55 protein-coding genes (2 of these 55 running past the window's edge) are annotated in these 55,730 nt (G+C 64.8%); 44 read left to right on the top strand and 11 right to left on the bottom strand.

Annotation, left to right across the window (positions count from 1 at the left end):
* The 10 genes in view from ACO2Q4_RS06045 to ACO2Q4_RS06000 are tightly spaced (at most 13 nt apart) and all read left to right on the top strand, a layout consistent with a single transcriptional unit that may run on beyond the window.
* A protein-coding gene (locus tag ACO2Q4_RS06045) for a carbohydrate ABC transporter permease (protein ID WP_423318041.1) crosses the window boundary here: on the top strand, nt 1-528 show its 3' portion. Its footprint begins 339 nt before the window's first position; 528 of the gene's 867 nt are visible here — the last part of the coding sequence; the start codon falls outside the window, past its left edge; the stop codon is at nt 526-528.
* A gap of 2 nt (nt 529-530) precedes the next feature.
* Nucleotides 531-1,616 (top strand): ABC transporter ATP-binding protein, encoded by a 1,086-nt coding sequence (locus ACO2Q4_RS06040; protein ID WP_395135365.1) that lies wholly within the window; start codon nt 531-533, stop codon nt 1,614-1,616.
* Between the two features lie 3 nt (nt 1,617-1,619).
* Complete coding sequence (locus tag ACO2Q4_RS06035) at nt 1,620-2,738, top strand: mandelate racemase/muconate lactonizing enzyme family protein (protein ID WP_311758104.1); 1,119 nt, start codon at nt 1,620-1,622, stop codon at nt 2,736-2,738.
* Nucleotides 2,735-3,064 (top strand): L-rhamnose mutarotase, encoded by a 330-nt coding sequence (locus tag ACO2Q4_RS06030; RefSeq protein WP_423318039.1) that lies wholly within the window; start codon nt 2,735-2,737, stop codon nt 3,062-3,064. Before ACO2Q4_RS06035 ends, ACO2Q4_RS06030 begins: the two co-directional genes overlap by 4 nt.
* On the top strand, nt 3,057-4,112 hold the full coding sequence (locus ACO2Q4_RS06025; protein WP_423318037.1) for a Gfo/Idh/MocA family protein: 1,056 nt from the start codon (nt 3,057-3,059) through the stop codon (nt 4,110-4,112). The genes ACO2Q4_RS06030 and ACO2Q4_RS06025 overlap by 8 nt, the downstream gene beginning before the upstream one ends.
* Complete coding sequence (locus ACO2Q4_RS06020) at nt 4,105-4,551, top strand: MaoC family dehydratase (protein WP_423318035.1); 447 nt, start codon at nt 4,105-4,107, stop codon at nt 4,549-4,551. The genes ACO2Q4_RS06025 and ACO2Q4_RS06020 overlap by 8 nt, the downstream gene beginning before the upstream one ends.
* Nucleotides 4,548-4,874: a UxaA family hydrolase gene (locus tag ACO2Q4_RS06015; protein WP_311758100.1), complete on the top strand. Its 327-nt coding sequence runs from the start codon at nt 4,548-4,550 to the stop codon at nt 4,872-4,874. Before ACO2Q4_RS06020 ends, ACO2Q4_RS06015 begins: the two co-directional genes overlap by 4 nt.
* Nucleotides 4,871-6,085: a UxaA family hydrolase gene (locus ACO2Q4_RS06010; protein ID WP_423318033.1), complete on the top strand. Its 1,215-nt coding sequence runs from the start codon at nt 4,871-4,873 to the stop codon at nt 6,083-6,085. Before ACO2Q4_RS06015 ends, ACO2Q4_RS06010 begins: the two co-directional genes overlap by 4 nt.
* Before the next feature lie 11 nt (nt 6,086-6,096).
* Complete coding sequence (locus ACO2Q4_RS06005; RefSeq protein WP_423318031.1) at nt 6,097-6,834, top strand: SDR family oxidoreductase; 738 nt, start codon at nt 6,097-6,099, stop codon at nt 6,832-6,834.
* 13 nt (nt 6,835-6,847) lie between these two features.
* Nucleotides 6,848-7,687, top strand: coding sequence for a fumarylacetoacetate hydrolase family protein (locus tag ACO2Q4_RS06000; protein ID WP_311758097.1), 840 nt, complete (start codon nt 6,848-6,850; stop codon nt 7,685-7,687).
* Nucleotides 7,688-7,806: 119 nt separating this feature from the next.
* Here ACO2Q4_RS06000 and ACO2Q4_RS05995 read toward each other — a convergent pair whose 3' ends face one another.
* Nucleotides 7,807-8,373 carry a MaoC family dehydratase gene (locus ACO2Q4_RS05995; RefSeq protein WP_423318029.1) on the bottom strand — a complete coding sequence of 189 codons (567 nt, stop codon included), beginning with the start codon at nt 8,371-8,373 and terminating at the stop codon, nt 7,807-7,809.
* A 3-nt stretch (nt 8,374-8,376) separates the two neighbouring features.
* The gene (locus ACO2Q4_RS05990; protein WP_423318027.1) at nt 8,377-9,477 is read right to left on the bottom strand and encodes a lactonase family protein; all 1,101 of its coding nucleotides are present in this window, start codon (nt 9,475-9,477) and stop codon (nt 8,377-8,379) included.
* A 124-nt stretch (nt 9,478-9,601) separates the two neighbouring features.
* Between ACO2Q4_RS05990 and ACO2Q4_RS05985 the strand changes: the two genes are divergently transcribed.
* From ACO2Q4_RS05985 to ACO2Q4_RS05930, 12 genes are all read left to right on the top strand, one after another.
* The gene (locus ACO2Q4_RS05985) at nt 9,602-10,378 is read left to right on the top strand and encodes an IclR family transcriptional regulator (protein ID WP_311758094.1); all 777 of its coding nucleotides are present in this window, start codon (nt 9,602-9,604) and stop codon (nt 10,376-10,378) included.
* Between the two features lie 181 nt (nt 10,379-10,559).
* Nucleotides 10,560-11,720 carry a CaiB/BaiF CoA transferase family protein gene (locus ACO2Q4_RS05980; protein ID WP_311758093.1) on the top strand — a complete coding sequence of 387 codons (1,161 nt, stop codon included), beginning with the start codon at nt 10,560-10,562 and terminating at the stop codon, nt 11,718-11,720.
* Nucleotides 11,717-12,841, top strand: a complete 1,125-nt coding sequence (locus tag ACO2Q4_RS05975; protein ID WP_423318024.1) for an ABC transporter substrate-binding protein — start codon at nt 11,717-11,719, stop codon at nt 12,839-12,841. Before ACO2Q4_RS05980 ends, ACO2Q4_RS05975 begins: the two co-directional genes overlap by 4 nt.
* Nucleotides 12,842-12,890: 49 nt before the next feature.
* A complete protein-coding gene (locus ACO2Q4_RS05970; protein WP_423318022.1) occupies nt 12,891-14,075 on the top strand; it encodes a substrate-binding domain-containing protein in 1,185 nt (394 codons plus the stop codon).
* A 50-nt stretch (nt 14,076-14,125) separates the two neighbouring features.
* Nucleotides 14,126-14,869, top strand: coding sequence for an ATP-binding cassette domain-containing protein (locus ACO2Q4_RS05965; RefSeq protein ID WP_423318020.1), 744 nt, complete (start codon nt 14,126-14,128; stop codon nt 14,867-14,869).
* Nucleotides 14,862-15,587 (top strand): ATP-binding cassette domain-containing protein, encoded by a 726-nt coding sequence (locus tag ACO2Q4_RS05960; RefSeq protein WP_423318018.1) that lies wholly within the window; start codon nt 14,862-14,864, stop codon nt 15,585-15,587. The genes ACO2Q4_RS05965 and ACO2Q4_RS05960 overlap by 8 nt, the downstream gene beginning before the upstream one ends.
* Nucleotides 15,584-16,519, top strand: coding sequence for an ABC transporter permease (locus ACO2Q4_RS05955; protein WP_423318016.1), 936 nt, complete (start codon nt 15,584-15,586; stop codon nt 16,517-16,519). The genes ACO2Q4_RS05960 and ACO2Q4_RS05955 overlap by 4 nt, the downstream gene beginning before the upstream one ends.
* Nucleotides 16,516-17,490: an ABC transporter permease gene (locus ACO2Q4_RS05950; RefSeq protein WP_423318014.1), complete on the top strand. Its 975-nt coding sequence runs from the start codon at nt 16,516-16,518 to the stop codon at nt 17,488-17,490. The genes ACO2Q4_RS05955 and ACO2Q4_RS05950 overlap by 4 nt, the downstream gene beginning before the upstream one ends.
* A 14-nt stretch (nt 17,491-17,504) precedes the next feature.
* Complete coding sequence (locus ACO2Q4_RS05945) at nt 17,505-18,650, top strand: alpha-hydroxy acid oxidase (RefSeq protein WP_423318012.1); 1,146 nt, start codon at nt 17,505-17,507, stop codon at nt 18,648-18,650.
* A 270-nt stretch (nt 18,651-18,920) separates the two neighbouring features.
* Complete coding sequence (locus ACO2Q4_RS05940; protein WP_423318010.1) at nt 18,921-19,904, top strand: C4-dicarboxylate TRAP transporter substrate-binding protein; 984 nt, start codon at nt 18,921-18,923, stop codon at nt 19,902-19,904.
* 66 nt (nt 19,905-19,970) lie between these two features.
* On the top strand, nt 19,971-20,474 hold the full coding sequence (locus ACO2Q4_RS05935; RefSeq protein ID WP_311758084.1) for a TRAP transporter small permease: 504 nt from the start codon (nt 19,971-19,973) through the stop codon (nt 20,472-20,474).
* Entirely contained in the window at nt 20,471-21,787 is a 1,317-nt protein-coding gene (locus ACO2Q4_RS05930; protein ID WP_395135350.1) for a TRAP transporter large permease, read from the top strand. The genes ACO2Q4_RS05935 and ACO2Q4_RS05930 overlap by 4 nt, the downstream gene beginning before the upstream one ends.
* Before the next feature lie 59 nt (nt 21,788-21,846).
* Here the strand turns inward: ACO2Q4_RS05930 and nadC are convergent, their stop codons facing one another.
* From nadC to nadA, 3 genes are read right to left on the bottom strand one after another with little or no spacing between them, the layout of a single operon-like run.
* The gene (gene nadC / locus ACO2Q4_RS05925; protein ID WP_423318007.1) at nt 21,847-22,698 is read right to left on the bottom strand and encodes a carboxylating nicotinate-nucleotide diphosphorylase; all 852 of its coding nucleotides are present in this window, start codon (nt 22,696-22,698) and stop codon (nt 21,847-21,849) included.
* Nucleotides 22,695-24,248 (bottom strand): L-aspartate oxidase, encoded by a 1,554-nt coding sequence (locus ACO2Q4_RS05920; protein ID WP_423318005.1) that lies wholly within the window; start codon nt 24,246-24,248, stop codon nt 22,695-22,697. Before ACO2Q4_RS05920 ends, nadC begins: the two co-directional genes overlap by 4 nt.
* The gene (gene nadA, locus ACO2Q4_RS05915; RefSeq protein WP_311758080.1) at nt 24,245-25,297 is read right to left on the bottom strand and encodes a quinolinate synthase NadA; all 1,053 of its coding nucleotides are present in this window, start codon (nt 25,295-25,297) and stop codon (nt 24,245-24,247) included. The genes ACO2Q4_RS05920 and nadA overlap by 4 nt, the downstream gene beginning before the upstream one ends.
* A 378-nt stretch (nt 25,298-25,675) precedes the next feature.
* Here nadA and ACO2Q4_RS05910 point away from each other — a divergent pair, with 378 nt between their 5' ends.
* Genes ACO2Q4_RS05910 through ACO2Q4_RS05900 form a run of 3 tightly spaced genes read left to right on the top strand, consistent with a single transcriptional unit; the run spans nt 25,676 to nt 29,054 of the window.
* Entirely contained in the window at nt 25,676-26,788 is a 1,113-nt protein-coding gene (locus tag ACO2Q4_RS05910; protein WP_311758079.1) for a DegT/DnrJ/EryC1/StrS family aminotransferase, read from the top strand.
* A complete protein-coding gene (locus tag ACO2Q4_RS05905) occupies nt 26,782-27,834 on the top strand; it encodes a glycosyltransferase 61 family protein (protein WP_423318003.1) in 1,053 nt (350 codons plus the stop codon). Before ACO2Q4_RS05910 ends, ACO2Q4_RS05905 begins: the two co-directional genes overlap by 7 nt.
* On the top strand, nt 27,831-29,054 hold the full coding sequence (locus tag ACO2Q4_RS05900) for a glycosyltransferase (protein WP_423318001.1): 1,224 nt from the start codon (nt 27,831-27,833) through the stop codon (nt 29,052-29,054). Before ACO2Q4_RS05905 ends, ACO2Q4_RS05900 begins: the two co-directional genes overlap by 4 nt.
* 24 nt (nt 29,055-29,078) lie before the next feature.
* On the opposite strand, the gene ACO2Q4_RS05895 is transcribed toward ACO2Q4_RS05900, so the two are convergent.
* A complete protein-coding gene (locus ACO2Q4_RS05895) occupies nt 29,079-30,014 on the bottom strand; it encodes a LysR substrate-binding domain-containing protein (RefSeq protein WP_311758076.1) in 936 nt (311 codons plus the stop codon).
* Between the two features lie 136 nt (nt 30,015-30,150).
* Between ACO2Q4_RS05895 and ACO2Q4_RS05890 the strand changes: the two genes are divergently transcribed.
* From ACO2Q4_RS05890 to ACO2Q4_RS05835, 12 genes are all read left to right on the top strand, one after another.
* Nucleotides 30,151-31,185, top strand: a complete 1,035-nt coding sequence (locus ACO2Q4_RS05890) for an ABC transporter substrate-binding protein (protein ID WP_395135341.1) — start codon at nt 30,151-30,153, stop codon at nt 31,183-31,185.
* Between the two features lie 156 nt (nt 31,186-31,341).
* Nucleotides 31,342-32,370 (top strand): ABC transporter ATP-binding protein, encoded by a 1,029-nt coding sequence (locus ACO2Q4_RS05885; RefSeq protein ID WP_423317998.1) that lies wholly within the window; start codon nt 31,342-31,344, stop codon nt 32,368-32,370.
* Entirely contained in the window at nt 32,370-33,233 is an 864-nt protein-coding gene (locus ACO2Q4_RS05880) for an ABC transporter permease (RefSeq protein WP_311758073.1), read from the top strand. Before ACO2Q4_RS05885 ends, ACO2Q4_RS05880 begins: the two co-directional genes overlap by 1 nt.
* Nucleotides 33,230-34,036, top strand: coding sequence for an ABC transporter permease (locus ACO2Q4_RS05875; RefSeq protein ID WP_423317995.1), 807 nt, complete (start codon nt 33,230-33,232; stop codon nt 34,034-34,036). The genes ACO2Q4_RS05880 and ACO2Q4_RS05875 overlap by 4 nt, the downstream gene beginning before the upstream one ends.
* 10 nt (nt 34,037-34,046) lie before the next feature.
* Nucleotides 34,047-35,171: an NAD(P)/FAD-dependent oxidoreductase gene (locus ACO2Q4_RS05870; RefSeq protein ID WP_423317993.1), complete on the top strand. Its 1,125-nt coding sequence runs from the start codon at nt 34,047-34,049 to the stop codon at nt 35,169-35,171.
* A 23-nt stretch (nt 35,172-35,194) separates the two neighbouring features.
* Nucleotides 35,195-35,491 carry a (2Fe-2S)-binding protein gene (locus tag ACO2Q4_RS05865; protein WP_423317991.1) on the top strand — a complete coding sequence of 99 codons (297 nt, stop codon included), beginning with the start codon at nt 35,195-35,197 and terminating at the stop codon, nt 35,489-35,491.
* Nucleotides 35,488-36,897 (top strand): NAD(P)/FAD-dependent oxidoreductase, encoded by a 1,410-nt coding sequence (locus tag ACO2Q4_RS05860; protein ID WP_423317989.1) that lies wholly within the window; start codon nt 35,488-35,490, stop codon nt 36,895-36,897. Before ACO2Q4_RS05865 ends, ACO2Q4_RS05860 begins: the two co-directional genes overlap by 4 nt.
* Nucleotides 36,894-38,009 carry an NAD(P)/FAD-dependent oxidoreductase gene (locus ACO2Q4_RS05855; protein WP_423317987.1) on the top strand — a complete coding sequence of 372 codons (1,116 nt, stop codon included), beginning with the start codon at nt 36,894-36,896 and terminating at the stop codon, nt 38,007-38,009. Before ACO2Q4_RS05860 ends, ACO2Q4_RS05855 begins: the two co-directional genes overlap by 4 nt.
* Before the next feature lie 19 nt (nt 38,010-38,028).
* Nucleotides 38,029-38,373: a RidA family protein gene (locus ACO2Q4_RS05850; protein WP_423317985.1), complete on the top strand. Its 345-nt coding sequence runs from the start codon at nt 38,029-38,031 to the stop codon at nt 38,371-38,373.
* 167 nt (nt 38,374-38,540) lie between these two features.
* On the top strand, nt 38,541-39,599 hold the full coding sequence (locus ACO2Q4_RS05845) for an ABC transporter ATP-binding protein (protein ID WP_423317983.1): 1,059 nt from the start codon (nt 38,541-38,543) through the stop codon (nt 39,597-39,599).
* A gap of 119 nt (nt 39,600-39,718) precedes the next feature.
* The gene (locus tag ACO2Q4_RS05840; protein WP_311758065.1) at nt 39,719-40,744 is read left to right on the top strand and encodes a Fe(3+) ABC transporter substrate-binding protein; all 1,026 of its coding nucleotides are present in this window, start codon (nt 39,719-39,721) and stop codon (nt 40,742-40,744) included.
* A 112-nt stretch (nt 40,745-40,856) separates the two neighbouring features.
* Nucleotides 40,857-42,458, top strand: a complete 1,602-nt coding sequence (locus ACO2Q4_RS05835) for an ABC transporter permease (protein ID WP_423317981.1) — start codon at nt 40,857-40,859, stop codon at nt 42,456-42,458.
* Here ACO2Q4_RS05835 and ACO2Q4_RS05830 read toward each other — a convergent pair.
* Nucleotides 42,455-42,889 (bottom strand): MerR family transcriptional regulator, encoded by a 435-nt coding sequence (locus tag ACO2Q4_RS05830; protein WP_423317979.1) that lies wholly within the window; start codon nt 42,887-42,889, stop codon nt 42,455-42,457. The genes ACO2Q4_RS05835 and ACO2Q4_RS05830 overlap by 4 nt on opposite strands.
* Nucleotides 42,890-42,980: 91 nt before the next feature.
* Here ACO2Q4_RS05830 and ACO2Q4_RS05825 point away from each other — a divergent pair, with 91 nt between their 5' ends.
* Together ACO2Q4_RS05825 and ACO2Q4_RS05820 are read left to right on the top strand one after the other, a co-directional pair.
* Nucleotides 42,981-45,260, top strand: coding sequence for a heavy metal translocating P-type ATPase (locus ACO2Q4_RS05825; RefSeq protein WP_423317977.1), 2,280 nt, complete (start codon nt 42,981-42,983; stop codon nt 45,258-45,260).
* Between the two features lie 118 nt (nt 45,261-45,378).
* The gene (locus tag ACO2Q4_RS05820; RefSeq protein WP_311758061.1) at nt 45,379-46,020 is read left to right on the top strand and encodes a methyltransferase family protein; all 642 of its coding nucleotides are present in this window, start codon (nt 45,379-45,381) and stop codon (nt 46,018-46,020) included.
* Between the two features lie 3 nt (nt 46,021-46,023).
* Here the strand turns inward: ACO2Q4_RS05820 and ACO2Q4_RS05815 are convergent, their stop codons facing one another.
* On the bottom strand, nt 46,024-47,286 hold the full coding sequence (locus ACO2Q4_RS05815) for a histidine kinase dimerization/phospho-acceptor domain-containing protein (RefSeq protein ID WP_423317974.1): 1,263 nt from the start codon (nt 47,284-47,286) through the stop codon (nt 46,024-46,026).
* 148 nt (nt 47,287-47,434) lie between these two features.
* On the bottom strand, nt 47,435-48,091 hold the full coding sequence (locus tag ACO2Q4_RS05810) for a response regulator transcription factor (protein ID WP_423317973.1): 657 nt from the start codon (nt 48,089-48,091) through the stop codon (nt 47,435-47,437).
* 184 nt (nt 48,092-48,275) lie between these two features.
* Here ACO2Q4_RS05810 and ACO2Q4_RS05805 point away from each other — a divergent pair, with 184 nt between their 5' ends.
* Nucleotides 48,276-48,995, top strand: coding sequence for a FadR/GntR family transcriptional regulator (locus ACO2Q4_RS05805; RefSeq protein ID WP_423317971.1), 720 nt, complete (start codon nt 48,276-48,278; stop codon nt 48,993-48,995).
* A gap of 10 nt (nt 48,996-49,005) precedes the next feature.
* Nucleotides 49,006-50,208 carry a mandelate racemase/muconate lactonizing enzyme family protein gene (locus ACO2Q4_RS05800; RefSeq protein WP_395135328.1) on the top strand — a complete coding sequence of 401 codons (1,203 nt, stop codon included), beginning with the start codon at nt 49,006-49,008 and terminating at the stop codon, nt 50,206-50,208.
* A 79-nt stretch (nt 50,209-50,287) separates the two neighbouring features.
* Here the strand turns inward: ACO2Q4_RS05800 and ACO2Q4_RS05795 are convergent, their stop codons facing one another.
* Both ACO2Q4_RS05795 and ACO2Q4_RS05790 read right to left on the bottom strand, forming a co-directional pair.
* A complete protein-coding gene (locus ACO2Q4_RS05795) occupies nt 50,288-51,169 on the bottom strand; it encodes an SMP-30/gluconolactonase/LRE family protein (protein WP_423317969.1) in 882 nt (293 codons plus the stop codon).
* Nucleotides 51,170-51,216: 47 nt separating this feature from the next.
* Complete coding sequence (locus ACO2Q4_RS05790; RefSeq protein WP_311758055.1) at nt 51,217-51,936, bottom strand: FadR/GntR family transcriptional regulator; 720 nt, start codon at nt 51,934-51,936, stop codon at nt 51,217-51,219.
* Nucleotides 51,937-52,152: 216 nt separating this feature from the next.
* Here ACO2Q4_RS05790 and ACO2Q4_RS05785 point away from each other — a divergent pair, with 216 nt between their 5' ends.
* The 3 genes in view from ACO2Q4_RS05785 to ACO2Q4_RS05775 are tightly spaced (at most 60 nt apart) and all read left to right on the top strand, a layout consistent with a single transcriptional unit that may run on beyond the window.
* Nucleotides 52,153-54,102 carry an ABC transporter substrate-binding protein gene (locus ACO2Q4_RS05785; RefSeq protein WP_395135324.1) on the top strand — a complete coding sequence of 650 codons (1,950 nt, stop codon included), beginning with the start codon at nt 52,153-52,155 and terminating at the stop codon, nt 54,100-54,102.
* A gap of 60 nt (nt 54,103-54,162) precedes the next feature.
* Nucleotides 54,163-55,149, top strand: a complete 987-nt coding sequence (locus ACO2Q4_RS05780; protein WP_395135323.1) for an ABC transporter permease — start codon at nt 54,163-54,165, stop codon at nt 55,147-55,149.
* A gap of 9 nt (nt 55,150-55,158) precedes the next feature.
* A protein-coding gene (locus tag ACO2Q4_RS05775; protein ID WP_311758052.1) for an ABC transporter permease crosses the window boundary here: on the top strand, nt 55,159-55,730 show its 5' portion. It continues 553 nt past the right edge of the window; only the first 572 of its 1,125 coding nucleotides appear in the window; it begins with the start codon at nt 55,159-55,161; the stop codon falls past the right edge of the window.

Raw genomic sequence — 55,730 nt, 5'->3', positions numbered from 1 at the left:
GGCAAGGCCTCGATGTTCGTCGCGCTGATGGCCAGCCGCGCCGTGCCCGGCGTTGCGCTGTCGCTGCCCTTGTTCATCATCTTTGGCCGCACTGGCATCATCGACACGCATTTCGGGCTGATCCTCGTCTATGTCTCGATGAACGTGCCCTTCACGATCTGGCTGATCGACGGCTTCTTCCGGCAGGTGCCGAAGGAACTGGCCGAGGCCGCGGAAATCGACGGCTGCACCCGATGGCAGGCGTTCTGGCGGGTCGAGTTCCCGGTGGCGCGCGCCGGCATCGCCTCGGCCGGGATCTTCGCCTTCCTGACCAGCTGGAACGAATACGCGCTGGCCAGCCAGCTGACACGCTCGACCACGTCGAAGACGATGCCCGTGGGCCTTCTGGATTTCACCTCGCAATTCACCCTCAACTGGGGCGGCATGTGCGCGCTGGCGGTGCTCATGATCATCCCCGCGCTGGTGCTGACCTTCCTCGTGCAGAAGCACCTCATCGCTGGCCTGACCTTTGGCGGCGTGAAAGGATAACCATGGCTCAGGTCCATCTTCGCAACGTCGTCAAACGCTATGGCGCGCTGGATGTCGTCCATTCCATCAACCTCAGCATTGCCGAGGGCGAGTTCGTCGTTCTGGTCGGCCCTTCTGGCTGCGGCAAGTCCACCACGCTGCGCATGGTCGCCGGGCTTGAGGAAATCTCGGGTGGCGAGATCCTGATCGGCGAACGGGTCGTCAACGACCTGCCGCCGCGCGAACGCAACCTGGCGATGGTGTTCCAGAACTACGCGCTTTACCCGCACATGACGGTGCGGGAAAACCTGGGCTTCTCGCTTAAGATCGCCAAACGCCCGCAGGCCGAGGTCGATGCGGCCGTGGCTCAGGCGGCCGAGGTGCTGGCTTTGACGCCGCTTCTGGACCGCAAGCCGGGCGCTCTGTCGGGTGGCCAGCGCCAGCGGGTCGCGATGGGCCGCGCAATTGTGCGCCATCCGGACGTGTTCCTGTTCGACGAACCGCTGTCGAACCTGGACGCGAAGCTGCGCAGCCAGATGCGGGTCGAGATCAAGAAGCTGCACCAGAAGGTCGGCTCGACCGTGATCTATGTCACCCATGACCAGGTCGAGGCGATGACGCTGGCCGACCGCATCGTCATCATGCAGGACGGGCATATCGTCCAGGTCGGCACGCCGCTGGAAGTCTTTGAAAATCCGGTGAACACATTTGTGGCGACCTTCATCGGCTCGCCGCCCATGAACCTGCTGTCGGGTGTCGTGAAGGCTGGGCAGGTTGTTCTGGCCGACGGCACCGCGATCCCGCTGCCGCCCGGCCTGCGCGTGACCGACGGGCGCAAGGTCCAGCTTGGCATCCGCGCCGACAACATCATGCCCGAGGGTCATTCGTTGCCCCCGACCGCGCATATGGCGCAGGTCGAGATGCAGGTGACGCTGACCGAGCCGCTGGGCACCGAGACGCTGCTGTTCGCGACGCTCGCCGGCACCGAGGTCCAGGCCAAGATGCTGAATCCCCGCCTTGTCGCGCCGGGAGAGGTGCTGCGCTTCGGCATCTCGCTCGACAAGTGCCACCTTTTCGACGCCGAAACCGGCGTCAGCCTGAAAGGATAATCCATGCCGCGCATCGTCAGGGCCGAGGCCTTCCTTGTTGACCTGGTGCCCAAGGTCAAGCGCACCGACGCGATCCAGTCCTTCAAGTCGCAGGAGACGATCTTCGTCACCCTGACCGACGCGGAGGGTGCGACCGGCACCGGCTATTCCTATACCATCGGCGATGGTGGCCCGGCGGTGCTGTCGCTGTTGCAGCGCACGCTTCTGCCCGAGTTGATGGGGCGTGAGGCCGAGATGATCGAGCGGATCTGGCGCGACCTGCTGTTCTGCTCGCATGCGACGGCGGTCGGGCCGATCATGTCGCTGGCGCTGGCGGCCATCGACACCGCACTTTGGGATCTGCGCGGCAAGCGGGCGGGCCTGCCTTTGCACCTGCTGGCGGGTGGGGCCAAGAACCGCGTGCCGATGTATTCGACCGAGGGCGGGTGGCTGCATCTTGAACCCTCGGCCTTGGTCGAGGATGCGCTCGCCATGCGCGAGGCCGGTTTCAAGGGATCGAAGATCAAGATCGGCAAGCCAACCGTCGCGGGTGATGCGGCCCGGCTTTCGGCGGTGCGCGCCGCGCTTGGCGACGATTACGAAATCATGACCGACGCCAACCAGTCGATGACCCAGCCCGAGGCCAGCCGCCGCCTGTCTCTGCTGGAAAGCCTGAACATCGCCTGGTTCGAGGAACCTATTGCCGCCGACGACATCGCGGGCCATGCCCGCTTGAACCGGCAAAGCCGCGTCCCGATCGCGGTGGGCGAGTCGATGTATTCGCCCGGCCAGTTCGGCGATTATATCGCGGCCGAGGCTTGCGGCATCGTCCAGGCCGATGTTGCCCGGATCGGCGGCATCACTCCTTGGCTCAAGGTCGCGCATCTGGCCGAGGCGCATAACCTGATGATCTGTCCGCATTTCCTGATGGAGCTGCATGTCAGCCTAGTCTGCGCGGTCCCGAATGCGCCGTGGCTGGAATACATCCCCCAGCTGGACGATATCGCCGCCCCGATGCGGCGCGATGGCGGCTTCGCGCTGGCCCCGGAAGAGCCGGGCCTTGGCATCGACTGGGATCATCAGGCACTGACCGAACGCACGGCCGAAGGTTCGCATTTCATCGTGACCGAGGCCGCGAAATGACCCGGCACGGATCGGTCATCGGGCTGTCCGAGCAGGGTAAGGCCGACTATCTGCGCCTGCATGCCGCGGTCTGGCCGGGGGTTCTGGCCCAGATCAGCGACTGCAATATCCGCAACTACTCGATCTTCCTGAAAGAGCCCGAGAACCTGCTGTTTTCGTTCTTCGAGTATCACGGCGCGGATTTCGCAGGCGACATGGCAAGGATGGCGGCCGATTTGGTGACGCAGGAATGGTGGGCGCTGAACAAGCCGCTGCAACAACCGCTCGACACCCGCAAGGACGGCGAGTGGTGGGCAGAGATGACGGAAATCTTCCACCATGACTGACCTGACCCAGACCATTGCGCCCCCGTCGCGAAGCCTGCCCATCGTCATCTTCGGCGCGGGGTCGATCGTCACGGACGCGCATCTGCCGGCCTATGCCAAGGCGGGTTTTCGGGTGGCGGGAATCTATGATCCCGACCGGGAAAAAGCTGCGCGGGTGGCGCCGGCGGGCGCCAGCGCCTATGCCTCGATGGCCGAAGCGACGGCGCTTGGCACCGGGGCGGTCTATGACCTGGCCGTGCCGCCCGCCGCGATTGCGGGCATCCTGCAGACGCTGCCCGAAGGTGCGGTCGCCCTGATCCAGAAGCCCTTGGGCAGCGATCTTGCCGCGGCTGACGAGATCATCCGCATCCTGCGCGCCCGCAAGATCCGGGCTGCGGTGAATTTCCAGCTTCGCTTCGCGCCGATGTCGCTTGCGGTGAAGGACGCGATCGCGCGCGGCCTTCTGGGCGAGGTCGTCGATTTCGACGCATGGCTGGCGCTGGACACGCCCTGGCACCTCTGGGCCTTTCTGAACGGCCTGCCGCGGGTCGAGATCCTGCTGCATTCGATCCACTATCTGGATTTCGTGCGCGATCTGCTGGGTAATCCCGCAGGGGTTCATGCCCGAACGATGGGGCATCCGTCCTCGGCCATATCGAACACGCGCAGCGCGATGATCCTTGATTATGGCAGCCATGTCCGGGCCAGCCTGTCGATCAACCATAATCACGCCTTTGGCCGCAAGTTCCAGGCCTGCGAGTTTCGCATCTCGGGGACCAAGGGCGCAGCCTATATGAAGCTGGGTGTCAACCTGGACTATCCCCGCGGCGAACCGGACGAGCTGTGGCTGAACACCGACGGCGAATGGCGGCAGGTTCCGCTGGCCGGAAACTGGTTCATCGAGGCCTTCGTGGGTCGCATCACACAGGTGATGCGCTTCGCCGTGGGTGAAGATCCCGAATTGCAGGGCTCGGCCGAGGATGCCTGGCACACCATGGCCCTTGTCGAAGCCGCATATGAAAGCAGCAGCGCCCCGGCGCATCCGATCAGGACGTCTCCCGATGCTTGAACAGGTCACATATTACGAAGATTACGAGATCGGCCAAGGCCGCGACACCGTGGGCCGCACCATTACCGAGACCGATTTCGTCGTCCATGCCGGGCATTCCGGCGACTTCTTTCCCCATCATCTGGATGCGGAATTCTGCAAGACCCTGCCTTTCGGTCAAAGGATCGCGCATGGCACGATGGTCTTCACCATCGGTGTCGGGCTGACGGCGACGGTCATCAACCCCGTCGCCTTCAGCTATGGCTATGACCGGATGCGCTTCGTGAAGCCGGTCTTCATCGGTGACACGATCAAAAGCCGCGTCGAGATCATCGGCAAGGAGCTGATGGAGAAACGCCCCGGCTATGGCCGCGTCACCGAGAGGTTGACCGTCACCAAGCAGACCGGAGAGACGGTACTGGTCGCCGACCACATCTATATGGTCGAGTGCCGCCCGTGACCCAGACAGATTTCGGACCGTTCCTGCTGCTGTCGGACAAGGACAACGTCCTTGTGGCCCGCGCGAATTCTCCCGAGGGCCTGGAGGTTCGTCTTGAAGACGGCACGGCAGTGCTGGCCCGCGCGATCCCGATGGCCCACAAGATCGCCCGCCGCGCTATCGCCGAAGGCGAGGTGATCCTGAAATACGGCATGCCCATCGGCATCGCGACCGCAGCGATCTCTGCGGGCGAGCATGTCCATGTCCACAACATCCGGTCGGCTTATACGCCGACACATATGCTGCAGGACGCCGACGGCGTTTCGGCGGGGGTTTCGCTATGACCGCGCTTCAGGGCTGGCTGCGCAAGGATGGCCGCAAGGGGATCCGCAATACGGTCGTCGTGGCCTACCTAGTCGAATGCGCGCATTTCGTCGCTTCGGAGATCGTCCAGCGTTTTCGGAACACCCCCCATGAAGGCCAGGTGCAGCTGATCGGCTTTCCGGGCTGCTATCCGAACGAATACGCCGCGCGGATGATGGAACGGCTTTGCACCCATCCGAATGTGGGGGCCGTCCTGTTTGTCAGCCTTGGCTGCGAAAGCTTCGACAAGGTGCGCGCGGCCAATGCGGTCGATGCCTCGGGTCGCCCGGTCAGGACTTTGGTCATCCAGCGCGCGGGCGGCACGCGGTCAACCATCGACGCCGGTGTCGGTTGGGTTCATGAGGCGCTGGCCCAGATCGCAGAGGTTCCGCGCGTTCCCATGGGCGTCGACGAACTGGTGATCGGGACCGTTTGCGGCGGATCGGATGGCACCTCGGGCATCTCCGGGAACCCTGCCGCAGGCAAGGCCTTCGATCTGCTGGTGGCCGAGGGCGCGGCCTGCATCTTCGAGGAAACGGGTGAGTTGATCGGCTGCGAGGAAATCATGGCCGAACGCGCCGTGACCCCCGAACTGGGCCAGATCCTGCGCGACAGCGTGCAAAAGGCCGAACGCTATTACGCGACGCTGGGCTATGGCAGCTTTGCGGCGGGCAATGCGGCTGGCGGGCTGTCCACCATCGAGGAGAAAAGCCTTGGCGCCTATGTCAAATCCGGCGACAGCCCGATCTCGGGGCTGATCAAGCCGGGCGACGTGCCCCCGGCGGGCGGGCTTTACCTGATGGACGTGGTGCCCGATGGCGACGTGCGCTTCGGCTTTCCGAACATCAGCGACAATGCCGAGATCGTCGAGATGATCGCCTCGGGCGCGCATATGACGCTGTTCGTGACGGGGCGGGGTTCGGTCGTCGGCTCGGCAATCTCGCCGGTCATCAAGATCTGCGCGAACCCCGACACCTATCGCAGCCTGTCCGAGGATATGGACGTCAATGCCGGCGACATCATCGAGGGACGGCGCACGATCCCCGAGGTCGGGCGCGAGATCCGCGACCTCGTAATCGATGTTGCCTCTGGTCGTCAGACAAGGTCAGAAGAGCTTGGGCACCGCGAATTCATCCTGACCTACAAGACATTCGAACCGATTGGCCCGGCCTGCCTGCCGGGCGCAGCCTGAAGGAAAGAAAGATGCAAAGACTTGCGGGCAAGCGCGCCCTGATCACCGCCGCCGGACAAGGGATTGGCCGGGCCACCGCCCTGCGGCTGGCCGAAGAAGGGGCCGAGGTTCTGGCGACCGACATCAACGAGGCCGCGCTGGCCGAGATTGCTGGAACTCCGGGCATCACCACGAAGGTGCTTAACGTCCTTGATCCCGAAGCGGTCAAGGAAGCGATTGCGGCGGCGGGCCGGATCGACATCCTGTTCAACTGCGCAGGCGTGGTCCATGCGGGCGACATCCTGACCTCGACCGAGGATGATTGGGACTTCGCCTTCAACCTGAACGCCAAGGCGATGTATCGCACGATCCGCGCCGTGCTGCCGGGAATGGTGGCGCAGGGCGGCGGTTCGATCATCAACATGGCCTCGGTCGCCGGTCCGCTGACGGCGCCGCCGAACCGCTTCATCTATTCCGCGTCGAAGGCGGCGGTAGGCGGACTGACCAAATCGGTCGCGCAGGATTACGTCAAGCAGGGCATCCGCTGCAACGCGGTCTGCCCCGGCACGGTGGACAGCCCCTCGCTGCACCAGCGCCTGCGCGATACCGGCAATTACGAGGCCGCGCTGGAGGCGTTTATCGCGCGCCAGCCGATGGGTCGGATCGGCAAGCCGGAAGAGATCGCGGCAATGGTCGCCTATCTTGCTGCCGACGAATCCGCCTATACCACCGGCCAGCTTCTCGCGCTGGACGGCGGCTGGACCATCTGAGGAGGGAAAGACCATGAAACTTGTGCGATATGGCGAACGCGGGGCGGAAAAGCCCGGCCTGATCGACGCTGAAGGCCGCATCCGCGATCTGTCCGCCCATGTGCAGGACATCGCGGGCGAGGTGCTGGTGAACCTTGACGCGCTGAAGCGGATCGACCCGGCCTCGCTGCCGCTGGTCGAGGGTAATCCGCGGTTTGGTGCCTGTGTGGGCGGCGTTGGAAAGTTCATCTGCATCGGGCTGAACTATTCCGACCATGCCGCCGAAAGCGGCATGGCCGTTCCGCCCGAACCGGTGATCTTCGCCAAGTATACCAGCGCGATCTGTGGCCCGAACGATGACATCATCATCCCGCGCGGCTCGGAAAAGACCGACTGGGAGGTGGAACTGGCCTTCGTCATCGGCAAACCCGGCAAATACATCGCCGAGGCCGATGCGATGGACCATGTTGCGGGCTTCTGCGTCTGCAACGATGTCAGCGAGCGCGCCTTCCAGACCGAGCGCTCCGGGCAATGGTCCAAGGGCAAGTCCTCGGACAATTTCGGTCCCATCGGCCCGTGGCTGGTGACGCGCGACGAAGTCGCCGACCCGAACGAACTGCACATGTGGCTGAAGGTCAACGGCAAGACCATGCAGGACGGATCGACCAATACGATGGTCTATCGCGTGCCGTTCCTGATCTCGTACCTGTCGCAATTCTTCACGCTGCATCCGGGGGACGTCATCTCGACCGGGACGCCGCCCGGCGTCGGACTGGGGATGAAGCCGCCGCAATACCTGAAGGCGGGCGACGTGGTCACGCTGGGGATCGAGGGCCTGGGCGAGCAGCGCCAGACCTGCGTGAACGACGCCTGAACCAGAAAGGGGGCGCTCGCGCCCCCTCATGGCCCAGGCCATTTCACCCCCTGAGGGTATTTGAAAAACAGTGAAACGTGATTGCGGTAAGCGGGGGGGGCGGTCTGCCCCCCCTCGCGTCACGCCTGCGCGGCTTTTTCCGCGCGTTTCGCGGCGACGGCTTCGGTGAAATCCTGCGGCTGGCGATAGAGCGCGGTCAGGAGATGCTCGGCATAAAGCACCAGTTCGCCATCGCCCTTGTAGACGGAATAGCTGACCCGCAGCTTTCCCATCGTCTCGCTATGAACGACCTTCGACAGGTTTTCGCGGATCGTGTAGATGGTGTCCCCGATGAAGACCGGCTTGATGAACCGCAGGCGGTCATAGCCGTAGCTGAACGAGTTCAGGCAGTTCGTCGCCGCCAGACCCAGACCCAGCGAAAAGACGAAGGCCCCCGCGACAAGGCGGCGGCCGAAGGCGCCTTCCTCGACCGCGAAGCGTTCATCGCTGACATAGGGGTGATGGTCCATGACAAGGCTGTTGAACTGCATCGACTCGCCTTCGGCGATGGTCCTGCGGATCGAACGGATGCGGTCCCCGATCTCGAAATCTTCATAATACCAGTCTTCGGAATTCCAGACCGGGATCTTGGCATGATCTTCGGGCAGACCGGGCAGCCCTCTTGCGTGAACGCCGATTTCAGCCATCTTTCAAACCTTTGCAAATTTCAGGCACATGGGCGTGCCGATGTTCAGGGCCACGCCGGTATCGGTCAGCGCCCCGCTTGCCGCGTCGCGGGCCAGTACGCTGACCCTGTCGGAATTCTGGTTTGCGACCAGCAGATGACCGCCCGAGGGCGTCAACGCCAGGTTGCGCGGCGTGCTTCCGCCGCAAGGAACGTGGCCGCGCGGCGAAAGGCGACCCGAATTCTGGTCAATTTCGAAAATGGCGATGCTGTCATGCCCGCGGTTGCCCGCATAAATGAAACGGCCGTCGGGCGAGATCTGAATGTCCGAGCAATGGTTGTGGTCCCGCGCCTCGGCCGGAACGGTGGACTGGCTGTCTATGGCATGGATCTGGCCGCTGGCCGGGTCCAGATCATGTGCGGTGACAGTGGAATCAAGCTCGTTGATCGCGAAAAGGAAGCGACCGTCCGGGTGCAGCGCCAGATGACGCGGACCCGCGCCGGAGGCTGTGCGAGAGGTCGCGATCAGGACAGGCATGCCATCGGCGCCGATTCGATAGGTCGCCAGTTCATCGGTTCCCAGATCCGCCAGGATGACCATGCCGCCCTGCCGGGTTTCGGTCACGCTATGGGCATGGGACCGTTCCTGCCGGTCCTGGACCGGGCCGGTGCCTTGGCGGGCAATCCCCGCGATGGCCGGGGCGAGTGTCCCGTCCGTCCGAAGGGGAAGGACCGCAAGCGCCTTGTCCGGCCCGCCTTCGCCGACCGAGTAATTGGCGACGAACAGGTGCCGCCCGTCAGCCGAGATCGCGTTATGGGCCGTAATGCTGCCCAAGGCTGGTTGGGTGTTCAGATAGGTCAGCCGCCGGGCCTGTGGGTCGAAGGCAAAGGCGGTCACCAGCCCCTCTCGCCAATCCGCGACCTCGGAATTGGCATAGACATGGCGGCCATCCGGTGTCACCGACAGATAGGTCGGATTCTCGACCTGGGGATAGCTGGCGAGGCGCTCGAAGCCGAGCTTTGCTTCGTCAAAGCGAAAGACGCACAGCCCTTCGCCTCGCGCACCCTGGAAATACGGCGCCTCGCGATTGAGCGTGCCAATGAACAACAGCAAATCACCCGTCATGAATCCCCCCGTGGTCTTGCCTTGAGTAATCCTATTCTATATTTGAAATGCCATACCACTGGTAAATTATATTGACCGCGCCCCATCCTTGCGTAGCATGGGTTCGCTTTTCACAGGTAAAATCATGGTCGAGAACGAAGCCGAGGGCGAAGGCCGCTATCGCGCACCCGCGCTGGACAAGGGGCTCGACATGATCGAGCTGCTGGCCGCGCAGGAAGAGGGGATGACGCTCAAGGATATCTCTCTGGCGCTTGGCCGTTCTCCGACCGAGCTTTACCGCATGCTCGACCGTCTCGCGCGGCGCGGCTATGTGGCGCGGCGGGGCGATACCTATGAGCTGACGATGAAGCTGTTCCTGCTGGCTCATCTGCGCCCGCCGATCCGGCGGCTGGTGGGGCAGGCGATGCCGATCATGCGCCGCTTTACCGGTGCGGCAGAGCAAGCCTGTCATCTGGTCAAGTATGATCGCGGCAATCTGGTTGTGATCGCCCAGGTCGAGGCGCCCGGATATTGGGGCGTCACCATCCGGGTCGGCGCGCGGGTCGGGATGGTCGGCACCGGGTCCGGACATGTGCTGCTGGCCCAAGCGTCGGATGAGGAGCGGCGGCTGATGTTCGAGGAGCATGAATGGATGCCCTATGAACCCCGCGCCCCGAAGGATCTGGAGGCGCGCTTGGCGCAGGTCCGCGCCAGCGGTTATGAATCCATGGAAAGCCAGCAGACGGCCGGAGTCTACAACCTGTCGGTCCCTATTCTTGGCGGAAACGGCACCGTTCTGGCTGCGCTGACCTGCCCCTTCGTGCGGCGGTTGGAAAACCCCGACGCCCCCGATCTGGACAGCGTTCTGGCGCTGCTGCTGGATGCAGGGCGAGAGCTTTCGGGCATTCCTGCGGGCGCCTGACTCTTCCCAACCCCGTCGACTGCCTGTTCGCCCCGGTTCCTCCGGGGCGTTTTCATGAGCGGCGCGAGGATTCCATCTTGCGGGCGGCTTCCATAAATGAAAATGTCATTCATCAACGAAAGACCGTGCCATGTCGCCGCAAGTGGAGGGTGGCGCGCGGCACCGCCGGGGAGAAACTGACTTGACCGAGACTGCTACCCTGCCGCTTGACGGCCTGATCGTGCTGGACATGAGCCAGTTTCTTTCGGGCCCCTATTGCTCGCTTCGGCTTGCCGATCTTGGCGCGCGGGTCATCAAGATCGAGCGTCCCGATGGCGGCGATCTGTCGCGTCGGCTTTACCTGTCGGACACCGAGATTGGCGGCGACTCGACGATCTTTCACGCGATCAACCGCGGCAAGGAAAGCCTTGCCATCGACATGAAGAACCCGTCCGATCTTGCCGCGCTGAAAAAGCTGATCGGCAGCGCCGACGTGGTGATCCAGAACTTCCGTCCCGGTGTGATCGAGCGTCTTGGACTGGACTACGACGCGGTGCGGGCGATCAATCCGCGCATCGTCTATGCCTCGATCTCGGGCTATGGCGACGAAGGCCCATGGGTCGCGCGTCCCGGTCAGGACCTGCTGGCGCAGGCGCGGTCGGGCGTGATGTGGCTGAACGGGGACGAAGGGCAGGGGCCGGTCCCCTTCGGCCTTGCCATTGCGGATATGCTGGCCGGGGCGGCCTGCTGTCAGGGCATCCTTGCCGGGCTGGTGCGGCGCGGCATCTCGGGGCAGGGGATGCATGTCCAGACCAGCCTGATGGAGGCGCTGGTCGATTTCCAGTTCGAAGTCCTGACCACCCACCTGAATGACGGTCGGCGCACGCCGAAACGCTCGGACTTCCGCAGCGCCCATGCCTATCTGTCGGCGCCCTATGGTGTCTACGAGGCCAAGGATGGCTGGCTTGCCATCGCGATGACGCCGATCCCGCGGCTGGCGGACCTGATGGAGATCGAAACCCTTGCCGCGTATCGCGATGATGCGAAGCTGGCCTTTACCCAGCGCGATACGATCAAGCGCCTGATTGCCGAAAAGGTCGCGACAAAGACCGTCGACGAATGGCTGGCGGTGCTGGAACAGGCGGACATCTGGTGCGCGCGGGTGATGGACTGGCCGCAGCTTCTGTCCTCGGAAGGGTTCCGCGTTCTGGACATGTTGCAGACGGTGACGCGTGACGACGGCGTTTCGATCGAGACGACGCGCCTGCCTTTGCGTCTGAACGGTCATCGCCCCGGCCGCCCCGAAGCCGCCCCTCTCGTCGGTGCCCATTCCGACGCCATCCGCAAGGAGTTCGACCTATGATCCGCCTGAAGGGCATGACCTGGAACCACCCGCGCGGCTATGATCCGATGGTCGCCTGTTCGAAGATCTGGGCCGAGCGGACCGGCGTGGTGATCGACTGGGAGAAGCGGTCTCTGCAGGATTTCGAAAGCTTCCCGGTCGAGGAACTGGCGCGCGCCTATGACCTGATCGTCATCGACCATCCCCATGTCGGTCAGATCACCGACGAGGGCTGCCTTGTTCCCCTGGATGTGCCCGGCCGCGAACAGGAACGTGCCGCGCTTGCCTCCGGGTCGGTGGGGGAAAGCTATCCCAGCTATGCCTGGCGCGGACATCAGTGGGGCTTTCCCATCGATGCCGCGACCCAGGTGCTGGCCTGGCGCCCTGACCTGATTGCGGCCCCGCCCGCGACCTGGGACGAGGTCGTGGCGCTGGCGCGTGAAGGTCGTGTCCTGCTGCCGCTGCGTGCGCCGCATTCGTTGATGTGCCTGTTCACGCTGGCGGGCAACCTGGGCGCGCCCTGCATGGTCGAGGGCGACCGGATGATCGACGAGGTTGCCGGCGCGCGGGTCTGGGACATGCTGCGCGAGCTGGCGGATCTGGTCGATCCGGCCTGCTCCGGTTTCGATCCCATCGCGGTGTTCGAGGAAATGGCAAAGCCCGGATCGCAGATCGCCTGCGCGCCGCTGATCTATGGCTATGTCAACTATGCCATTCCCGGATTCCGCCCGAACCTGATCCGCTTCGCCGATATTCCGGTCGCGGGTGGGGCGGGGCCGATCGGTTCTGCCCTTGGTGGCACGGGGATCGCGGTGTCGGCATTTTCGGCGGAACGGGACGCGGCCATCGACTTCGCCTATTGGGTCGCCAGCGGCGATGTTCAGCGGGGGCCCTTTGCCGCGGCGGGCGGTCAGGCGGGCCATGCCGTGGCGTGGGAAGATGCGGCGGTCAATGCCGCGACCAGCGGGTTCTATCGCGACACTCGCGCCACGCTGGAGGGGGCCTGGGTGCGTCCGCGCCACAATGGCTACATGGAATTCCAGGAGGCGGCGGCCCAGCGGATCACCACGGGTCTTGCCGCGCGCGAGGCTGCGGGACCGGTGATCGCCGACGTGAACCGCCTGTTCCGCGAAAGTTTCTGACGACGCGAACGATCCCGGGCGCACCGGGACATATGGGAGGAGGAACCCGATGAAGAAGATGATCTGCGGCCTTCTGGCTGCAACCGCGCTGACGGCGGCCGTGCCGGCGTCGGCGCAATCCGTGCAAGAGGTGATTGCCGGCCTGCCGGACGCCCTGAAATCGCAATATGAAGGCGCGCCCCAAGCGGTCGCTGCCGGCCCCTTGGGCGATTTCACCCCCAAGGCGAAGCCCTATAAATGGTGCCACTCGGAAAGTTATCAGGGCAATCCCTGGCGGGTTTCCGTCACCGCCGAACTGAAGCGGCTGGTCGACGGGCTGATTGCGCAAGGCGTGGTGTCCAGCTTCGAAGTCTCGGATTCCAATGGCGATGTCGGCCAGCAGATCAACCAGATCCGCGCCTTCATCGACAAGGACTGCGGCATCATCACCTCGATCCCCGGCTCGGCCACGGGCCTGGATGATGCGATCGCCGCGGCCTCGGCAGCAGGGATCCCCTTCGTCACTGCCGCGGGATCGGTCACGGCGCCCAGTGCGGTCAATGTCGACAGCAATTATTCCCGCTGGGGTTATGAGATGATGGACGCCATCGGCAAGGCGCTGCCCCAGGGCGGTAATGTGCTGATCGTCGAGGGTATCGCGGGCCATCCCATCGTCGCGCAGGAGCGCGCGGGCGGGGATGCCGCCATGGCGAACTACCCGAACCTGAAGATCTCGCGCGTCGTGAATGGCGACTGGACGGCCAATGTCACCAAGACCGTGGTCCTGCAGACGCTTGCGACCAATCCCGCGCCCATCGATGCGGTCTGGACCGCCGGATCGGAATCCCGCGTGATCGCCGAGGCGTTTACCGAAGCCGGCCGCCCGGTTCCGCTGATCACCGGCTCGATCACCGGTGACGCGCTCGGCTATTGGAAAGCCAATCCGCAGGGCTATCGCTTCGAGGGGCATGCCGTCCTGCCCGGCTGGACCGCGCAGACCCTGTTCCGCGTCGGCGCCCGCATCATGGAGGGGCAGAAGCCTGTCCTGAACACGCTGATGATCCCGCTGCCGCCGGTTCACGAAGCCGACCTGGCCAACTGGTCCCAGGACTGTATGTCGCCGGATGCGGTTTCGGTCTTCCCGGTGCCGCCGACCGACCCGGTCACCGAGGATGCGATGGATGCCTATTTCGCCAATCCCGCGCCGACTCCGGGCTGGGATTACGCGGCGGTGCCCGGCGCCTGCGCCCGATAAGCGATCCCGCCGTCCCTTTTGGGGGCGGCGCCACCCTGCGGGAGGGCGCGATGCTCACGATCACCGGCCTGTCCAAGCGCTACGGGGAAACCGTCGCGCTGGAGCGGGCGACCATTCCATTCCGGGCGGGAACCGTCCACACCATCCTGGGCGAGAACGGCTCGGGCAAGAGCACGCTGGTCAAGCTTCTGTCCGGGATCGTCCTGCCCGATGCCGGCGAGATCGCGCTTGATGGCCGCCCGGTGACGGCGCGCAGCCCGGCCGCCTTTCAAGCCGCGGGCTTCGCAACCGCCTTTCAGGAAGTGCTGATCGCGCCCGACCGCAGCGTGACCGACAACATTCTGCTGGGCCTGGACGGGCTGTTCGCCCGTCGCGTCCCCCGGCATGAGCGGCGGGACCCTGCAGCGACAGTGCTGGCGCGCTTCGCCCGGACGGCGATCGACCTTGACGCACCCGCCGGGTCGCTGGCGCTGGCCGCGCAGCAGCTGGTGGTGCTGGCGCGCGCCCTTGCACGGGATCCGCGTGTCCTGATCCTGGACGAGATCACCGCCGCGCTGGATTTCGCGGACCGGGAATCGGTCTTTTGCCTGCTGCGTGAACAGGCCGCAGCGGGCTGTCTGATCCTGCTGATTACCCACCGCATGGACGAGGTGATGGCCCTGTCCGACGATATCTCGATCCTGCGGTCGGGGCGCGTCGTCACGACCCAGCCCCGCGACGGCTCGACCCCGGCCGAATTGCTGCGCCTGATGGCGCCGCAGACCGCCACGGAACTTGAGAGGCATCATGGCTGATCCTGTGCTGACCGTCAGCGACATGTCCCTGCGTCCGGGGGCAGTGCCCCTGTCCACGACCCTGCGACCCGGAGAGACCCTGGGCCTTGCCGGGCTGGACGGCCACGGGCAGGGCATGTTCCTGCGCCGACTTGCCGGGCTGGAGCGCACGGGGGGAACCGTTGAGCTTGGCGGAAATGCCATCGCCTCGTTCCGGGACGCCGAACGCAACGCTGTCGTCTATGTGCCGCGCGACCGGCGCTCGACCGGGATCTTTCCGGGGCTGTCGATCCTCGACAATTTCGCCATTGCGACCCCCGGCCGCGACCGGCGGGGCCCGCTGATCAGCGCCCGCGCGCGTCGCGCCCGCTATGAGGGCTGGAAGGAGCGGCTGAAGATCGTCGCCCCCAGCCCGGAGGCGCCGATCACCGCCCTGTCCGGCGGCAACCAGCAAAAGGTGCTGCTGGCCCGCGCACTGGCCCGCGACCCAAGGGTGCTTTTGCTGAACGACCCCACGCGCGGGGTCGACGTGGCGACGCGGCATGTCCTTTACGATCTTTTCGCCGAGCTTGCGGCCGGGGGGATGGCGCTGGTCATCCTGTCATCCGAGATCGAGGAAATCCTTGTCCTCTGTCACCGTGTTCTGGTCTTCCGCGAACACGCCCTTGCCGCCGAAATGAAGGGAGAAGCGATGCGGACGGAAAGCGTCATCGCCGCCATGTTCGGGAGGGCGGCATGACCCGCTTGCTTGGTCGCCAGGGCTTTGCCCTGGGTATTCTTGTCGTCCTGCTGGCGGCGAACCTGGCGATGAACCCCGCACGGTTCGCGCCATCCGCCTGGGGCACGCTTCTGGGCATGGCCGCGCCGCTGATCGGGGCGGCGCTGGCATCGACGCCCGTCATCCTTGCGGGGCGGGGTGGCATCGACATCTCGGTCGGGCCTGTGATGGGGCTGGTCAGTGCGGTCGTCATCAAGCTGCTGTTCCTTGGGGCGGGTATCTCGTCGCCCTTCGTGCTTTGGCCAGCCGCCCTGCTGATCGGTGCCGCGATCGGGGCGTTCAATGGGTTCATGGCAACGGTGGTGCGCGTCCAGCCCATCGTCGCGACGCTTGGCACCTATCTGATCCTGGGCGGGCTGACCCTGACCATCCTGCCCGCGCCTGTCGGTCCCGCGCCCGAATGGCTGAAGGCGATGTCGGGGGCGTGGAGCTTTCTGCCGCTGGGCATCATCGCTCTGCTTTGGTGGGGTCTGACGCGGACGCCATTCCACGACCAGCTGATGGCGACGGGCAGCGACGATCGCGCCGCCTATACGGCGGGGGTGCCGGTCAGCCTTGTCCGGTTTCTGGCCTATGTGCTGACCGGGTTGCTGGCTGGCGCGGCGGGGATGATGCTGACGGCGCTGATCGGTTCTGCCGATCCCAAGGTCGGCGCGAACTATACGCTGATCGCCATTGCGGCGGTCGCGCTTGGCGGGGTCAGCCTTGCCGGCGGCAAGGGCGGCCTTCTGGGTGCCGCAATTGGCGCGGTCGATATCTTCCTGCTGCAAAGCCTGCTGACCGCCTTCAACGTCTCGACCTATGTCCTGCAGGTCGCTTACGGCGCGATCCTTGTTTCCGCCGTTGTTCTGATCGCCTTGCAGGACCGCAGCGCGAAAAGGAGCCACGCATGAACCGTCCCATGTCCCTGCGGCTTGACGGAATGCGGGGCCGCGTTCTTGGCGCCTTTGCCGTGGCGCTGGTGCTGCACGCGATTGGCACCGCGCTGATCCCCGGCTATTCTGCGCCCTTCGCGATCCGGGCGATGCTGGTCATCGCGGCGCTGCTGGCCGTGGCCTCGGTCGGGCAGACGCTGGTGGTGATCCTGGGCGGGATCGATCTGTCGATTCCCTTCGTCATCGGCTTTGCCAATGTCGTCGCGGCGCAGCTTTACGGACAGGGCTGGCCCTTTGTGCTGGTCTGTCTGGTCGTCCTTGGCCTTGCCGCGCTGATCGGGGCCGCGAACGGGGCGCTGTCGCGCGGGCTGAACATCCACCCGCTGATCGTCACCCTTGGGCTGGGGATGATCGTGCAGGGTCTGGTCCTGATCTGGACCAAGGGTTTTCCCTCTGGTTCCGCGCCCAAGGCGGTTTCGGCGTTTGTGTCGATTGGCGGTTCGTTCGGCCCACTGCCGGTGCCCGCGCTGATCCCGGCGCTGCTGGTCCTGACGGTGCTGATCGTGCTGGTCCTGGAGCGGACCCCCTATGGCCGCCAGCTTTATGCGTTGGGCTCGAATCCCGGCGCGGCGCCCTATGCGCTGATCCGGCCGTTGCGCATCTGGACCGTGACCTTTGCCGCTTCGGCCGTTTTTGCTGCGCTGGCGGGGGTGCTGCTTCTGGGCTTCACCGGCTCGGCTTATGGCGATGTGGGCCAGCCCTACCTGTTCCAGACCATTGCCGCGGTCGTCGTCGGCGGGGCGGCGCTGGTCGGGGGGCGCGGCAACTTCGTCGGCACGTTGGCGGGAGTTCTGGTTCTGACCGAGATCAATACCCTGCTGATCGGACTGGGCTTCCAGCCGGCCTCGGTCCAGGCTGCGTTCGGGGCGATCATCCTGCTGCTCGTGTCGCTTTACGGGCGTGAACGCCATTTCCGAACCACTGTCTGATTACTGGAAAATCCATGCGACTGACCGATTGTCACAATTTCCACGACTTCCGCCGCCTTGCCCAACGCCGCCTGCCCGGACCGATCTTCAACTATATCGATGGCGGCGCCGATGACGAGCAGACGCTGCGCCGAAACTCGGCCGCCTTCGGGGGCGTGGATCTGGTGCCGGGCATCCTGCGCGGGGTCACGGATGTCGACCTTTCAGTAACGACGATGGGGCAGAAGCTGGACCTGCCGGTCTATCTGTCGCCGACGGCATTGCAGCGCCTGTTCCACCATCAGGGCGAGCGCGCGACAGCCGCCGCGGCCGAAAAATTCGGGACGATGTTTGGCGTGTCCTCGCTTGGAACCGTGTCGATGGAGGAACTGGCCCGCAAGCATCGCACTCCGCAATGCTATCAGTTCTACTTCCACAAGGATCGCGGACTGAACCGGGCGATGATGCAGAAGGCCAAGGAATCCGGGATCAAGGTGATGATGCTGACCGTGGACAGCATCACCGGCGGGAACCGCGAGCGTGACTTGCGGACCGGCTTCTCGATCCCGTTCCGGCTGACGCTGGGGGGTATGGCGCAATTCGCGATGAAGCCGATGTGGGGCCTGAACTACCTCACGCATGAGAAGTTCAGCCTGCCGCAACTGGACGCGCATATCGACATGCAGGGCGACAGTCTGACCATCGGCCGCTATTTCACCGAGATGCTGGACCCCTCGATGACCTGGGACGACGTTGCCCTGATGGTGCGCGACTGGGGCGGAGAGTTCTGCCTGAAGGGCGTGATGAGCACCGAAGACGCCCGGCGCGCGGCCGAGATCGGTTGCACCGGCATTGTCCTGTCGAACCATGGCGGGCGGCAGCTTGACGGCTCTCGCACCGGCTTTGACCAGCTGGACGAGATCGTGCAGGCCGTCGGTGACCGGCTGGACGTGATGATGGATGGCGGCGTCCAGCGCGGAACCCATGTGCTGAAGGCGCTGAGCCTGGGCGCCAAGGCGGTCGGGCTGGGGCGCTTTTACCTGTATGCCCTTGCAGCGGCAGGGCAGGCCGGGGTCGAGCGGGCGCTGACGCAGATGAGGGCCGAACTGCTGCGCGACATGCGCCTGATGGGGGCGCGCAGCGTCGCGGACCTTGGCCCCGACAACCTGCGCTTCCGCTGACGGCAGGGACGGACTGCCCGCTCGGGAAGTTCGCATATGAAATAATCTCTCACAAATAAAAATTGTGTTGAGGCATCGCGCGAAATCGACAAGGATTTTGGCGAGAGGATCCCGGCAGATTCGAATGCGATTCTGCCGGGGTCGGGGACTATCTGGAACGAAACCGCCCCGTCCGCACTGGAGCCTGGGACGGTGGAACGTCGCGCATGTGCGCGACCGACCCCGCATGGCCGACCGCAAAGGCCGCCACGACATGGGAGGAGAACCCACATGAGACTGTTCAAGATGCTTGCGACGGCAGCGGCAATCGCGTTGACCCTGCCCGCCATCAGCCATGCAGACACCAAGAAGCTGCGCTTCACCACCTCGCAGGTGAATCCCGACGAGCCGATCGTGCGCGCGATGAAGACCTTTGCCGAGCGGGTGAGCACCCGCACCGAAGGTCGGCTGGAGCTTGAAGTCCTGACCGGCGACCAGCTTGGCCCGCAGAAGAAGGTCAATGAGATGATCGCCAGCGGCGCCACTTTGGTCAGCGCGACCGACTATGGCCAGCTGTCGACCTTTGTCCCCGATGTGGGTGTGATTGCCGGCCCCTATGTCTTCAAGGACGTTGCCGCGGCCGACAAGCTCTTCGCCGCGCCGGTGTTCAAGGACATGGAGGCAGAGCTTGAGGCCAAGGGCTTCAAGGTTCTGATGCCCTCGGGCCTGTTCGGGCTGCGTCATGTCATCGGCCCGAAAGCCTATCGCACACCTGCGGACATGGCCGGGGTGACGATCCGCGTGCCCAGTTCGCCCGTGATGGTGGCAACCTTCACCGCCTTCGGCGCGCGTCCGACCGAACTGCCCTGGGGTGATGTCTATAACGCGCTGCAATCGAACGTCGTCGATGCGGCCGAGGCGCCCTTCGGTTCTGCCGCCGGGGCCAAGCTGCAGGAGACCCGCAAGGTGATCTCGAAGACCGGGCACCAGATGATGTTCACCGCCTGGGTGACCAACAAGTCCTTCTTCGACGGGCTTGACCCCGCGGACCAGCAGGCCCTGCTGGAAGAGGGACAGACCATCGCCAAGGAACTGACCGCGATGACGCTGGAAACCGATGAACGCTATGCCAAGGACCTGCAGGCGCAGGGCGTTGAGATCGTCGGTGACGTCGATGTCGCCGCCTTCCAGGACGCTGCCAAGAACGCGTTCGACGCGGTGCCGGGCCTGACGCCGGGCATCGTCGACAAGGTTCGCGCCGCCGTCGCGAATTGATCCGGGCGACCGCGCGGCCATCCGGTCCCGCGCGGTCTTCCGCGGAATCACCAAGGAGCATCTGAAATGACAGAGCAGCCTTACGGCCGCCTTCTGCAATGGAAGCGCTGGGACGAGGTTGTGTCGACTGCGGCGATGATCGTCATCGTCCTGTCGATCACCTGGGGCGTGGTCAGCCGGTATATCCTGCCGACCCCTGCCGCCTGGACATATGAACTGGCAAGCCTTGCCTTTGCATGGCTTGTCTTTTTCGGCGCGGTCACGGGGGTCCGGCTGGGCACCCATGCCGCCATCGACGTTCTGGTCGACGCGCTTCCGATGGGCTTTCGCAGGGGTGTCGCCTGGTTCAACTATCTGCTGCTGGCCCTGCTGTTCGTCCTGCTGGCGGTCCTGTTCACGAAACAGGCGATCGCTTCGGCCGGGGTGCACAGCGTCGCGCTGAACATGTCCCGCGCCTGGTATTACGGCCCGTTGGCCATCGCCTCGGCCGGGCTTTTCGTCCAACACCTGCTGTCCGACCGCCCCTGGCGGCGCGAGACCCTGGAACGCCACGCGGATCCGATCATATGACCTTCCTGCACCTTGCCGGTCCGGCGCTTGTCGTGACCTTGCTGTTTCTGCTGCGCACTCCGATCACCTGGGCCATGGCCATCGGCGCGCTGTCGTTCTTCGTCCTGAACATGGACATGATCCCGCTGTCGAACTTCGCCCAGGAAATGGCCGAGGGCAGCCAGTCCGTCTCGCTTCTGGCGCTGCCGCTGTTCGTGCTCGCCGGCTGCATCATGAACGCCTCGGGCATCACGCGGCGGCTGATCAACCTGGCCGACGTGCTGGTCGGGCACATGGTCGGCGCATTGGCGCAGATGTGCACGATCCTGGGCGTGCTGCTGGGCGGGCTGACCGCGTCGAGCAACGCGGATGCGGCGATGCTGTCCAAGACCCTTGGCAACCAGATGGTCCGCAAGGGGTATTCCCCGGCCTTTGCCGCCGTCATCACCTCGTCCGCGTCGATCATTACGGCGCTGATCCCGCCCTCGATCGGGCTGATCATCTATGGCTATTTGTCCGAGACCTCGATCGGCCGCCTGTTCGCCGCGGGGCTGCTGCCCGGCCTGGTGCTGGCGGTCGCGCTGATGCTGACCACGCGCATCGTGGCCGGAAGGCGCGGCTATCTGCCGCAGCGCACCACCCGTGCCACCAAAGCCGAGCTGCGCTCGGCCTTCTTCGACGGGCTGTGGGCATTGTCCATTCCGGTCGTGATCCTGGGCGGCACGCGCTATGGCCTGTTCACCACGACCGAATCCGGCGCGATCGTGGTGCTTTACGTGCTGTTCATCTCGATCTTCGTCTATCGCGAGATGCGGTGGAGGGATCTGCCCGAGGTCATGGCCGAGGCCGCGCGCGATTCCGCGACGGTCATGATCATGATCTGCGCCGCCGCCGCCTTCGGCTTCTATCTCAGCTGGGAAGCGGTGCCGCAAAGCCTGTCGAGCTGGATCGAGGGCGTGACCAGCAACCCGCTGCTGATGCTGCTGTTGATCAACGTGGTGCTGATCGTCCTTGGGACCGCGATCGAGGGGTCGGCCGCGCTGATCATCCTGACGCCGATGCTGATGCCGATCGTGACCAAGGTCGGGATCGACCCGGTACATTTCGGCATCGTCTTCATCACCAACCTGACCATCGCGGGGATCACCCCGCCGGTCGGGGGGATGATGTATATCTCATCCCAGATCCTGCGCGTCTCGATGATGGAATACGCCCGAGAGGTGCTACCCTTCCTGCTGGCGATGACGATCGTGCTGGTGGTGTTGAGCGTCTTTCCGCAGATCTCGCTGCTGCTGCCGAACCTCATCTATGGCTCGTCGGTGCCGATGCCCTGAACCATGCCTGCCGCGCCGGTTTGCGGTGCGGCAGGTCTGCCGGGACCGCGCTGGCCGGGCTAGAAATCCAGTCCCAGATCCAGCGTGCCAGCGGAATGGGTCAGCGCACCGACCGAGATATAGGATACCCCCGTCGCCGCGACCTCGGCCACCCGCGACAGGCGCATGTTCCCCGATGCCTCCAGCACCAGCCGGTCGCCCGTCATCGCCACGGCTTCGGCCAATGTCGGCGTGTCCATGTTGTCCAGAAGCACGACATCGGCCCCGCCTTCGTCAAGCACCTCGGCCAGCTGGTCCAGGCGGTCGACCTCGATCTCGACCCGGACCATGTGCGAGGCGCGCGCCTTGACCGCCTGCAGGACGGGTCGGACGCCGCCTGCCGCTGCGATGTGGTTGTCCTTGATCAGGATCGCGTCCGAAAGCGAATAGCGGTGGTTGAAGCCCCCGCCATGCAGGACGGCCTGCTTTTCCACCATCCGCAAGCCGGGCGTGGTCTTGCGGGTGCAGGTGATGCGGGCGCGGGTGCCGCGCGTCTGGGTCACGAATGCGGCGGTCTGGGTCGCGATGCCGGACAGGCGCCCCGCGAAGTTCAGGGCCACCCGCTCGGCGGACAGGATCGAGGCGGCCTCGCCCTCGATCTCGACCAGCGTGTCGCCCCTGTCGAAGGAGGTGCCGTCGGGGACAAGCACGCGGACGGCAAGAGCCGGATCGACCAGCCGAAAGGCGATGGTCGCCACCTGCATCCCCGAGGCAACGCCGCTTTCCCGCGCGACGATCCGGGCCGTGTATCGCGTTCCGGCCGGGATCACCGTGCGCGTCGTCAGGTCGCCATAGCTGCCCAGATCCTCAAGCAGCGCGGCGCGCACCAGCGGTTCAAGGATCATGTCGGGAAATGCGGGTTGGGCAGTCATGCGATTTCCTTGAGATTGCGGCGCAGGGACAGGGCTTCGGCCAGCGTGATCCGCGTGCGTCGTCCGGTCGGTCCGTCGGATGCCGGATGATCGCTGCGGAAATGTCCGCCCCGGCTTTCTCGGCGCGCCAAGGCGGCGGCGGCGATCAGCGTGGCGGTGGCGGTCATGTTCAGAAGTGCGGGGCAATCGGGTTGTGCCGCCTCGACCCTGGCGATCTCGGCAAGGCAAGAGGACAGGCCATCAGCATCGCGGATGACGCCCGCGCCCGCGGTCATCGCCAGCCGCAGCCGACGGATCAGGGCCGGATCCGGCAGGGGCGCGTCGGGCAGGGGCGGCAGAATGACCGGCGGGGCGGCGGTCGCCGGCACCTTTTCCGCAATCGATGCGGCACAGCGCGCAGCAAAGACCAGCGCTTCGAGCAATCCGTTCGAGGCAAGGCGGTTGGCCCCATGCAGTCCGGTCGACGCGACCTCGCCACAGGCCCACAGGCCGTGCAGGCTGGTGCGTCCCTCGGCATCGGTCGCGACCCCGCCCATGTGGTAATGCGCGGCTGCGGCGACGGGGATCGGCACGCGCATCGGGTCGATCCCGGCGCGGGCGCAGGCCGCCGCCACGGCGGGAAACTCGTCCAGGACGCGGGGGCCAAGGCAGGTCCGGGTGTCCAGCGCGGGACGCAATCCCGCCTGGCTTTGGGCGTGGATCGCGCGGGCGACGATGTCGCGCGGCGCCAGCTCGGCATCAGGATGCAGGGTCGTCATGAACCGCTCGCCGCGGGCGTTGACCAGATGCGCGCCTTCGCCCCGCAGCGCCTCGGTCGCCAGCGGGGCCGGATCCTCGCCGCTGTCGATCGCAGTGGGGTGGAATTGCACGAATTCCGGATCGGCGATGACCGCGCCCGCGCGGGCCGCCATGCCAAGGCCCTGTCCGGTGATCGCGGGCGGGTTGGTCGTCACCGCGTAAAGTCCGCCAGATCCTCCGGTCGCCAACAGGATGGCGGGTGCCAGAAGGGTGATCTCGCGCGATCCGCTGGCACGGGAAAGCCGGATGCCCACCACGCGGTTTCCCCGGACTTCAAGTCCCGAGGCGACGATCCCTTCGATCACCTGCACCGACGGGGTGGCGCGCACGGCGGCAACCAGCGCCTGCATGATCGCGGCGCCCGCTTGATCGCCCTTGACCCGGACGACGCGGGCGGTGCCATGCGCCGCCTCTCGCGACAGCAGGTATTCGCCAAGCGGAGAGCGGTCGAAAGGCGCGCCAAGCTTCGCGAGATGGCGGACATGATCCGGAGCCGCGCCGGTGACCAGTCGCGCGATTGCAGGATCGACCAGCCCGGCCCCCGCGCGCATCGTGTCCTCGGCATGGGCCGCCGGGCTGTCACCCTGGCCCATCGCCGCGGCGACGCCTCCCTGCGCCCAGGCCGAACTTGCGCCATGGCCCAGCGGGCCGGGTGAGACGACCAGAACCGGGCGCGGCGCAAGGCGCAGCGCGGCCGACAGGGCGGCAAGCCCCGCACCCAGAATGACGATGCGGTCCGTTGCCAGTGTCACGCGGCCAGCCGTTGCGACAGGTCGATCATGCGCTGGACGGCACGGCGGGCGGGCTCGGCGACGGCCGGATCGACCTCGACCGCGCCGGTCATCGAATGCAGGGACCAGAGCACCTTTTCCAGGGTGATCTTCTGCATATAGGGGCACATGTTGCAGGGCCCGAGGAACTCGACATCGGGCAGCGAGTCCGAGATGTTGCTGGCCATCGAGCATTCGGTGACCAACATCACCTGCCGGGGCATCTCGCGTTCGACCCAGGACTGGATGCCCGAGGTCGAACCGGCGAAATCCGCCTCGGCCACCACTTCGGGCGGGCATTCGGGGTGGGCGATGATCTTCAACCCCGGATTCCAGTCGCGGAAGTCGCGCAGATCCTGCGCGGTGAACTGCTCATGCACGATGCAGGCGCCATCCCACCAGACGACGCGCTTTTGCGGCACCTGCCGTGCGACATTCTGCGCGAGCCACTTGTCCGGCGTCATGATGACCGTGTCGCCTTCCATCGCGGCGACGATCTGGGCGGCATTGGCCGAAGTGCAGCAGATGTCCGAGGCGGCCTTTACCTCTGCCGTGGTGTTGACATAGCTGACGACCGGCGCGCCGGGATAGCGGGCGCGCATCTGCGCGATGCCGTCTGCTGTGATGCTTTCCGCCAATGAACATCCCGCCTGCATGTCCGGCATCAGCACGGTCTTTGCCGGGTTCAGGATCTTCGACGTCTCGGCCATGAAATGCACGCCGCATTGGACAATCACCTGCGCCTCGACCTCGGTCGCCCTGATCGCAAGTTGCAGGCTGTCGCCCACGACGTCGGCAATGCCGTGATAGATCTGCGGGGTCATGTAATTATGCGCCAGAACGACCGCGTTCCGGTCCTTCTTCAGCTGGTTGATCGCGCGAACATAGGGCGCGTGTATGGCCCAGTCGACCAGCGGCATGACGCGTTCCATGCGGGAATGCAGGTCCGACATTTCGGTCGCCAGCGTCAGCGAGGGTTCAAGGTCGTAATGCGATCGCAATTCGCCCCGGATATCGGTCAGGTCCAGCATGACACCCCCTCGCTTGCCACGAATTCGGCACGAGGCCGCTTGCTGGTCCCGCTGCATAAGGTTGAGGTAACGTCAAAGCAACAGATTTGCGGCGGTGCGGCACGAATTCATGCGCCACGCGAGAATCAGGATTCGCGCGGCAGCGCTGCCCCGGCGGTATCTGGAATCGGTTGGACCGCAGAAAATCCTTTCCAAACTTTCACAGTCTGGGGTTGAGGCGCTTCCCAATTTCTCGCCCAAGCTCATGGGACTGCGGGAAAACCCGCCTTCCCTTCGAATTCTTCGCATGTCGCTGAAAAAAAACAGGTGACGAAGGGCGGTTCGCGGCTAAACTGTGCGCGTGATCAGTATCCGGTCTGCTTTTGCGAGGCCACTCAAGTGACCAATTCACCCATTTATGTTACGCGCCCCGTTCTTCCATCGCTCTCCGAAATCTTACCTTTTCTCGAAAGGATCTGGGGCAGCCGGATCCTGACGAACAGCGGCCCGCTGCTGCAGCAATTTGAAGCAAATCTTGCAAGCTATCTGGGTGTCGAACACCTGACGGTGGTCTGCAACGCTTCGCTGGGGCTGGTCCTTGCCTTGCGATTGTATGGAATCACCGGCGAGGTCATCACCTCGCCCTTTTCGTTCGTGGCCACCTGCCACGCGATCCGCTGGGCCGGGGCGAAGCCGGTTTTCGCGGACATCGATCCCCATACGCTGAACCTTGACCCTGCCGCGGTCGAGGCGGCGATCACGCCGCAGACCCAGGCGATCATGGCGGTGCATTGCTATGGCGTTCCCTGCGATACCGAGGGGTTGGCCGATGTCGCACGCAGGCACGGGCTTCGGCTGATCTATGACGCGGCCCATGCCTTCGGGGTGCGCAAGGGCGGACAACCGGTGGTGGCGCAGGGCGACCTTTCGGTGATCAGCTTTCACGCGACCAAGGTCTTCAACTGCTTCGAAGGTGGTGCGATCGTCGCGCCCGATCTTGAAACCAAGCAGGCGCTGGACCGGCTTGCCAATTACGGCATCGTTGATGAGGTGACGATCACCGATGTCGGCCTGAACACCAAGATGAGCGAGCTTCACGCCGCCGTCGGGCTGGCCCTGCTGCCCCGCATGAACGAGATCATCGCAGCGCGTGATGACATCGCGAACCGCTATTGGCAGGCGCTGGCGCAGATTCCGGGCATTCATTGCCTGTGCCCGCCGGGGCAGCCGGGGCACAATTCCTATGCCTTCCCGATCCGGGTGGGGCAAGATTACCAGCTGTCCCGCGACGGGCTTTACAACAAGTTGCGCGAACACGGGATTCACGCGCGTCGGTATTTCTATCCGCTGATCTCGGACCTGCCGGCTTATCGCGACCTGCCTTCGGCCCGGCCCGAGGGGCTTGCCTTTGCCCGGCCCGCGGCCGAGGAAATCCTGTGCCTGCCGCTTTACCCTGATCTGCCGGCGGCTGATCAGGACCGCATCATCGACATCATCAGCCGGCCATGCTGAACAGCGCGCTGATCTCGCGCAACCTGTCCCGGCTGCTGCGGCGGGGTCCCGGCGATCTGGCCAGCCAGGCGATCGAGCGCAGGGAGCTGTGCCCGATCGAGGATGTCGAACGCCCACCCGCCATTTATCCCGCGGGTGCGTTGGACAAGGTGTCGTCCCTGTCGCCCTGGCGGGATTGGGATACCGAGCGCGGCTTGATCGAGGGGACACCGCTGCGCCATGCCGCGACCGAAGCGCTCGTCATCCCGCAAGTGACACTGGCCGGAGCCTACCTGTATCGCGGCCAGGCCAAGGAGCGGATCGGCATCGGCCCTGCCCGGATGCTGGACCCGGACCTGCCCACCAGTGTCCTGATCCCCGAGGCGCATCTTGTCTCGACCTGGACCGGTGCGGATTTCTTCGGAAACTTCATGCAGGACAGCCTTGCGCTGGAACTGATCCCCGAACAGGGGGTCCATCGCGTCGGGGCGCCAACCAAGCCCTATCTGCACGAGGCGGGATACCGCGCACTGCTGAACCTGCCCACACCCCCAAAGCCACGCCATGCCCGGATCGGGCGGCTGGTGATGTATCGGGACTTTTCGCAAAACAGCTTCAAGCGGGCGCGATATGACGAATTGCGCGCCAGGCTGCGCGTTGCGGCAGGGGGCGGGGCGGCTGCGCCGGGCATCTTCCTGCGGCGCGGCTCGGCGCATGGCTCTCCGCGGCGGCTCGTCAACGAAGAGGATATTGCCGAAACACTGGCCGCGCTGGGGTTCGACATCATCGACCCCGAGCAGATGGATGCGGCAAGCATCGCGCGGCGCGCGCTGGATGCGCCGGTCGTTGTCGCGGTGGAAGGCAGTCACCTGGGACATGCGATATATACACTCGCGGCCGACGGGGCGCTTCTGGTGATCCAGCCTCCCGACCGCTTCGCCATGCCCTACAAGGAAGTGACGGACTGTCTGGGGATGCGGTTCGCCTTTGTCGTGGGCAGCCCCGCCGAGGGCGGGTTTACCGCTGACCCGAATGAAATTCGCCAGATGCTGGAGCGCCTGACATGAGGGGAGACATCCCGGAAGGTCCGACCGAACTGATCCTGCTGCCCTCGCTTCGGGCGCAGCGGGGGCCGAATGGCGGGTTGATCCTGACCCGCAAATACATGGAGGGGGCGGCGGAATATGCCCGCCACTGGCCCGGTCCCGTCACCAGCCTGGTCCGGCTGGACGATCATGCGACGACCGACATGGACCATGTCGAATACATGCCGGGCGAGGGCGAGACACCGCTTGAACTGCGCCCCGAAGATGGCGAGGCGCTGGCGCGGCGCCTGTCCGATGCGGCGGTGGTCATCCCCTTCCTGGCCCGCACCGAAGGGCCGATGCTGGATGTCTGCACGCGCATCGGCGTGCCCGTGGTCTTCGTCACCGAATATTCACCCCGGACCGAACGGCAGATCCTTGCCGCCGAACAGGTCGCCCCCCTGCGACGGATGCGTCGAAAGCTGTGGCTGTGGCGGACCGAGAACATCCGCCGCAAGATGCTGGGCCGGGCGGCCGGGCTGCAATGCAGCGGCACCCCCACGCTCGAGAATTATCGCGGCCTTTGCGAAGATACGCTGCTGTTCTTCGACAACCGCGTCCGTGCGGCCGAGGTTATCTCGGAACAGGCGCTGTCGGACAAGGTCGCGCGGCTGCGGCGTGGCGATCCGCTGCGGTTGGTTTTCGGCGGGCGGATGGTGTCGATGAAGGGTGTGTTGGAACTGCCCCGCATCGGTGCCGAACTGAAGCGCATGGGTGTTCCGTTCATCTTCGACATCTACGGCTCCGGTCCGCTTCAGGACGAATTGCAGCGTCGCATCGCGGCTGAGGAATTGCAGGATTCCATGACCCTGCGGGGTGTTCTGGATTTCCAGACCGGCTGGGTTCCCTATCTGCGCGAAGAGCCCGACATCTTCGTCTGCTGCCACACGCAGGGCGATCCCTCGAGCACCTATCCCGAGGTCATGTCCTGCGGCGTTCCCATTGCGGGCTATGGCAATGACGCGTTTCGCGGCATTGTCGAGGCGTCAGGCTCTGGCTGGCAGGTTCCGATGTTCGACGCCCCGGCGCTTGCGAAAACCATCGCGGGCCTGCACCAGGATCGAGAGCAGATCGCCACGGCCGCACGAAGGGCGCGAGAATTCGCGCAGAAGCACGTCTTCGAAGTGACCTTTGCGGCGCGCACTTCACACTTCATCCGCTGCAGCCGCTTGCCCGCGATGCTGAAGTCGCTGCACGCTTGATCTGTCGGGCCGCGGCACGTCGGCTCAGGTCGTGCCGGCTTGTGCCCCGTCGGTCGGCCCGGCATCGGGATATTCCTGCCTGATCCGCTCGCTCAGGCTTTGGACAAAGTCCAAGGCAACGGGCAGGGGCGCCCGGCTTGGCGGAAAGATCGCGTCAAAGACGAAATCCAGCCGCGGCGTCAGGGGCCGGGCCTCGATCCCGCGATGGGCAAAGGCCGCGGCGGTGAAGGGATCGCAGATCGCCACGCCCAGCCCTGACGAGACGAAACCGCAAGCGATTTCGGACAGAGGTGTATCGGCGCGGATATTGACCTTGACCTGATGGACGTCCAGCGAAAGATCGATGGCCGCGCGCCCCGTGGCCGAACCGGACAGGCTGATGAAATCCTCTCCGTCAAGGTCGCGGATGCGGATGCTGTCCTGCGCCGCCAGTCGATGGCCACTGGGAACCACCACCACGCGGGGTACGGGGGGCAGGCGGATGCTGGTCAGTCCCGCCGATGACATCGGACTTTCGGTAAAGCCCAGGTCGCATTGGTTGTTCAGCACCATGTCGACGACCATGGGCGAGATGACGCCCATCAGCGACAGGTAAAGATGCGGCCGCGTCGCCAGATAATCGCCCGCGAAACGGGGCAGGTACCCGTTGATCAATGCCGGAAGCGCCGCAATCCGCAGACTGCCCGAGCGGCTGTCGCGGATCTTCTGCGCCGACTGCTTGATCCGGTCCAGTCCGACGAAAGAGCGCTCGACTTCGGTATAAAAGGCGATGGCAGCGGCGGTGGGCTCCAGCCCCGAGCCGCGCTTTTCGAACAGGGTCATGCCGATATTGCCCTGCAGATCGTGGATCAGCCGGCTGACGGCGGGTTGGCTGACCCCCATCAACCGCGATGCGCTGGTCACGCTTCCGGCAAGGATGACGGACCGGAATGCCTCGATCTGGCGATGGTTGATGCGCATTTCTGTCCCGGATGATCATAACATATGCGTATGATGTATGAATAATTATTCATTTGACGAATGTGTTGTCAATTGCCGAGATATGACGGAATTCCACGCGTTGGAAATAATTGGCACAACAGACCGGACCAGACGAATGAAGATTGCCCGAACCTTGCTGCTTGGCAGCGCTTTCATGCTGACGCTGACCGCTGTGGCCCAAGCCGAGTCAAAGACGCTTTATATCGGCGGCTATGGCGGATCGTTCGAAAAGACCATGCGCGAACAGGTCATCCCGGCCTTTGAAAAGGCCCATGACGTCAAGGTCGAATATGTCGCCGGGAACTCGACCGACACGCTGGCCAAGATCCAGGCGCAGAAATCGGCGCCGCCCTTCGATGTCATCCTGCTGGATGACGGCCCGATGTATCAGGCAATCCAGCTGGGCGTCTGCAAGCCCCTTACCGACCTGCCAGTCGATCAGCTTTACGACATCGCCCGCTTCCCCGAGGACAAGGCCGTCGCGGTCGGCGTCGTCGGTACGGGTCTGATGTACAACAAGGATTATTTCGACAAGCAGGGCTGGCCGGCGCCGACCTCGTGGGCGGACCTGGCCGATCCGAAATACAAGGGCAAGGTGGTCATTCCGCCGATCAACAACACCTATGGCCTGCATGCGCTGATCATGGCCGCGAAGATGAATGGCGGCGGAGAAGAGAAGATCGACCCCGGCTTCGATTTCTTTATCGACAAGGTCAATGACAACGTCCTGGCCTATGAGCCGTCGCCCGGCAAGATGACCGAACTGTTCCAGTCCGAACAGGCGGTGATCGGAGTCTGGGGAACGGGCCGCGTCCATTCCTTTGCCAAGACAGGGTTCCCGGTGGCCTTCGTCTATCCCAAGGAAAAGGCGGTCACTCTGCTTGCGGTCGCCTGCGCGGTCGAAAAGCCCGATGCCTCGCCCCTTGCCAATGAATTGGTCAAGGAAATGCTGACCCCGCACGTTCAGGACCTGATGGTCAGCGAATACGGCTATGGCCCGGTCAACAAGAACGTCGAGGTTCCCGAAGCGGCGCGCGAGTTCATCCCCAGCGGCGACACGGTGGACCAGCTTTACAACGCGGATTGGAACGTCATCAACGCCGAGCGCGAAAACTGGACCAAGCGCTGGAACCGCGAAGTCGAACGCTGAGACAACAAGGCAGGAAGAAGGCCCAGTCCGTCGACGGGCGGGGCCTCTGCTCTGTGCCAGCCGGTCGTGACGCCCTTTCCGCCTTTCAATTATGGCGTCTGCCATCGGAAAGGCCTGTCGCGATGTGGGCCAGACAGCAGACAGGAGGATATTTCCATGGGGTTCCTTGAACTCTCGGGCGTGAACAAGCGCTTTGGCGAACAGATCGCGGTCGAGGATTTCTCGCTTTCGGTCGAGAAGGGCGAGTTCATCTCGTTGCTGGGGCCGTCGGGATGCGGCAAGACCACGACGCTGCAGATGATCGCGGGTTTTCTTGAACCAAGCGGCGGAACCATCCGGCTGAATGGTCGCGATCTGGCGCAGGTGAAGCCGGCCAAGCGTGGGCTGGGCATCGTGTTCCAAAGCTATGCACTGTTTCCGCACATGACTGCGGCCGAGAACGTGGCCTTCGGCCTTGAAATGCGCGGTATCGCCAGGGCAGAGCGCGCCGGTCGCGTCAGCGAGGCGATGCAAATGGTGGGCCTTGCCGGTTACGAAGACCGCTATCCGCGCCGCATGTCCGGGGGCCAGCAACAGCGCGTGGCGCTGGCCCGGGCGCTGGTCTTCAAACCCGAAGTCCTGCTGCTGGACGAGCCGCTGTCGAACCTGGACGCGAAGATGCGCGAGGACATGCAGATCGAACTGCGCCGCCTTCAGCGCACCATCGGCACCACCACCATCCTTGTCACCCACGACCAGCAAGAGGCGCTGGCCCTGTCGGACCGCATCGTGGTGATGAGCAGGGGCCGGATCGAGCAGATCGGTACGCCCTTCGAAACCTATGAGAACCCGGCCAGCCGCTTTGTTGCGGGCTTCCTGGGCAAGACCAACGATTTCGCAGCGCTAAACGAGTCCGGCGCGATCCGTTGCGGCGGCGTCGTCCTGTCCGCGCCGGAGGGATTGTCGCCGGGCGCCGTCACCCTGTCGCTGCGTCCGGAAAAGATCTTCTTCGCCGAACAGGGCCTTGCCGCCGAGATCCGCAACCGCGTCTTTCAGGGCAATGCATGGCTTTACCAGTGCGACACCGAGGCCGGTCCGGCGATGGTCATCCGCCAGAATGATGGTGCCCCGCCGGTTGGCGAGGGACAGAAGGTCTTCCTGAACTGGCACGGCTCCGATGCGGTGCTGCGGGCAGGGGACCGGTGATGCAGAAGACACCGTGGGGCAAGGCCCTGGCGCTGCTGGCGCCCGCGACATTGCTTTTCGTCGCGGTGGTCATCATTCCGCTGGCGATGACGGTCCTGCTGTCGCTTTACAGCTGGGGCCAATATACCGGCATCGTCGAGACCCTGACGCTGGAGAATTGGCGAGAGGTCCTGAGCGACCCCTATTTCGGCGAGATGTTCCTGCGCACGCTGCGGATCTCGCTTCTGGCCACGCTTCTTGCCGCAGTGGTCGGCGCGCCCGAGGCCTATATCCTGAACCGCATGGACCGACGCTGGAAGGGGTTCTTCCTGCTGATCATTCTTGGGCCTCTGCTCATGTCGGTGGTGGCGCGGACGCTGGGCTGGGCGCTGCTGTTCGGCGGCGCGAACGGAGTCGCCAACCAGGCGTTGATGAAGATCGGCCTGATCGACGCGCCCCTGCCTTTCATGTTCACCGAAACCGGCGTGGTCATCGCGCTGGCCCATGTCATGATGCCCTTCATGGTGCTTTCGGTCTGGACGGCGCTTCAGCGCCTTGATCCGCAGATCGAGAACGCTGCGCTTTCGCTGGGGGCCGGGCAGGCCACGGTAATTCGCCGGGTCATCATTCCCCAGATCATGCCGGGGATCCTGTCCGGGTCGATCATCGTCTTCGCGCTCTGCGCCTCGGCCTTTGCGACGCCTGCCATCATCGGGGGGCGCCGGCTGAAGGTGGCGTCGACGCTGGCCTATGACGAATTCCTGAACACGCTCGACTGGCCCTTGGGCGCGACCGTTGCCGTCCTGCTGCTGATTGGCATCGTGCTGATCATCGTCGGCTGCAATACCCTTGTCGAGCGCCGCTATTCCGAGGTCTTCAAATGAGCCGGAACGGACCCATCGCCCTGATCTTTCACACGCTGTTCGTGATCTTCATGATCGCGCCCATCGTGGTCGTGTGCCTGGTCGCCTTTACGCCCGAGGGCTTTCTGTCGCTGCCGACGAACGGCTTCTCGCTGCGCTGGTTCCGCGAGATCGCCAATTACCCGGAATTCACGCGGGCCTTCCTGACCAGCCTGAAGCTGGGGACGCTGTCCTCGACCATCGCGGTGGCGATTGCGGTTCCGGCTGCGCTGGCGATTGCGCGCTACAAGTTTCCCGGTCGCGGCGCGTTGTCGGCGCTGTTCATGTCGCCGCTGATGATCCCGCATGTGGTTTTGGGGATCGCATTCCTGCGCTTCTTCTCGATCGGCGGGTTGCAGGGCACGATGACGGTGCTGGTCATATCGCATGTCGCCGTCGTCTTCCCCTTTGCCCTGCGCCTGACGCTGGCGGCGACAACCGGGATGGATCGGTCGCTTGAGATGGCGGCACTGTCGATGGGGGCCAGCACCTGGACCATGTTCCGCCGCGTGACCCTGCCCCTGATCCTTCCCGGCGTCATCAGCGGATGGGCGCTGTCCTTCATCCAGTCCTTCGACGAGGTGACGATGACGGTCTTCCTGGCAGCGCCGGGGACCGAGACGCTGCCGGTTCGCATGTTCCTGTATGTCCAGGACAATATCGATCCGCTGGTCACATCCGTTTCCGCGGTGGTGATCGCCTTGACCATGGCCGTGCTGATCCTGCTCGACCGAATTTACGGGCTGGAAGCCATTCTTTCCGGCCATAGCGACAAGAACCGTTAGGGAATTACCGATGCGAACCGATTACGACGTCGCCGTCGTCGGCGGCGGCCTTTTGGGGGCTGCCATCGCCTGGGGGCTGGGACGCCTTGGCCAGAAGGTCTGCGTGCTGGACGAAGGCGACATCACGATACGCGCCTCGCGCGCGAACTTCGCGCTGGTCTGGGTGCAGGGCAAGGGTCTGGGCATGCCCGCGTATGCGGGGTGGAGCTTTGGCGCCTCGCACCTGTGGCCGCAGCTTGCGCAAGAGCTGAAGGACCAGACCGGCCATGATGTCTGCTATCAGCGTCCGGGCGGCTTCCTGATTGCCCTTGGCGAACGCGAGCTGGGTGTGCGCAGCGATATTTGCCGGCGGATGATGGCGCAGGGTGTGCCCGACGGCTATCGCATGGAAATGGTCAGCCGCGAGGAACTGGCGCGGCTGGTCCCCGAGATCGGTCCCGAGGTCAGCGGTGCCAGCTATAACCCCGCGGACGGGCATGTGAACTCGCTGCGCGCCTATCGTGCTTTGCACGAGGGGATGCGGTTGTTCGGCGTGGATTATCGGCCGGGCGCCACGGTCGAGCGTGTTGATTACCGCGGTGGAGAGTTCAGCCTGACGACTGCCACCGGTCCCGTCACCGCCGGCAAGGTGGTTCTCGCGGCCGGAAATGGCAATCAGCGGCTTGCCCCTCAGGTCGGGCTTTTCGCGCCGATGGCCCCGACGCGCGGCCAGATCCTTGTCAGCGAGCGGACCGAGCCCTTCCTGCACTATCCCTTTGGCACCATCCGCCAGACCGACGAAGGCACCGTGATGATGGGCGACAGCAAGGAGGACTTCCTTGATGACCGCGTCGCACGCCTGCCGGTCAGCGCAGTGATCGCGGATCGTGCGCGCCGCACCCTGCCTCGGCTGGGTCGACTGAACGTGGTGCGCAGCTGGTCGGGCATCCGCGTCATGACGCGCGACGGCTATCCCGTCTATGACCAGTCGCTAAGCTGTCCGGGCGCGTTCGTGACATGCTGCCATTCGGGCGTGACGCTTGCTTCGCAGCATGCATTCCAGATTGCCGCGATGATCCGTGACGGCGCGCTTGATCCCGGCCGGGTCGCGCCCTTTTCGGCGCGCCGCTTCGACGACGCCCCCGCCACGCTTTGACCGACAGATCCGCAGGAAAAGCCATGTACAGATCCGCGATTCAGGATGACCGGGCCCCGGTCCAGATTTTCATTGGGGGGCAAAGCTTCACGGCGCGCGAAGGCGATACCGTAGCTGCGGCGCTTCTGGCTTCGGGGCTGGATGTGCGCCGGGCCACGGCAGTCAGCGGCGCGCCGCGGCTGCCCTATTGCATGATGGGCGTCTGCTTCGAGTGTCTCGTGACCATCGACGGGGTCGGGAACCGGCAGGGCTGCCTGATCCCGGTCGCGCCGGGCATGCAGGTCGAAATCCAGAAAGGCAAAAGGGAGCTGGGCAAATGAGCCGCCCGATGCACGAAACTTATGACGTCGTGGTGATCGGGGCCGGTCCTGCCGGGATCGCTGCCGCCACTACCGCCGCGGGCAATGGCGCGCGCACCCTGCTTCTGGACGAGAATGCCGGTCCCGGCGGACAGGTCTGGCGCGCGATCACCAGCACGCCGGTCAAGCAGCCCTCGATCCTGGGCGAAGATTATTGGGCGGGCCGCTCCGAGGTCGAGGCCCTGCGCAAAAGCGGGGCCGAGATCATCCATGGCGCGACTGTCTGGTCGCTGGACCCCTCGCTTGAGATCGCAATCTCGATCGGGGGTGGCTCGTCCTTTGTCCGCGCCGGACGCGTGATCGTCGCCACCGGCGCGCAGGAGCGGCCCTTTCCGATTCCCGGCTGGACGCTTCCCGGCGTGATGACCGCCGGGGCGGCGCAGACGCTGATCAAGAATGCGGGTCTTGTTCCCGATGGTCGGCTGGTCATCGCAGGACAGGGGCCGCTGCTTTGGCTGCTGTCGGCTCAGATCCTGCGCCTAGGCGGCAAGATCGACCGCATCCTTGACACGACGCCGCGCGGCAATCTTGGCACCGCCCTGCCGCGCGCCCTGCCGTTCCTGACCTCGCCCTATCTGGTGAAGGGGCTGAAGATGATGCGCGAGGTTCGGCGCCAGACCCGCATCGTCAAGAATGTCGAGATGATCGAGGCCCTTGGCGACGGCCAGCTTGCCTCGGTCCGCTACAGCGCGGGCGGCAAGACCGAAACCCTGCCTGCCGATCTTCTACTGCTGCATCACGGTGTCGTTCCGAACGTGAACCTGGCGATGGCCGCCGGGGTCAGGCACGAGTGGAACGAGGTGCAGCTGTGCTGGACGCCCGTGCTGGATGGCAATGGTCAGTCCAGCGTCGAGGGGATTTACGTCGCGGGCGATGGCGCGGGGATCGGTGGCGCGCTGGCGGCACTGGAACGCGGTCGGATCGCGGCGCTTGCCGCACTGAAGGCGCTTGGCCGCAATGTCCCGGCGGGGGGCGAAGCCAGCGCCCGCAGCGCCTTGGGCCGGGCCGAGAAGGGGCGTGAGTTCCTTGATCTGCTGTATAAACCCGCGTCACAGTTCCGCATCCCGCAGGGCGACACCATCGTTTGCCGCTGCGAAGAGATCCGCGCCAGCGACGTGTTGAAGGCGGTCGAGACCGGAGCGACCGGCCCGAACCAGGCCAAGGCCTATCTGCGCACGGGCATGGGGCCCTGTCAGGGGCGGCTGTGCGGGCTGACCATGACCGAACTGATGGCCAAGGCGCGGGGTACCACCCCGGCAGAGATCGGTTACTACCGGTTGCGGGCACCGGTGAAGCCGGTCTCGCTGAACGAATTGGCCGATCTTCCCCCTGATGCCGATGCGATCAAGGCCGTGGTGCGCGAGTGACGCGACGCGACGCGATCATCATCGGCGGCGGCATCCACGGCTGCTCGACCGCGCTTCACCTTTGCCTCAGGGGGCTGAGGCCAGTCCTGATCGAAAAGGACTATGCCGGTCGCCATGCCTCGGGGGTGAATGCCGGGGGCGTAAGGCAGCTGATGCGCGATCTGGCCGAGATTCCCCTGTCGATCCGCTCGATGGGAATCTGGGAAGGGATCGACGAGCTTCTGCACGACGATTGCGCCTTTGACAGCCATGGCCAGATTCTCGTCGCAGAGACGGCCGAGGATCTTCGGATGTGCGAGGAGCGCGTCGCCACCCTGAACCACCATGGCTTTACCCACGAGGAACTGATCCCGGTCCAAGAGGTGCGCGACCTGCTGCCCGCCGTGGCCGAAACCTGCACCGGCGGCGTCATCTCGCGCCGGGACGGTGCGGCCCAACCCGCCCGCACCACGACCGCATTCCGCCGCCGCGCCGAACAACTGGGGGCGCAGGTGATCGAGGGCGCGCGCGCACAGAATGTCCGCCGCGAGGGAGGGCTTTGGCGCGTGGACATTGCCGGAGACAGTTTCGAGGCGCCGGTCCTTGTCATCGCGGCGGGCGCCTGGGGCGGTGAATTTGCTGCCCAGATGGGCGAACCGGTCAGGATGCAGGCGGTCGCGCCGATGCTGATGATCACCTCGCGCGTGCCACATTTCATCGACCCCGTGGTGATCCTGCGCAGCCGCAAGCTGTCCTTCAAGCAATTTCCGAACGGCACCGTCCTGATCGGCGGCGGCCATCTGGGCAGTGCCGATCTGGCAAGCAACCGCACCATCCTGGATTGGCGCAAGCTGCATGAAAGTGCGCGCACCGTCTTTGATCTGTTCGAGGTCATGCGCGAGGCCACCATTGTCCGCGCATGGGCCGGGATCGAGGGCAAGATGGTCGATGACCTGCCCGTCCTAGGCCCCTCGACGCGGCACAAGGGACTTTTCTATCAGTTCGGCTTCTCGCTTCACGGTTTCCAGCTGGGACCGGGCGCAGGCGCAGTCATGGCCGAGCTGATCGCCGATGGTCGCACGCCGACCGACATTTCGGGCCTGTCCATGGCCCGCTTTCATCCCCAAACCTGAAGAGAGAGACGAGGATCAAATGACGATTTCCCGCAACATCCGCACCCCGATCATGCACCGTGCCGTCGTGGCCAACGGCTTTGTCTATGTCGGCGGCACCGTCGCGGACGATACGAGCCTTGGCATGGGCGAACAGACCCGCTCGATCCTGATCAAGATCGCGGGCTATCTGGAAGAAGTCGGCTCGGACATCACGAAGGCGGTGTCGGCGACGATCTTCGTCACCGACCTGAGCCACAAGAAAGAAATGGACGCCGTCTGGACCGAGATCTTTGGTGACAACCTGCCGTCGCGCGCGACGGTCGGCGTCAGCGACTTGGGCGCGGGCGCGATGATCGAAGTCGTGCTGACCGCGCTGGCCTGAGGCTGGCTGCCATCGACGTCGGGGAGGGGCCGCAGGATCTGCGGCCCTTTTCGTTTTCGGGGTGCTGATCCGTGGCCGAGGGCGCGTTCCCGCGCGATGGGGGCATTGACTGGCGCGCCCGGACGGGCAAGTCAGGATATCCATGTAACGCGATCGGAAATGCCTCCATGACCGCCCCCTTGCCAGCCGCGCTTGAACTGGAACGCCTGACGCGCCGTTTTGGCGCGCGCACGGTCCTGTCGGAGATCTCGCTGTCGGTGGCGCAGGGCCGGATCACCTGCCTTCTGGGGGAATCGGGTTGCGGGAAATCGACCCTGTTGCGCCTGATCGCGGGTGTCGATCGGCCCGATGACGGCCGTATCCTGCAAGGCGTGCACGAAGTTGCGGGTCCGGGGCGCTTTGTCGAGCCGGAAAGCCGCAAGATCGGCTTCATGTTTCAGGATTATGCGCTGTTCCCGCATCTGAGTGTGGCCGACAATCTGGCCTTCGGCCTGCGCGACCTGCCGAAATCCCAGCGCGCAAGCCGGGTCAGCGAGGTGGTGGAGCGCATCGGGATCGGGCACCTGACAGCGCGATTTCCCCATTCGCTTTCGGGGGGAGAGCAGCAGCGCGTCGCCCTGGCCCGTGCGCTGGCGCCCAAGCCCGACGTGCTTCTGATGGACGAGCCTTTCTCGAACCTCGATCAGGGTCTGCGCGAACGGGTGCGGCGTGAAACGGTCGAGACGTTGCGAAAGATCGGCGCCACGGCAATCATTGTCACCCATGATCCGCAAGAGGCGCTTGCGGTCGGGGATTTCATCGTCCTGATGCGCGCCGGCCGGATCGAGCAGCTGGGCTCGCCCTTCGAAATCTATGATCGCCCGAACTCTCCCTATGCCGCCGAATTCATGGGGCCATGCAATCGCGTGACGGGAATCTGGAACAGCGGCCATCTTGAAACCCCGATCGGCAGGTTTCCGGGGGCGCTGGACCTGCCGGACGGGACGCTTGCGCTGGCCTGCATCCGGCCGCAGGCCCTGTCGCTGGGACCGGACGGCGACGGCATTTCGGCCCGCGTGATGTCCAAGACCTTCATGGGCGACAGCGAGCAGATCGAGATCATGGTGCATCCCCTGGGCGAAACCCTGCGGATGCACAGCCATGTCCGCATCCCGTCGGCCGTGGGCGAAAGGGTCAGTCTGCGCCTGAACGGCGCACAGGTGCATCTGTTTGCCCAGACAGGCTGACACACACTGTGGCATTTTGGCGCAAATCGCCCAAACTTGATAAAAGTACTAAACTACGATCGTAACCTCGGCTAATAACCGGTGGACTAGTGTCATCGGTAAAGCTTGGAGGCCGCTTAATGAAGATCGAACGACCCCTTTCCCACATGTTTTTGGCCAGTGCGGTCGTCCTTGCCGGCGCAGGCAGCGTCGCCGCGGATGAGCTGAACCTTTACACCTCGCGCGAACCGGGTCTTGTCGATCCGTTGCTGCAGGCCTTTACCGAGTCGACCGGGATCAAGGTCAATACCGTGTTCCTGAAGGATGGCCTGGCCGAGCGCGTGGCATCCGAGGGGGCAAGCTCGCCCGCGGACCTGCTGATGGCGGTCGATGCCGGCAATCTTGCCGATCTGGTGGACAAGGGCCTGACCCAGCCGGTCGATTCCGAGGTTCTGACCGCGGCTGTCCCCGAAAACCTGCGCGATCCGGGGAACCAATGGTTCGCCCTGTCGATGCGCGCCCGTGTCGTCTATGCCGCCAAGGATCTGGATCTGGACGCGATCACCTATGAGGATCTGGCCGATCCGAAATGGAAGGGCAAGATCTGCATCCGTTCGGGGCAGCATCCCTATAATACCGGCCTCATCTCGGCTTTCCTTGGCCATCACGGCGCGGCGGAGACCGAAACCTGGCTGACCGGGCTGAAGGCCAATCTGGCGCGTCAGGCCGGGGGCGGGGACCGCGACGGCGCCAAGGATATCCTGGGCGGCATTTGCGATATCGCGGTCGCGAACTCGTATTACGTCGGCCTGATGCGCTCGGGCAAGGGCGGGGACGAACAGCGCGCCTGGGGCGACGGCATCAAGGTGGTGCTGCCGACCTTCAAGGATGGTGGAACGCATGTGAACATCAGCGGCGCCGCCGTTGCCAAGCACGCTCCGAACAAGGAGCAGGCGGTCAAGCTGCTGGAGTTCCTTGTCTCGGACGAGGCGCAGAAGATCTATGGCGAGGCGAATTACGAATACCCCGTCAAGGCTGGTGCCGCGCTTGACCCCATCGTCGCCTCGTTCGGCGAGCTGAAGGTCGATCCGACCCCGTTGACCGAGATCGTGAAGAACCGCAAGGAAGCCAGCGAGCTGGTCGACAAGGTGGGCTTCGACAACTGAACCACAGGGACGGCGGCGTGACTCGCGCCGCCGTCGCCATCCCATGACCGATGCGACGACAAGACCCATGGGTAAAACCCGCCCCCTTCGCCTTCGTGCGGGGGGGTGGGTTTTGGCCGGTCTGGTGATCGCTGCGCTGGTGATCGCACCCATCGCGGCGCTGTTCTGGCAGGCGGTGCAGGGTTCGGACGGTCTGTGGTCGCATCTGGGCCGGAATGTGCTGCCCCATGCATTGGGCCAGACCGCGATCCTGATGACCGGCGTCGGCGTGCTGGTCGCGGGGATCGGAACCTCAATGGCGTGGCTGGTAACGGCCTATGATTTCCGCGGGCGGCGGGTGCTGGAATGGGCGCTGCTGCTGCCGCTTGCCGTGCCGACCTATATCGTCGCCTATGCCTATCTCGACCTTCTGCACCCGCTGGGTCCGGTGCAATCCGCGATCCGCACGGTGCTGGGATATGACAGCCCACGCCAGTTTCGACTGCCGGACATCCGCTCGATGCCGGGGGCGATCGTCCTGCTCAGCCTTGTGCTTTACCCCTACGTCTATCTGCCGACGCGCGCGATGTTCATGACCCAGGCCGCCAACCTGGTTGAGGTTGCGCGGACGCTGGGCACCAGCCGCCGCCACATCTTCTGGCGCGTCGCCGTGCCGCTGGCCCGGCCCGCGATCGCGGTCGGGATCAGCCTGGCGCTGATGGAGACGCTGAACGATATCGGTGCTTCGGAATTCCTGGGCGTCCGGTCGCTGACGATCTCGGTCTACACGACCTGGGTCACGCGTTCGGACCTGCCGGGAGCAGCGCAGATCGCGCTGGCGATGATCGTGCTGGTCGTGGCGCTGGTCTCGCTGGAGCGGTGGGCGCGCCGGCACCAGCGATACAGCATCAGTGCACAGCGTGCCCGCACATTCGCACCCGCGCCCTTGCGGGGCGGGGCGGCGCTGGCGGCATTTGGGCTGGGCTTCCTGCCCGTGCTGTTCGGCTTCATCGTGCCCGCAACCTTTCTGGCGGTCGAAGCCTGGAAGCGGTTCCAGTTCGCCGGTCTGTCCGACCGCCTGCTGATCGAGGCGCGGAATTCCTTTGTCATCTCGGCGGCGGCGACGGTCGCGGTCCTGCTGTGCGGACTGGTCCTGGCCTATGGCGCACGGGCCTTTCCGCAGCGCGCAATGCTGGCCGCGCAGCGCGTCTCGACCCTGGGCTATGCCATGCCGGGGACCGTTCTGGCGCTGGGGGTGCTGATCGCGACCGCCAGCCTGGACCGGCTGATCGACCGCACTGCGCAGGAATGGTTTGGCCTGTCGACGGGGCTTTTGCTGATGGGGTCCGGGGTTGCTTTGGGCTATGCCTATCTTGCGCGCTTCCTGGCCATCTCGGTCGGCTCGATCGAGGCTGGACTGGCGCGCATCCCCCGCAGTTTTGACCAGGCCGCCCGGACTCTGGGACAGGGGGTGACGGGGACGCTGTGGCATGTCCACCTTCCGCTCTCCAAAGCCGCCATCGCGGCAGCGGGACTGCTGGTCTTTGTCGATTGCATGAAGGAGCTGTCGGCGACCCTGCTTCTGCGCCCGCTGAATTTCGAGACGCTGGCCACCCATCTTTACGGCGAAGCCGCGCGCGGCACCTATGAGGAAGCCGCGCTGGCCGCTTTGGCCATCGTCGCGGTCGGGATCCTGCCGGTGGTGCTGCTGGCCCGCGTGGGGCGCAAGCCCTAAAGCTGGTCGGCGGCCGTGCCGTGGTCGTGACCGCAAAGTTCGTGGTTGCCCAGCACCTCGATCACGCGGCAATCCGCGACGGTTCCGCAGCGGCATTGATGCAGCATCCGCTCCAATTCGGTCCGCAGCGCGGCCAGCCGCTCGATCCTGGCATTCACCGCTGCCAGTTGGCGCACCGCGATCTGGTCCACGGCCTGGCAGGGCTGGTTGGGATCGTCGGACAGGCTCAGCAATTCCCGGATCTCCTCCAGCGGAAAGCCAAGGTCGCGGGCATGGCGGATGAAGGCCAGCCGCTCAAGGGTCTTCGGGCCGTAAAGGCGCTGGTTGCCGGCGCTGCGCGCAGCCTCGGGCAGCAGGTCGATCTGTTCGTAATAACGGATCGTCGGAACCTTGACCCCGGTGGCCTTGCTCAGATTTCCGATGGAAAGCATCAAAACCCCCTTGAACCTCTAGTTGCTAGAGCAATTAAGTTGTCTTCCAATCGAGAACAAGTGCCCCGAATCACGGGCGAAGGAGATGGCAATGGCTCAGGTTGGCGAAAGGCGGGAATGGACCGTCACCGGCATGGATTGCGCGGCTTGCTCCAGCAAGGTCGTCCGCGCGGTCGAACGGATGCCCGGCGTCAGCGAGGTCAAGGTCGCCCTGATGTCCGAGCGACTGACCCTGAACCTTGCCCCCGGCACGACCCAGACCGACGCGATCGAGGCGGCCGTCCGCAAGCTGGGCTATGGCATTGCGCCCAAAGGGCAGGAGGCACCCAGAAAGCGTGCCTTCGTCATTCCGAAACCCCTGCCGGAAGAGGTCTGCTGCGCGGGCCGCACAATGGGTACGGCCGACACCGCGACGGTCGCACATGACCATGACCATGACCATCCGTCGGCCGGGGCGGGGCACGGGCACATGCATGATGACCCGTTGGATCGGGGTAAGCCCTGGTACCGGACCGGCAAGGGCCGCCTGGTCCTTCTGACCGGCGCACTGCTGGTGCTGGCTTGGGCATTCGAAATCGCGACCACGGCCCGGATCGGTGCCTGGGCCTTCGTGATCGCCTGCCTGATCGGCCTGGCACCGGTTGCGAAGCGCGCCTTCCAGGCGGCGAGGATGGGCCAGCCCTTCACCATCGAAAGCCTGATGACCATCGCGGCCGTTGGCGCGCTGTTCATCGGCGCCGCCGAAGAGGCCGCGCTGGTTGTCTTCCTTTTCGCCGTGGGCGAGGTTCTGGAAGGCGTCGCCGCGAACAAGGCACGCAACGGAATCCGCGCGCTGGCCCAGCTGGTGCCGAAAACCGCGATGGTCGAGACGGGCGGGCAACTGCGCGAGGTGGCCGCCGAAAGCCTGCAGATCGGCCAGACCGTGCTGGTCCGCCCCGGCGAGCGTATCCCGGCGGATGGCGAGATCGTCGAAGGCTCCAGCGGTATCGACGAAAGCCCGGTCACCGGCGAAAGCGTCCCGCGAACCAAGGGACCGGGCGAGCCGGTCTTCGCCGGTTCCATCAATGCCGAAGCCGCGCTGCGAATCCGCGTCAGCAAGGAGGCCTCGGACAACACCATTGCCCGCATCGTGCGCCTCGTCGAAGAGGCCGAGGAAGCCCGCGCGCCGACCGAGCGTTTCATCGACCGCTTCAGCCGCTGGTACATGCCGGTGGTCGTGGGGATCGCCGCGCTGGTCGTGCTGGTGCCGCCGCTGGCCTTCGGGGCGGATTGGGACACCTGGATCTATCGCGGGCTGGCCCTGCTGCTGATCGGCTGCCCCTGCGCGCTGGTGATCTCGGTCCCGGCCTCGATCGCGTCGGCGCTTTCCTCGGGGGCCAGGCGGGGCCTGCTGCTGAAGGGTGGCGCAGTGATCGAAGCCGCCGCCAAGGTCACGCGCGTCGCGTTTGACAAGACCGGCACCCTGACCGTCGGCAAGCCGGTGGTGACCGATCTGGTCCCCGCGCCCGGCATTGACGAGGCCGAGCTGCTGTCAACCGCCGCCGCCGTCGAGGCCGGCTCCAGCCACCCGCTGGCCCAGGCAATCCTGCGCCGCGCGGCCGAGGCAGGCGTGACTATCCCCGCGTCACAGGGCGGCCGGGCAATCGTCGGCAAGGGGGTCGAGGCGATGGTCGATGGCGCGCCCGCCTGGGTCTCGTCGCCCCGCCATGCCGCCGACAGCGCCGGGATCGAGGCTGAGGGCACCCACCATGCGGCAGAGCTCGAGGCCCAGGGCAAGACCGTGGTCGCGGTCTTCCGCGATCGCCGCCCCCTTGGCCTGGTCGCCATGCGCGACGAGCCACGTGCCGACGCGGCCGAGGCGATGCGCCAGCTGAAGGCGCTGGATGTCGGTGCGACCATGCTGACGGGCGACAATCCCCGGACCGCCGCCGCCATCTCGGGCCATCTGGGGCTGGAGTTCCGCGCCGAGATGATGCCCGAGGACAAGCTGACCGCAATTCGCGACATGGGCGGTCAAGGCAGCGTCATGATGATCGGCGACGGGATCAACGATGCGCCCGCGCTGAAGCAGGCGGGGATCGGGGTCGCGATGGGTTCGGGCACCGATGTCGCGCTGGAGACCGCGGATGCCGCGATCCTGCGAGACCGGGTGACGGATGTGCCCGCGCTGATCCGGCTGTCGCGCAGGACGATGGGCAATATCCGCCAGAACGTCGCCTTGGCCTTGGGGTTGAAGGCGGTGTTCCTTGTGACATCGATCCTTGGCATCACCGGCCTCTGGATCGCGATCATGGCGGATACCGGCGCCACCGTGCTGGTGACACTGAACGCGCTTCGGCTGCTCGGCTACGATCCCGCGAAAGCGGACTGACAGGGGCGGGGGCAGGGCCCCCGCAGCGCCACGTCGGACCCCTTGGCAACAAAGCAAGGCGTTCAGGCTCGTTTCAGGTTCGCGGTGTTGATGGCCCAAAATTGCACAGGCCATACCCATGATCCCCGAACCCGTCCTGCACCCCGCCGGGGTCGCGTCCGTCAAGCCCTTCGACCAGAAGATCCGCATCACTGCGCTGCGGCTGTGTTTCATTCCCCTGCTGCCTCTGCTGATCCTGACGCGGTCGGCCTGGCACGCGACCCCGGTCGCGGCGATCCTTGAGACATGCGGGGTGCTTCTGGTCTTTGCCGCGGTCCTGGGGCGCTTCTGGTCGATCCTTTATATCGGAGGTCGCAAGAACGCCGCCGTGATGCGCGATGGTCCTTATTCGATGTGCCGCCATCCGCTTTATCTGTTCTCTACCATCGGGGCGACCGGCTTCGGACTGGTGCTTGGCAGCATGGTCATGGCGCTGGCATTGGGCGGGCTGACCTGGATCATCCTGTCGATGACCGCCGCGCGCGAGGAACATTTCCTGCGCCATCGGTTCGGCGGGCAGTATGACGCCTATGCCCGCCAGGTGCCGCGCATGTTCCCCGCATTTCACCTGTTCCGGACGCCTGCCGAAATCAGCTTCGACAGCGGCACGCTGGCTCGGAACGCGGCCGATGCGCTGGTCTTTTTGGCATTGATCCCTGTGGGGCAGGTGCTGCGCGGCCTGCAGATGGCCGCGTTCCACCCCGCGATCCCGCTGTTCTAGGGGTCAGGCCTCGCGCAGGGGAAAGTGGACGCGGGCGACGAAACCATCCTCGCGGCCCGGTTCGGGTGACAGCAGTTCCAGCCGCGCGCCGGCGTTCTTGGCCAGCGTGTCGACGATGGCAAGGCCCAGTCCCGATCCGACCTCGCGGCTGCCCGCGCGTTCGAACCGCCGGGTCAGACGGGCAAGCCTGTCGGGCGGCACCACCCGACCCCGGTTGGTGACTTCGAACAGATCGTCTGTCAGCCGGACGGCGATGGGCGTCTGACCGTGCAGTTCCGCGTTTTCGATCAGGTTGCGCGCCAGCGGCGCAAAGACGTCCACGTCCATGCGGACCAGAACCGGCCGGTTGGGGATGCGATAGATATGGCCCGATCCGCTATCCTGCGCGACAAGGCGCAGGACCGGGGCAAGATCGGAAAGTTCCTCTTGTTCGTCCCGCACGACTTCGGCCCGCGCAAGCTCCAGAAGCTTCGCCGCCAGGCGGGAAAGTCGCTGCATCGATCTTGCGATCGCCTCGCTTCGCGCGCGCATGGCGGGGTTCTCGGCCTCGTCAATCAGAAGCTGGGTCTGGGCATAGGCAGCCGCGATCGGGGTGCGCAATTCATGCGCGGCGTTCGACGAGAAGCTGCGCTCGGCCTCCAGCGCCTCGGACAGGCGTGTCATCAGCCGGTTCACCGCGATCAGGACCGGCTCAAGCTCATCGGGGATGTCCTGCACCGTCAGGGGCCGCAGGTCCGAGGCACTGCGCCCCTCGACCTCGGCGGACAGCGCACGCACCGGTGCCAGCCTGCGGCGGATGAAGATCCGCGTCGCCAAAAATGCCAGCGGCAGCAGAATGATCGAGGGGAGCAGCATCCCGACAAGCGTTTCCCGCGCCGCCTCGCGCCGTTCCTTCAGCGGATCGGCGACCCGCAGGACGCTGCCATCGGAATTCTTAAGGGTCAGGACGCGCATGTCGCCGACTTCGGTATACCCTTCGGCCAAGGCCAGCGAGAAGGCGGCGCGATCCGCGCCTTCGGGGCTCATCTCGATCGTGCCGTCGGGGGCGGTGAACTGGATCAACAAATCCGCACTGCGCGCGCCGTTCTCGGCCCGGCCCGACAGGGCAAGCACATGGTCCGCGACCCGCGCCAACATCGCGTCATAGATTTCGTCCAACTCTTCGCGCAGGACCATCCAGCCGACCAGCAGCGCCACGCACCAGATGAGCACGATCCCGGCACCGAAACCATTGACGAGGTCGCGAAGCAGGCTTGAGCGTCGCATGGGCGTTTTCCCCTTTTTGTTGCCGCGCGCGTGTCGCCGCGTGGCCGCCGTTTCCCCCGGCAATCAGCCATGCGGCACCGGCCGGGTCAACGATCCCGACGGGGCAACCGGAACAACACCAGGCTGAAGCGAAACTGAACCCGGCGGGCTAGACGACCACGCGATAGCCCAGCCCGCGCTGGGTCTGGATGCATTCGTGACCAAGTTTGCGGCGCAAGCGGCTGATATAGACCTCGACCGTGTTGCTTTCGGCCCCTTCCTCAAAGGAATACAGGCGGTCCTCGATCATCGCGCGCGAGATCAGCCTGCCTGCACCCGACAGCAGCGTCTCCAGCACGACCCATTCGCGGGCGCTGAGGGTCAAGGCCCCGTCGGGGCCGATCACCTGGCGCTGCGCCAGGTCGATCTGATGTTCGCCCAGCTTCAGCATCGGGTTCGGGTTTCCGGTGTAGCGCCGTCCGACCGCGCGGATGCGGGCCGAAAGTTCGGCAAGGTCGAAGGGCTTGACCAGATAGTCGTCGGCCCCGGCATTCAGCCCCGCGATCCGTTCGGAAATCCGGTCCATTGCTGTCAGGATGATGACCGGGACGGTCGCCCCGCTTCGCCGCAGTTGCTGCAGGAAGTCGATGCCATTCCCGTCGGGCAACATCATGTCCAGCAGCACGAGGTCGTAATCGACGGTCCGCACGCAGTCGCCAGCATCCTCAAGCGTGGTCATCCAGTCCGAGACATGGCCGTCGGCGCCAATGCGGTCCTTGACCGCCGCGCCCAGATCCTCGTCGTCCTCGATCAGCAAGACCCGCAAGATGCCCACCTTAAATGCCGCCACGCGGATCATGCCCTTTGCCCGCTGGCCGCGCCAGCGTGAAGGAAGCCATTCAACCCACCGTCACGCGTTGTGCAGCACTCTTGACAGCCAGCTTTTGCATAAAGTATCGAACGAACATATCAAACTAGTCATACAGGTTTGTGGTATCCGTGAGGCGGAAATGATCGAGGCAGCAGTGCAGGAAAGCGCCGAAACGGGGGATCTGGTCAGCGCCGCCATCGGCGCGATCACCCGCCACATTCGCGCGAACGAACTCGCCCCCGGCGACCGCCTCCCCAGCGAGGCGACCATGTCGCGAGAGTTGAGCGTCTCGCGCACCGTGGTGCGCGAGGCGTTCCGGTCGCTGGCGGCGATGAGGCTGATCGACCTTAGTGCCGGCAAGCGCGCAACGGTGGCGCAGCTGGATGACGGGGCAATGTCCCTGATGATCGACCACGGCGTCCACACCGCCCAGATCAGCATCAACCAGGTCTATGACGTGCGCCGGACCATCGAGACGCGAACGGCGACATTGGCCGCGCTGCGCCGGACGGATGCCGAGGCTGCGGTCATCCTGGGCCATGCGCGCGCGATGCAGGAGAATTTTGGTGACGCCGACAAGGTGATGGAATGCGACCTGGCCTTTCACCTTGAAATCGCCCGCGCATCCCGCAACCCGATCTTCGCGATCATCGTCGGGGCCTTTCAGGGCGTTTCGCGCCAGACCTGGCCCATCGGCTGGCGCAGCCGCGCCTCGGATGCGGACAGGCAGGCGATGAATAGCATCCATGTCGCGCTGGCCGAGGCGATTGCCGCGGGCGATCCGCAGACCGCCGCCGCGCTGATGACCCGTCATTTCGACGAAAGCGCAAAGGCGCTTCTCGCCGCCGGAATTGCATGAAGGACAACGCATGAAAATCACGAAACTTGAAACGGTCCGCGTGGCCGAACGACCGAACCTGCTTTGGGTTCTGGTCCACACGGATGAAGGTCTGACCGGGCTTGGCGAAACCTTCTTCGGGGCCGAGACGGTCGAGGCCTATATCCACGAATATGTCGCGCCGCGCGTGATCGGGCGCAATCCGCTGCAGATCGACCTGCTTGCGTCGGAACTGGTCGGCTATCTTGGATTCCGGTCCTCGGGGGCCGAGGTGCGGGGCAACTCCGCCTTCGACATCGCGCTGTGGGACATTTTCGGCAAGGCGACGGGCCAGCCCATCGCCCAGCTTCTGGGCGGATTCAGCCGGAGCGAGATCCGCACCTACAACACCTGCGCGGGTACGGAATACATCAAGAAGGCGACCGGGCAGACCACCGCCAACTATGACTTGTCCGCGACTAAGATCAGCAATTACGACGACCTGAACGGCTTCCTGCATCGTGCCGACGAACTGGCCCATTCGCTGCTGGAAGAGGGCATCACGGCGATGAAGATCTGGCCCTTCGACATCGCGGCGGAAAAGACGCGCGGCCAGTATATCTCGCTGCCCGACCTGAAATCGGCGCTGGAGCCGTTCGAGAAGATCCGCAGCGCTGTGGGCGACCGCATGGACATCATGGTCGAGTTCCACTCGATGTGGCAGCTTCTGCCCGCGATGCAGATCGCCAAGGCGCTGACCCCCTATCAGACCTTCTGGCACGAAGACCCGATCAAGATGGACAGCCTGTCCAGCCTGAAACGCTATGCCGCCGTCTCGCCCGCGCCGATCTCGGCTTCCGAGACGCTGGGAACGCGCTGGGGCTTCCGCGACCTGCTGGAAACCGACGCGGCGGGCGTGGTCATGCTGGATATCAGCTGGTGCGGCGGCCTGTCCGAGGCCCGCAAGATCGCGGCCATGGCCGAGGCATGGCATCTGCCGGTCGCGCCCCATGACTGCACGGGGCCGGTCGTCCTGTGCGCCTCGACCCACCTGTCGCTGAATGCGCCGAATGCGCTGGTGCAGGAAAGCGTCCGCGCCTTCTACAAGACGTGGTACCGCGACCTTGTCACGGCGCTGCCCGAGGTCCGGAACGGCATGATCACGGTCCCGCCGGGAGCGGGTCTGGGGATGGAGTTGAACCCCGATCTGGACAAGGCCTTTACCGTGTCCCGCCGTTTCTCGGTCGCGGATTGACGCGGGCGGGCGAAACCGCAAGGGGATTACTCAGGGGCCGTGAACCGGCCCCTGTCCCAGCCTGGGTCGGCGTCCGATCCTAAATCGCCATGCGATGGACCGGTGCGCCTGCAACCGGCGCGTCCAGCGCAAGCAGGGTGCCGGGCTCCATCGTCCCATCCTCGCGCGGCATGTGCAGGCAGGTGACATAAAGTGTCCGCAGGTCTGGCCCACCGAAGCAGGGCATGCTGCATCCCTTGTGGGGCAGATCCCAGACCTCGACGATATTGCCCTGCGGATCCATCCGGTTCAGCCGACCGGAGCGGACGCCCGCGCTCCAGTAATATCCTTCGGCGTCCATCGCGGCACCATCCGGGCGGCCTTCGTCGGGGGCGTTGTCATGCAGTCGCACGGGTTGGCCCGTGGTTCCGGTCGCGGGGTCGAAATCCAGCGCCTGAACGAAAAGTCCGCTGCTGTCCGAATGATACATGCGGGTTCCGTCCGGGCTCCACGCCAAGCCGTTCGAGGTCAGCAGCCCGTCCAACACGGTTGTGAAGCTGCCATCGGGCGCGACGCGATACAGTCGGGCATTCCCGGTCTGCGGCACGGCTTCGTCGCGGGTGCCGACCCAGAAACAGCCGTCAGGACCGACCTTTCCGTCGTTCAGCCTGCTATCGGGGCGTCCCTGGTCGGGATTGCAAAGCAGGGTCAGCGAACCGTCGTGCGGATCCAGCAGGTGAACGCCGGTCTGCAGGCCGACCGCGATCAGCCCGCTTTCGCAAAGGCCAAGGCAGCCAGCGGCCGCTGGCATGTCGAAGCGATCAAGCCGACCGTCCCCGTGCCTGCGAAAGACGGCGGGGGCAAGCGTATCGACGAACCAGAGCACGCCTTCGCGGTCGTCCCAGACGGGGGATTCGCCGACCTGCAGCGGTATGTCGATCAGCCTGCGGATCTGCGGCGTGAAGCGCGCATGTTTGGTCACCAGTAGTCCCCCCTGTCGCGGGCCGCCGGGGCCCGCATGTCATGATCTCAGTCGTCCACGCCGCTGAACATGCGGTTGCGCGCGTTCAGGATGTGGTTGCGCATGGCGGCTGCCGCGCCGGCCTCATCCCGGTCAAGGATGGCGGCGACGATGGCGTTGTGTTCGTCCTGCACCGCACGCAGATTCGGCGGCGAACGGCGCAGGTTCAGGCTGCGCGTCACGGAATGCCCCATGGCGAAATGCGAACGATAGATGTTGCGGATCTGCTGGTGAAAGGGATTTCCGCCCGCAACGGCAATCGCGTCATGCAGGGCCAGATCCTCCTCGGCCCCCAGTTCTCCGCGCTGGATCGCGCTTTCCAGCCGGGCCAGCGCCTCGGCGATGCGGTGGCGGTCCGCGACTGTCGCATTGCGGGCGGCCAGTTCGGCAGCCCCAGCTTCCAATCCTGCGCGGAATTCGAAAAATCGCTGAACTTCGGCCAGCGAACCCACCGGAACCTGTTGCAGCATGGTGCTGTCAGGGCGCTGCCGCACATAGGAACCTGATCCCTTGCGCGATACGATCAGGTTGTCCTGTCGCATCCTCTCAAGCGCCTCTCGCAGCACCGGGCGCGAGGCGCCCAGCATCGCCGCCAGATTCGGTTCCGAAGGCAGCCTTTCGTTCAGCGGAAAGCGACCATCGGCAATCATCGCGATGATCTTTTCATAGATGATGTCGCTGTATCGGGCGCCCCCGGCCTTCTGCTCGTGCCCCTTGATCGCGGACATCACCTGGTTCCCCGCAGCCTGTCTGGTCTTCGCTTTGTCCCGGCTTGGCATGTCCCGCCAACTTAGGAAGCTGTCATAATCTGTCAATACTTGTAATCTTCTGATCGTTTGATAACCATTCCCTCGTTGCAATCGCCTCGTGGCGAAGCGGCCTTGGGAGGGGTCGGCGACGGGGGCGGGCTTTGCAGCCAAGATTGCTCTGGGAGGAGAACGAGGATGCATGACAGTAATCCGCTGCCGCGCGGGCTGAGCCGGCGCAGCTTTCTGGCCGCGTCGGGAAGCGTCGTCGCGCTTTCAGTATTCGCGGGTCAGGTTCGCGCCGCGACCGTGAACGAGGCGCCGGCACTGGCCGAGCTGGTCAAGTCGGGTGGCCTGCCCGCAGTGAGTGACCGCCTGCCTGCCAACCCGCTTGTCGTCACCCCGCATGAGAAGATCGGCACCTATGGCGGCGCGATCCGGCGCGGGCTGCGCGGATCGTCCGACCATAACGGCATACTGCGGATGGTTGGCAACCAGGGGCTGGTGCGCTGGAACATGGACTTCACCGAAGTCCTGCCCAACGTCGCCGACAGCTGGGAGATCAGCCCGGACGCGAAGCAGTTCACCTTCAAGCTGCGGCAGGGGATGCGCTGGTCCGACGGCCAGCCATTTACCGCCGAAGACATCGTCTTCGCGATCGAGGACGTGGTGAAGAACCCCGACCTTTACAGCGCCACCCCGGCCCAGCTTCAAGTCGCTGGCAAGGCGGTCGAGGTCGAAAAGGTCGACGACACCACCGTGAAATTCACCTTCGCCGCGCCGAACGCCCTGTTCCTTGAAAACCTGGCGACACCGCTGGGCCAGCACCCGACGCTGTTTCCCAAGCATTACTGCAGCCAGTTCCTGCCCTCGTCCGGCCGCGATCTTGAAGCCGAGGCAAAGGCGGCGGGGCTGGGCGGCTGGGCCGAACTGTTCCGCGCCAAATGCGGTGACATCGAAATTCCCAGTCGCTGGGCCAATCCCGAGAAGCCGACGGTCGATCCCTGGGTCGTCAAGGAACCCTATACCGGCGGCGCGACCCGCGTGGTCATGACCCGCAACCCCTATTTCTGGCAGGTCGATACCGAGGGGAACCAGCTTCCCTATGCGGATGAACTGCATTTCGGCATCTCGCAGGATGTAGAATCGCTGATGCTCAGCGTGATTTCGGGCCAGATCGACATCCAGGACCGCCATATCAGCGTTCTCGCCAACAAGCCGACCCTGTCCGAGAATGCCGAGAAGGGCGACTACCGCCTGCTGAAACTGATTCCTTCCGCCGCGCAGCAGTGCCAGATCTATCTGAACATGGCCCACAAGGACCCCGGCATGCGCGAGATGTTCGCGAACAAGGCGGTCCGTCAGGCGCTGTCGCTGGGCCTGAACCGGCAAGAGATCATCGAGATCGTCTATTTCGGGCAAAGCGAGCCTTATCAGACCGGTCCTCGCCCGGGCCATCCCTGGTATCACGAGACTCTGGCCCGGCAATTCACGGACTATGACCCGGACAAGGCCAACGCGATGCTGGACGAGGCGGGTTATGACAAGCGCGACGGCAACGGCTGGCGGGTGCGGCCGGACGGCGGTGCGACCTTCTTTGCCATCGACGTGATCCCGACGCTTTACCCGGACCTTGTCGACACGCTGGAACTGGTCAAGGCGCATTGGGCCGAGCTTGGCTTCGACGTCAAGGTGAACACGATCGAGCGCGCGCTTTACTACACGCGTGGCGATGACAATGCCCATGACGCGCAGGTCTGGCCGGGGCCCGGCGGCCTTGATCCGATGCTGGATCCTCGCGACTTCTTTGCCTTCCACCCGCAGGGCTCGCGCTACGCGATTCCGTGGGCAATGTGGTACACCTCGAACGGGGCCGACGGTGAAGAGCCGCCGGAAAGCCAGAAGCAGCGTTTCAAGCTGTTCGACGAGGCCCGGGCGACCGCGGACCTGAACAAGCGCGGCGAGATCATGAAGCAGGTCTTTGACCTGACCGCCGAAGCGTTCGAAACGGTCGGCGTCTGTCTCGCCGTCGGCGGTTTCGGGATCATTCGCAACAACCTGCGCAACGTTCCCGAAACCCAGCCCGACAGCTGGTCCTGGCCGAACCCCGGCCCGGCCCTGCCGCAGCAGTTCTATTTCACGAGCTGATATTCCACATTCGGCCGGCCTTGCGGGGCCGGCCGCTTTCGTCTTGCCCGGAGCCGTCGGATGCTGCGTTTCATCGCCAAGCGCTTCCTTTGGATGATCCCCTCGCTGTTTGCCGTCAGCTTTCTGGCCTTCGTGCTGATCCAGCTGCCGCCAGGGGACTATGTCACCACCTATGTCGCCACGCTGGCCTCGTCGAACGAGATCGTGGACCAGAACGCCGCCGCGCAATTGCGCGAGCGCTTCGGCCTGGACCAGCCGATGATCGTCCAATACCTGAAATGGGTCTGGGGCATCGTCACGCGCGGCGATTTCGGCCTGTCCTTCGAATGGCAGCAACCCGTTTCAGGCCTGATCTGGGAACGGATGGCCCTGACGCTGGTGCTGGCGGTGGCAAGCCTGATCGTGACATGGGCCATCGCCCTGCCGATCGGCGTCTATTCGGCGGTTCGCAAATATTCGATCGGCGACTATGCCTTTACCGTCTTCAGCTTCCTTGGCCTGTCGATCCCGTCCTTCCTGCTGGCGCTGGTGCTGATGTATATCGCCGCCGTTCATTTCGGGCAGGCGGTCGGCGGTTTGTTCTCGCCCGAGTTCGAGAACGCGGCCTGGAGCTTCGGCAAGATGGTCGACCTGCTTCACCATCTGTGGTTGCCGGTGGTGATCCTGGCCGTGTCCTCGACCGCGAGCCTGATCCGCGTCATGCGCGCGAACATGCTGGACGAGTTGCCCAAGCCCTACGTCACCACAGCCCGGGCCAAGGGATTGTCCGAGCGGCGATTGCTGATGAAATATCCGATGCGCATCGCGCTGAACCCTTTCATCTCGACCATCGCATGGCTGCTGCCGAACCTGATCTCGGGCTCGGTCGTGGTTGCCATCGTGCTGAACCTGCCCACCGCCGCGCCGATGCTCCTGCAATCGCTGATGGCGCAGGACATGTATCTTGCCGGTGCCTTCGTGCTGCTGATCTGCGCGCTGACGCTGATCGGCTCGTTGGTCAGCGACATCCTGTTGGCGTTGGTCGATCCCCGCATCCGGCTAGAATGAGTGCAAGCGATGACTGATGCCACTTTGCAGACCGAAGTTCCGGCCGAACGCGTCGCCGTCGCCTCGCAATGGCAGCTGATCTGGTGGGCCTTCCGCCGCCACAAGCTGGCCATGATCGCGCTGGTCGTGACCATCATGCTGTACACCGTCGCCCTGGTGCCGGGCTTTTTCGCGATCAACGATCCGATCAAGCAGAACGCGCGCTCGACCTTTCACCCGCCGCAGGCGGTGCATCTGATCGACCGGACGGACGGGTTCAGCCTGGGCCTGTATTTCCGCCCCCTGAAGATGACCCGCGATCCCGAGACGCTGGCCGCGATCTTCAAGGAGGATCCGACGAAGAAGGTGCCGATCCAGCTGTTCGGGCGCGGCTATGAATATTCCGTGCTGGGACTGTTCAGGACCAATATCCATTTGTTCGCGTCTTCGGACCCGAAACAGCCGCTTTACCTGTTCGGTGCGGATCGGCTGGGGCGAGACGTCTATTCCCGCGTGGTGCAGGGCGCACAGGTATCGCTGTCCATCGGGCTTGTCGGCGTGTTCCTGTCGCTGGCGCTGGGGATCATCCTGGGCGGAATTTC

Origin of the sequence: Paracoccus sp. KR1-242, assembly GCF_049446195.1 — a bacterium.
In the GTDB taxonomy this organism is placed as follows: Bacteria; Pseudomonadota; Alphaproteobacteria; order Rhodobacterales; family Rhodobacteraceae; genus Paracoccus; species Paracoccus broussonetiae.
Note: the sequence above shows the minus strand (reverse complement) of the source record. Positions and strands in the feature narration are given on the sequence as shown.

Excerpts from the sequence above, each read along its gene's own strand:
- ACO2Q4_RS05815 (WP_423317974.1), bottom strand. The coding sequence starts at position 47,286 with ATGCGACGCTCAAGCCTGCTTCGCGACCTCGTCAATGGTTTCGGTGCC.
- ACO2Q4_RS05955 (WP_423318016.1), top strand. The coding sequence starts at position 15,584 with ATGACCCGCTTGCTTGGTCGCCAGGGCTTTGCCCTGGGTATTCTTGTC.
- ACO2Q4_RS05800 (WP_395135328.1), top strand. The coding sequence starts at position 49,006 with ATGAAAATCACGAAACTTGAAACGGTCCGCGTGGCCGAACGACCGAAC.
- ACO2Q4_RS05825 (WP_423317977.1), top strand. The coding sequence starts at position 42,981 with ATGGCTCAGGTTGGCGAAAGGCGGGAATGGACCGTCACCGGCATGGAT.
- ACO2Q4_RS05885 (WP_423317998.1), top strand. The coding sequence starts at position 31,342 with ATGGGGTTCCTTGAACTCTCGGGCGTGAACAAGCGCTTTGGCGAACAG.
- ACO2Q4_RS06040 (WP_395135365.1), top strand. The coding sequence starts at position 531 with ATGGCTCAGGTCCATCTTCGCAACGTCGTCAAACGCTATGGCGCGCTG.
- ACO2Q4_RS05965 (WP_423318020.1), top strand. The coding sequence starts at position 14,126 with ATGCTCACGATCACCGGCCTGTCCAAGCGCTACGGGGAAACCGTCGCG.
- ACO2Q4_RS05975 (WP_423318024.1), top strand. The coding sequence starts at position 11,717 with ATGATCCGCCTGAAGGGCATGACCTGGAACCACCCGCGCGGCTATGAT.
- ACO2Q4_RS06000 (WP_311758097.1), top strand. The coding sequence starts at position 6,848 with ATGAAACTTGTGCGATATGGCGAACGCGGGGCGGAAAAGCCCGGCCTG.
- ACO2Q4_RS05790 (WP_311758055.1), bottom strand. The coding sequence starts at position 51,936 with ATGTCCGCGATCAAGGGGCACGAGCAGAAGGCCGGGGGCGCCCGATAC.
- ACO2Q4_RS05820 (WP_311758061.1), top strand. The coding sequence starts at position 45,379 with ATGATCCCCGAACCCGTCCTGCACCCCGCCGGGGTCGCGTCCGTCAAG.
- ACO2Q4_RS06020 (WP_423318035.1), top strand. The coding sequence starts at position 4,105 with ATGCTTGAACAGGTCACATATTACGAAGATTACGAGATCGGCCAAGGC.
- ACO2Q4_RS05900 (WP_423318001.1), top strand. The coding sequence starts at position 27,831 with ATGAGGGGAGACATCCCGGAAGGTCCGACCGAACTGATCCTGCTGCCC.
- ACO2Q4_RS06005 (WP_423318031.1), top strand. The coding sequence starts at position 6,097 with ATGCAAAGACTTGCGGGCAAGCGCGCCCTGATCACCGCCGCCGGACAA.
- ACO2Q4_RS05995 (WP_423318029.1), bottom strand. The coding sequence starts at position 8,373 with ATGGCTGAAATCGGCGTTCACGCAAGAGGGCTGCCCGGTCTGCCCGAA.
- ACO2Q4_RS06025 (WP_423318037.1), top strand. The coding sequence starts at position 3,057 with ATGACTGACCTGACCCAGACCATTGCGCCCCCGTCGCGAAGCCTGCCC.
- ACO2Q4_RS05805 (WP_423317971.1), top strand. The coding sequence starts at position 48,276 with ATGATCGAGGCAGCAGTGCAGGAAAGCGCCGAAACGGGGGATCTGGTC.
- ACO2Q4_RS05780 (WP_395135323.1), top strand. The coding sequence starts at position 54,163 with ATGCTGCGTTTCATCGCCAAGCGCTTCCTTTGGATGATCCCCTCGCTG.
- ACO2Q4_RS05950 (WP_423318014.1), top strand. The coding sequence starts at position 16,516 with ATGAACCGTCCCATGTCCCTGCGGCTTGACGGAATGCGGGGCCGCGTT.
- ACO2Q4_RS05845 (WP_423317983.1), top strand. The coding sequence starts at position 38,541 with ATGACCGCCCCCTTGCCAGCCGCGCTTGAACTGGAACGCCTGACGCGC.
- ACO2Q4_RS05970 (WP_423318022.1), top strand. The coding sequence starts at position 12,891 with ATGAAGAAGATGATCTGCGGCCTTCTGGCTGCAACCGCGCTGACGGCG.
- ACO2Q4_RS06035 (WP_311758104.1), top strand. The coding sequence starts at position 1,620 with ATGCCGCGCATCGTCAGGGCCGAGGCCTTCCTTGTTGACCTGGTGCCC.
- ACO2Q4_RS05875 (WP_423317995.1), top strand. The coding sequence starts at position 33,230 with ATGAGCCGGAACGGACCCATCGCCCTGATCTTTCACACGCTGTTCGTG.
- ACO2Q4_RS05905 (WP_423318003.1), top strand. The coding sequence starts at position 26,782 with ATGCTGAACAGCGCGCTGATCTCGCGCAACCTGTCCCGGCTGCTGCGG.
- ACO2Q4_RS05985 (WP_311758094.1), top strand. The coding sequence starts at position 9,602 with ATGGTCGAGAACGAAGCCGAGGGCGAAGGCCGCTATCGCGCACCCGCG.
- ACO2Q4_RS05830 (WP_423317979.1), bottom strand. The coding sequence starts at position 42,889 with ATGCTTTCCATCGGAAATCTGAGCAAGGCCACCGGGGTCAAGGTTCCG.
- ACO2Q4_RS05890 (WP_395135341.1), top strand. The coding sequence starts at position 30,151 with ATGAAGATTGCCCGAACCTTGCTGCTTGGCAGCGCTTTCATGCTGACG.
- ACO2Q4_RS05930 (WP_395135350.1), top strand. The coding sequence starts at position 20,471 with ATGACCTTCCTGCACCTTGCCGGTCCGGCGCTTGTCGTGACCTTGCTG.
- ACO2Q4_RS05840 (WP_311758065.1), top strand. The coding sequence starts at position 39,719 with ATGAAGATCGAACGACCCCTTTCCCACATGTTTTTGGCCAGTGCGGTC.
- ACO2Q4_RS05945 (WP_423318012.1), top strand. The coding sequence starts at position 17,505 with ATGCGACTGACCGATTGTCACAATTTCCACGACTTCCGCCGCCTTGCC.
- ACO2Q4_RS05870 (WP_423317993.1), top strand. The coding sequence starts at position 34,047 with ATGCGAACCGATTACGACGTCGCCGTCGTCGGCGGCGGCCTTTTGGGG.
- nadA (WP_311758080.1), bottom strand. The coding sequence starts at position 25,297 with ATGCTGGACCTGACCGATATCCGGGGCGAATTGCGATCGCATTACGAC.
- ACO2Q4_RS05850 (WP_423317985.1), top strand. The coding sequence starts at position 38,029 with ATGACGATTTCCCGCAACATCCGCACCCCGATCATGCACCGTGCCGTC.
- ACO2Q4_RS05880 (WP_311758073.1), top strand. The coding sequence starts at position 32,370 with ATGCAGAAGACACCGTGGGGCAAGGCCCTGGCGCTGCTGGCGCCCGCG.
- ACO2Q4_RS05935 (WP_311758084.1), top strand. The coding sequence starts at position 19,971 with ATGACAGAGCAGCCTTACGGCCGCCTTCTGCAATGGAAGCGCTGGGAC.
- nadC (WP_423318007.1), bottom strand. The coding sequence starts at position 22,698 with ATGACTGCCCAACCCGCATTTCCCGACATGATCCTTGAACCGCTGGTG.
- ACO2Q4_RS05940 (WP_423318010.1), top strand. The coding sequence starts at position 18,921 with ATGAGACTGTTCAAGATGCTTGCGACGGCAGCGGCAATCGCGTTGACC.
- ACO2Q4_RS05865 (WP_423317991.1), top strand. The coding sequence starts at position 35,195 with ATGTACAGATCCGCGATTCAGGATGACCGGGCCCCGGTCCAGATTTTC.
- ACO2Q4_RS05960 (WP_423318018.1), top strand. The coding sequence starts at position 14,862 with ATGGCTGATCCTGTGCTGACCGTCAGCGACATGTCCCTGCGTCCGGGG.
- ACO2Q4_RS05860 (WP_423317989.1), top strand. The coding sequence starts at position 35,488 with ATGAGCCGCCCGATGCACGAAACTTATGACGTCGTGGTGATCGGGGCC.
- ACO2Q4_RS05785 (WP_395135324.1), top strand. The coding sequence starts at position 52,153 with ATGCATGACAGTAATCCGCTGCCGCGCGGGCTGAGCCGGCGCAGCTTT.
- ACO2Q4_RS06030 (WP_423318039.1), top strand. The coding sequence starts at position 2,735 with ATGACCCGGCACGGATCGGTCATCGGGCTGTCCGAGCAGGGTAAGGCC.
- ACO2Q4_RS06010 (WP_423318033.1), top strand. The coding sequence starts at position 4,871 with ATGACCGCGCTTCAGGGCTGGCTGCGCAAGGATGGCCGCAAGGGGATC.
- ACO2Q4_RS05990 (WP_423318027.1), bottom strand. The coding sequence starts at position 9,477 with ATGACGGGTGATTTGCTGTTGTTCATTGGCACGCTCAATCGCGAGGCG.
- ACO2Q4_RS05895 (WP_311758076.1), bottom strand. The coding sequence starts at position 30,014 with ATGCGCATCAACCATCGCCAGATCGAGGCATTCCGGTCCGTCATCCTT.